We start from the raw sequence: 56,731 nt of genomic DNA, 5'->3' as shown, positions 1-56,731 counted from the left end.
GTGCTGCTGTTGACGGGCCAGATGCTGCCGTTAATCGACACGTCTATCACCAACGTGGCGCTGGACTCGATCACGGAGTCCCTTGGCACCACGCCAACCCAGCTTGAACTTATTGTGGCACTTTACGGCGTCGCCTTTGCCGTCAGCCTGGCGGTGGGCAGCAAGCTTGGCGATAACCACGGCCGCCGCAGAACGTTGCTATGGGGCGTGGCCCTGTTCGGTATTGCTTCTTTCCTGTGCGGGATCTCCGGTTCGGTCACCGAGCTGCTGGCGGCTCGTACTCTGCAAGGCGTCGGGGCTGCGCTGATTGTGCCGCAGATCCTTGCCACACTGCACGTGACGCTCAAAGGCACCGCTCACGCCCGGGCTATCAGCCTGTATGGCGGCATTGGCGGGATCGCTTTTATTATCGGCCAGATGGGAGGCGGCTGGCTGGTGTCGGCGGATATTGCCGGGCTGGGCTGGCGAAACGCGTTCTTTATCAACGTGCCTATCTGCCTGTTGGTACTGGTGCTGAGCCGGTTCTATATTCCTGAAACGCGGAGCGAAAGCCACTCGCGCATTGACTGGCAGGGTACCGTTACCCTCGCGCTGGTGCTGTGTTGCCTGCTGTTTCCTATGGCGCTTGGGCCCGAGCTGCACTGGCCGTGGCCGATGCAGCTGATGCTGGTGGCAACGCTGCCGCTCGGTTATCTGATGCGCGTTGGCGCACTAAACCAGCAGCAGCGGGGGCTACAGCCACTTTTGCCGCCAAGGCTGCTTAAGCTGGGCAGCATAAGGTTTGGCCTGCTGATCGCGCTGCTGTTCTTTACCTGTTGGTCGGGCTTTATGTTCTGCATGGCGCTGACGCTCCAGTCGGGCATGGGAATGGCGCCGTGGCAGTCCGGGAACAGCTTTATTGCCATGGGCATTTCGTATTTTGTCTCCGCGTGGTTTGCCCCGAGGCTTATCGTGCGCCATTCGTTAAGCACTATTTTGCTGAGCGGGATTGCTATCCAGGTGGTGGGTCTGCTGGGGCTGATATTTACGCTTTACCACTTTGGCACCCATGCAGGTCCGCTGGCTATTGCCCCGGCGACGCTGGTGGTGGGCTACGGCCAGGCGCTGATTGTGAACAGTTTCTACCGCATTGGGATGCGCGATATCGACCTGAACGATGCCGGAGCAGCAAGCGCAATATTGAGTACCCTGCAGCAGTCTGCGCTGGGACTTGGCCCGGCGGTCCTTGGAGCTTTGTTCCTGCATCTGCAGCATCAAAGCGGGGATTACTCCGTGGCGATGATCGGCTTCCTGGCGGCTGAAATCGTGATGATGCTGGTGCTTGCGCTGGCCGCCGTCACCCGCCGTCAGCTTTTGTCCGGGGTGAAAGTCTCTTTAAGATAACGCCCCGGCGGCAGGCCGATAATTCGGGTAAAGGCAGTGGTAAAGCTGCTGGCGCTTTGATAGCCCATATCATAGGCCACCTGAGTTATCGGCTCGCCGTTAACCAATTTTTCCACTGAACTGATTATCCTCATTCTTTCCCGCCAGGGAGTAAAATTCATCCCGATTTCGCTTTCGAAAAGGCGGCCTAATGTTCTGGGGCTGATGAAGGCAACGGCGGCCAGCTGAATTAGCGTTTTGCTACAGGCCGGATCTTCCCGCAGCAGACTGGTGACTAGCCTCAGCCGTTTATCTTTACCCTCAGGCACAAACAGGTCTGTTTTCAACACCTGTTTTCGCAGCTGGAAGTGCAGCAGCTGTGCAATCAGTTCGAGTTGTTCGTTCGAATCGCTGTTGTGTTGAATCGCTAAGGCTTCTTTCGCCAGCTCCGTCAGCAGGTTTGAAGCGACGATAAGCGAGCTGTTGTCCGGCAATAGCCGCTCGAATCCTTGCCTGAATCGTAGATTGATTAGCCGCGAACGCTCGGTATAAAGCGCCCGGTGTAACAGCCCCGGCGGCACCCAAACGCCGTTACCGGGCGTTGCCAGCCACCAACCCGTTTCGGTTTGCAGGCGAAGAGTACCTTCCAGGGTGACGCTTAACTGACCGTGCATATGGCGGTGAAACGTCACGTCGTCACCGCGACGATGTGCCATGTCGGAAGCAGCGATAGCCACGGAAAGGGCGTCTGGCATGTTGGCACTCCTGCGAAGGGTTTTGGCGGATTAGCGAAAGAATTATCACATTCTTTTTCTCATAATACCGGCATCGAGAAAATTAGAGGAGAACAAGATGAAAACATTACGCTTCGTGGGGATCGCCGGTAGCTTGCGGGTCGATTCGGCTTCCCGTGCATTGCTCAACAGCATCAGCGAAATGCTGCCCGAACAGAGTCATTTTAGTGTGCTTGATATTGGCGTCCTGGAACATTATTGCCAGGATCTGGAAAAGGGGGAATTACCTGAGCCAGTGGTAAGCGCCCGCCGGCTGGTGGCTGAGGCTGATGCGGTGATTATTACGGTACCGGAATACAATCACGGTATGCCCGGCGTACTCAAAAATGCGCTCGACTGGCTGTCACGGCCAGTCAGAGCCAGCTGTATGCTGGGAAAATATGTCTTTTTCGTTTCGCAGTCGACCGGCGCGCTTGGCGGCGTCAGGGCGCAATACCAGCTGCGGGAAACGCTGGCCTCAATGCTGTGCAATATGGTGCCGCTGCCGGAGCTGGCAGTCAGCTTTGCGAACCAGAAATTAGAGAACGGGCGTTTAATTGATTCTGCCACGGATGCATTTATTCGTACCCATCTTGCCGTCTTTATTAAGGCGGTAGAGCAGAATAGCACAAACCGTTAACGACGAATTTATCGCCTTTTACAGGAACGGAATAAGGATAAAATCCATGCATGTGCGTGGATTTTTTTTGCCAATAACATCCCGATAACTAAGCGGATTACCGCTAATAATACCTGGAATACAGGATGTATTATCCGGGTATATTATTTTAATGATATTTGATTTTATTTGGTTTTTTTAATTAAAAAAATCATTGGCATTAATTGTATGGATTAATCAGGTTGTGAATGAGATTTTAAAATATCGTGAAAGTGGGTTAACATAGATTTACTTCATTCACCTGCGATGCAATAGAATTATTATGCCTGCAATGAAAAAGACAATTATTTCTCTGACAACACTGGCGTTATTCGTAAGCTCTGCTAGCTACGCTAACGCGGATTCCACGCAAAAAACCGACTTCCTGCTGATTGGCGGCGGTATTATGAGCGCCTCTCTCGGGACGTGGCTCCAGGAGCTGCAGCCGGACTGGAAACAGGTCATGGTTGAGAAGCTTGATGGCGTGGCGCTTGAGTCCTCCAACGGCTGGAATAACGCCGGTACCGGGCACTCTGCAAATATGGAACTGAACTATACGCCGGAGCGCCCGGACGGTTCTATTGATGTCAGCAAAGCGCTGGAAATTAACGAACAGTTTATGATTTCCCGCCAGTTCTGGTCCGCACAAATTCAGCGCGGTATTTTGAACGACCCACATTCATTTATTAATTCCACGCCGCACATGAGTTTTGTCTGGGGTGATAAAAACGTTGAGTATCTGACCAAGCGCTATGACGCGCTGCAGAAAACCACGCTGTTCCAGGGGATGAAATTCTCCACTAACCACGAGCAAATTAAACAGTGGGCTCCGCTGGTCATGGAAGGGCGCGACCCGAATCAAAAAGTGGCGGCGACCTGGACGCCAGTTGGGACCGACGTTAACTACGGTGAAATTACCCGTCAGCTGATCGGCAGCCTGAAAAAAAGCCCGAATTTCTCCCTGCAAACCTCTTCTGAAGTCACCGACTTCAAACGCAACGGCGATAATTCCTGGCACGTCACCATCAAAGACGTCACCAGCGGCAAAGAGCACGCCATCGACGCGAAATATGTCTTTATCGGGGCTGGCGGCGGCGCACTGAAACTGCTGCAGGAAACCGGTATTCCGGAATCGAAAAACTACGCCGGTTTCCCGGTGGGTGGCTCCTTCCTGATGACCGAAAACCCGGTGGTAACCAGCCAGCATCTCGAAAAAGTGTATGGTCAGGCCTCCGTGGGTGCACCACCGATGTCCGTGCCGCACATTGATGCCCGCTTTATCGACGGTAAGCGCGTAGTGCTGTTCGGGCCGTTCGCGACCTTCTCTACCAAATTCCTGAAAAACGGCTCTTTCTTTGATCTGTTGAGCACGACCACCACCAGCAACTTTATGCCGATGACCGACGTAGGTCTGGATAACTTTGACCTGGTGAAATACCTGATTGGTCAGGTGATGCTGAGTGATGAAGATCGCTTTGAAGCGCTGAAAGAGTACTACCCGCAGGCGCGTAAAGAAGACTGGAAACTGATCCAGGCCGGTCAGCGCGTGCAGATCATCAAAAAAGATGAGAACAAAGGCGGTGTCCTGAAGCTCGGTACCGAAGTGGTTGTTGACCAGCAGAAAACCATTTCTGCTCTGCTGGGTGCATCCCCAGGCGCTTCTACCGCGGCGCCTATCACGCTGAACGTGTTGAAGCAGATGTTCCCGCAGCAGTTCAACTCGCCTGAGTGGCAGAGTAAGATCCGCGCCGTTGTGCCAAGCTACGGCCAGGAGATGAACGGCAACGCGGCGCTGACGCAGAAAGTTTGGGATGACACAGCAGCCACGCTGCAGCTGACCAAACCGCCTGTTATTCAGATGAACGACCAAAGCGAAACGCCGGTAGCAAAACCAGCCGAAGCGAAAGCGGAAGCCGCTACCCAGCACGATATGGCGCTGTAAGTAAACGCCTCTGCCAGCCTCTGTTACTGCAGGGGCTGTAATAAAAAAGCCAGCCGCAAGGCTGGCTTTTCTATTTCAGTTGCCGTTACAGCCCACGTTTATCCATCAGCAGAGCAAGGTCAACCAGGCGGTTAGAGAAGCCCCATTCGTTGTCGTACCAGGCCAGGATTTTCACCAGGTTACCGCCAATCACCAGGGTTGAAAGCCCGTCAATAATAGAAGAGCGCGGGTCGCCCTGATAATCGCTGGAGACCAGCGGCTCATCGCTGTAGCCCAGAATGTCTTTCAACGGGCCGGCTTCAGCGGCTTTGCGGAACGCCGCGTTCACTTCTTCCGCCGTGACATCGCGTTTGAGCGTCACGGTTAAATCAACGATAGACACTACCGGTACCGGCACGCGCAGAGAGTAGCCTGTCAGGCGCCCGTCAAGTTCAGGGATAACCTTGCCGAGGGCTTTAGCCGCGCCGCTGGAATACGGCACAATCGACAGCGCTGCCGCCCGTGCGCCGCGCAAATCTTTTTCCGGCTGGTCGTGCAGCGCCTGGCTGTTGGTGTAGGCGTGAGTGGTGTTCATCAGGCCGTGTTCAATGCCGAAGGCCTGATGCAGTACCTGCGCGGCAGGGGCCAGGCCGTTGGTGGTACAGCTGCCGTTGCTGACCACAAAGTGTTTCAGCGGATCGTAACTTTCGTGGTTCACGCCCAGCACGATAGTCAGATCGTCGTCTTTGCCAGGGGCAGAAATGATGACGCGTTTTGCGCCGCCGTGGGTGATGTGAACTTCAGCTTTTTCGCGGCTGGTGAAAAAGCCGGTGGCCTCGATAACGATATCTACGCCGACGTCACGCCATGGGATCTGCGCCGGATCTCTTTCACTGAAAACGCGAACCGGCTTGCCGTCAACGTGGAGCAGCCCTTCGGAGGCTTCCACTGGCGCAGGTAGTTTGCCCATCAGCGAGTCGTGTTTTAACAGATGTGCAAGGGTTTTGCTGTCCGTCAGATCGTTGATGGCCACGATCTCAATATTGGGGTTACCCAGGGCAGCGCGCAGCACGTTACGTCCGATTCTGCCAAAACCATTAATCCCGACCTTAACCATGATTCACTCCTTCTCTTGAATGTCTGGCATCAGAGTAGGCGCGGAGTGAAATGGCGTAAATGACAAAAAAGGATCAATTCATGCCAACTTCCGGCAATGGAAGCGTTCGCGGTATTCCCCCGGGGTGAGGTGAAGCTGGCGCTCAAAGACGCGACGCAGGTTAATGGCGGTGCCAAAGCCCGAGGCGCAGGCGACCCGCTCCAGGGTGTCGTTTGACTGCTCAAGGTGGTGGCGGGCGGCGGCTAGCCGGGCTTCTTCCACATAGCGGGCGGGCGTAACGCCGGTTTCCCTTGTAAAGACGCGGGTAAAATTACGTGGGCTCATGGCGACCCGTTCCGCCAGTTTTTCTACCGACAAATCATCCGCCAGGTTATCCAACAGCCAGTCCTGGAGCTGGCTTATCGGCCCGGTGTTGGCCGCCTGGCGCAGATGATAGCGGCTAAACTGCAACTGGCCGCCAGGGCGGTGCAGGTACATCACCAGATCCTGAGCCACATCCCTCGCGAGGGTGAAGCCGTAATCCGCCTCAACCAACGCCAGCGTAAGATCGAAGCCAGAACTCACGCCGCCGGAGGTCCACACCGGGCCGTCCTGAATATACAAAGGGCCGCCTTCCACGTTGATTTGCGGCCACCTGGCCTGCATCTCTTCCAGCATTCGCCAGTGGGTCGTTGCCCTGCGGCCATCCAGCAGCCCGGCGCGAGCCAGCAGCATCGCACCGCCGCACACGGAGGCAATACGCTGAGTATTTGGCGCGGCGCGGCATAGCCAGTCGACCACCGCGCTGCCTTCGGGCTCGCTTTGGCCTTTGCCGGTGATCATGATGGTGTCACGAGGCTCATTGGGATCGAGGTCGGCCAGCCGGTGGTCTGCCAGCAGGTTTAGACCGGACATGCCGTGCACGACGTGATGAGGTTGAGTGGTGGCGATACTGATGCGGTAGCGAGGCTCGGTCAAGGCTTCCGCATGCAGGCGATTAGCCTGCATCAGAATATCGGCGATACCGGCGGCTTCAAACAGCATGCCGCCGTCAGGGACAATTACCAGAATCGTTTTCATGTCCTGAAAAGTACGCTTTTAACAAATTAAGTCAAGAGAGTTAGCCGTACTGCCGCTGCCCCCATGCCAGGGCGGTTTCAATCAGGCGGGCGATTACCTGCTGGAACTGGGCTCCTTTTTCCTCAGACCAGGCAAAACTCTCTTCATCCATATAGCAACACTGGGCCACTTCCAGCTGCACGGCATGGATATTTTGCTGCGGCGCACCGTAATGGCGCGTGATATGGCCTCCCTTAAAGCGGCCGTTCAGCACTTTGCTGTAGCCGTTAAAATGCTCGCTGGTTTTCAACAGTTCAGCGCTGAGAGCCGGATCGCAGCTGGTGCCGTCCGCGGTGCCGAAATTAAGATCCGACAGGCGACCTTCGAACAGGCGAGGTACCACGGATTTAATAGAATGCGCGTCCCACAGCAGGGCATAGCCAAAGATTTCTTTCAGCCTTGCCAGTTCCTGGGCAAGCGCCTGGTGATAGGGTTGCCAGATGTTGGTCAGGATGTCGGCTCTGGCCTGTGCATCGGGGGATTTTCCCGCCTCGAACAGTGGTTCGCCGTCGAAAAAAATGTCCGGGTAAAGCCCGGTAGTGGCCGTGGTGTACAGCGGCTTATCGTCCGACGGACGGTTCAAATCCACCACGTAGCGCGAGTAGTTGGCGCTGAGTATGCTGGCACCCATGTCACGTATTGGCTGGTAAAGTCTGGGAATATGCCAGTCGGTATCTTCCAGCTTTTTGGCCCGCGCCGTCAGCCCGTTAGCCACTTCCGGCGTTAACTGTGTACCCGGATGCGGCATGCTGATCAGCAGCGGCAGCTTGCCCTGATGAAGCTCAAAGCCCTTAATCATTCCACACCTCTTTACCTTGATAGATAACCTGTTTGGAGAGCGTGCCGCCCAGCCAGTAGCTCAGCTCGGCGGGATGGTCTATTTCCCAGGCAACAAAGCTGGCTTCTTTACCTGCTTCCAGGGTGCCCGTTTTCTCGCTAATTCCGAGTGCGCGCGCCGCATTCAGCGTCACGCCAGCAAGCGCTTCTTCCGGCGTCAGGCCAAACAGCGTGCAGGCCATGTTCATCATCAGACGCAGGGATTGCACCGGGGAGGTGCCTGGGTTCAGGTCGCTGGAAATGGCCATCGGCACGTGATGTTTACGCAGTAGCGCCACCGGCGGCTTCTGCGTTTCTCGCAGGAAGTAAAACGCGCCGGGAAGCAGCACGGCGGTCGTGCCGTGTTTTGCCATCAGCGTAATATCGTCCTCGCAAAGATATTCCAGATGATCGGCGGAAAGTGCGTTGTGGCGGGCGGCGAGCCCCGCGCCGTGCAGGAGCGAAAGCTGTTCGGCATGAAGCTTAACCGGCAGGCCCAGCTCATGGGCTTTCACAAAGACACGCTCAACCTGCGGCACGGAAAAGGCCAGGTGTTCACAGAAGGCATCAACGGCATCAACGAGCCCTTCACGGTGCAACTCTGGTAACCAGCGTTCACAAACGTCGGTGATAAAGTCGTCGCTGTGGTCTTTGTATTCCGGGGGCAGGGCGTGCGCGGCCAGGCAGGTACTGTAAATCGTCAGCGGCAGACTTTGCGCCAGCTGGCGGACAACACGCAGCATTTTGCGCTCGTCGTCAAAGCTGAGGCCGTAGCCTGATTTCACTTCCAGGGTGGTCACGCCGTCTTTACGCAGCGCGTTGATACGGCGACTGGCGCTTGCCAGCAGTTCGGCTTCGCTCGCCTGACGCGTGGCCTTCACCGTACTGGCTATCCCGCCGCCCGCAGCGGCAATATCCGCGTAGGTTGCACCGTTCAGACGCATCTCAAATTCCTGACTGCGGTTGCCGCCGAACACGCTGTGGGTGTGGCAGTCGATAAGGCCGGGGGTGACAAGTTTGCCCTGCAGATCGCGTTCTTCGTCGTGGGGCTGGTTTGGGCGCTGACTGTCGGGGCCAACCCAGATAATTTTGTTGCCTTCGGTCAGCATCGCCGCGTCTTCGATAATATTGTACTTGCCGCTGACCATGGTGGTGATGTGGCAGTTACGCCATAAAATCCGCATAAGATCTCTCTCATCAGGACGGGGCACGACGAAAGCCGCGCCCCAGGGGAACTACTTCGCCAGCATCGGCAGGTTCAGGCCGTGCTCTTTGGCGCACTCAATAGCAATATCATAGCCCGCATCCGCGTGGCGCATCACGCCGGTGGCCGGGTCGTTGTTCAGCACGCGAGCAATACGCTCTGCCGCTTCGTCGGTACCGTCGCAGACGATAACCATGCCGGAGTGCTGTGAGAAGCCCATGCCGACGCCGCCGCCGTGGTGCAGGGAAACCCAGGTCGCGCCGCTGGCCGTGTTCAGCAGGGCATTCAGCAGCGGCCAGTCGGAGACGGCATCGGAGCCATCCTGCATCGATTCGGTTTCGCGATTCGGGCTTGCCACCGAACCGGAATCAAGGTGATCGCGGCCAATGACGATAGGGGCGGACAGCTCGCCGCTTCTGACCATTTCGTTAAACGCCAGGCCCAGTTTTGCGCGCTGGCCGAGGCCGACCCAGCAGATACGCGCCGGCAGGCCCTGGAAGCTAATGCGCTCCTTGGCCATGTCCAGCCAGCGGTGCAGGTGCTTGTCGTCCGGGATCAGCTCTTTGACTTTGGCATCGGTACGGTAAATATCTTCCGGGTTGCCTGAGAGCGCAGCCCAGCGGAAAGGCCCGATCCCACGGCAGAACAGCGGGCGAATATAAGCCGGCACAAAGCCCGGAAAATCAAAGGCGTTGCTGACGCCCATTTCTTTGGCCATCTGGCGGATATTGTTGCCGTAATCAAAGGTAGGAATGCCCTGCTGCTGGAAGGCTAGCATCGCTTTCACATGTTCTGCCATAGAGGCTTTCGCCGCCTGAGTGACCACCGCAGGCTCAACGGCTGCGCGCTCGCGGTACTCTTCCCAGCTCCAGCCAATCGGCAGGTAGCCGTTGAGCGGGTCGTGGGCGCTGGTCTGATCGGTGACCATATCCGGGCGCACGCCGCGCTTCACCAGTTCAGGCAGAATTTCTGCCGCATTACCGTGCAGGGCGATAGAGACGGCTTTACCTTCGCCGGTGTAGCGTTTGAGGCGGGCGAGGGCGTCGTCCAGATCTTTGGCCTGCTCGTCGACATACCCGGTGCGCAGACGGAAGTCGATGCGCGACTGCTGGCATTCAATGTTCAGTGAACAGGCACCAGCAAGGGTAGCGGCCAGCGGCTGTGCGCCACCCATGCCGCCGAGGCCCGCGGTGAGCACCCAGCGCCCGGTGAGCGAGCCGTTGTAGTGCTGGCGACCTGCTTCCACGAAGGTTTCATAGGTGCCCTGCACAATGCCCTGGCTGCCGATGTAGATCCACGACCCGGCGGTCATCTGGCCGTACATCGCCAGCCCTTTAGCATCCAGTTCGTTAAAGTGTTCCCAGTTTGCCCAATGTGGCACTAGGTTAGAGTTGGCAATCAGCACGCGAGGGGCGTTGGCGTGAGTTTTAAAGACGCCAACCGGCTTGCCGGACTGCACCAGCAGGGTTTCATCTTCATTCAGGGCTTTAAGTGCTTCGACCATTTTGTCGTAGCACTCCCAGTTTCTCGCCGCCCGGCCAATGCCGCCGTAAACCACCAGTTCTTTCGGGTTTTCAGCCACGTCCGGATCGAGGTTATTCATCAGCATGCGCAGCGGGGCTTCCGTCAGCCAGCTTTTTGCATTCAGCTTCGTGCCGCGTGGCGCCCTGATTTCAACATCACGATAACGAGAAAACTCACTCTTCATGGGGTTCACCTTGTTTTGAGATAACGGGGAAAGTGCTCACGAAAAATACCATGTCATCTTTTCGTTTGCTTGTATATACATGATTAGCACATTTGATGCCAGGCACGAAAAACATTTTATTATCGTTTTAAATCAATATATTAAATAAATACTGGTAAGTAGTTACATCATATATCGTTTCTTTTTCGACCTCTGTCGCACCATTTTGGCGCTCTTTACAAAGAGATTGATCCTTTTTGGGGCAAAAAGAGCAGTTCAGATAGCTGGCAAATCGCCCGAAAGGCACCGTTTAATCCTGATGAAAATCACGAGTTGATCACACTTAAAATTTAATAAATTCATTATTTATTTGTTTTTAAACAATAAATATCATTGTTTTCGATGTTGCGCATTTGTTATGGCACAGGCTTTGCAGATTGTACATACAATGCTATACATAGCTTTTTTACGCAGCCGTTCATTTCTTCGGCAGCCAGATGACCATGAGGCGTAGCGATGATTACTTTCAACAATGTGACCAAGTTTTATGACGACGGCACGGTCGTGGTGGATGGACTGAATCTCACCGCACCCGGCGGCAAGATCACCGTACTGGTAGGCCCTTCCGGTTGTGGGAAAACAACGTCACTGCGCATGATTAATCGGCTGATTGAGCCGTCCTCCGGCGAAATCCTGCTTAACGGCGAATCTACCTCCGCCATGGACGTGGTGCAGCTGCGCCGCCGCATTGGCTACGTTATTCAGAATGCAGGTCTGTTCCCGCACCGAAACATCATCGACAACATTGCCACCACCGCGATCCTCAACGGCATGCCTAAGACCAAAGCCCGCGCGAGAGCAGGGGAACTGCTGGAAGTTGTCGGCCTGGCCCCGCAGCTGGCGAAACGCTATCCGTGGCAGCTTTCCGGTGGCCAGCAGCAGCGTGTCGGGGTTGCCCGAGCGCTGGCCGCTGACCCGGAGTTCATGTTGATGGATGAGCCTTTTAGCGCCGTGGACCCGGTGGTGCGTGACCAACTGCAGGAAGAGTTTCTCCGCATTCAAAAGGAAGTAAGCAAAACCATCATTATGGTGACTCACGACATCGATGAAGCCATGAAGCTGGGCGATCTGGTCGCGGTTTTGAAGCCCGGCGGTAAGCTGGGGCAGATGGCTTCCCCGGGTGAACTGCTTAACGCCCCGCAGAGTGATTTTGTTGCCGACTTTATTGGCCGCGACCGCGGCTATCGCAAGCTGAGTTTCTACAATTCCGGCCCGCTGGCTTCAATGCAGACGGAGCCGACCGCTGAAGTAGGCACGCCTATTGATATGGCGCGCAACATTGCGGTGCAGCGCTGGCTGCTGGTGACCCGCGAAGGCAAAGCCTGCGGCTGGTTTGATACGCACCAGCAGGTTGAGGCCGTGGTGCCGGAGCACATTAATCTGGGCGCAACCTTCTTCCCGCAAACCGGCACGCTGCGCCAGATGCTTGACTCCGCGCTCAGCTCGCCGTGCCACCGGGCGGTAGTGATTGGTGAGCGAGCAGAAGTGCTGGGGACGCTGGGGCTGGATCACGTCCTGGATGCCTGCAAGTCGATGGCGCGGGAGGCGGTATGAGATTTGACTGGCTGTGGGCGCAGAGCGACAAAATTTTCCATTTGCTGTTGTGGCATCTCTACCTTTCGGTGACGCCGATCCTGATTGGCCTGCTGCTGGCGATTCCGGCTGGCTGGCTGGTGAGCAGCATGCCGCGCGTAAAGGGCGTCATTCTTAACCTGTTTGGGCTGCTCTATACCATCCCGTCCCTGGCGCTGTTTGTGCTGCTGCCGCCGCTGCTCGGCACGCAGATCCTCGACCCGATCAACGTGGTGGTGGCGCTGACGATTTATAGCTTTGCGCTGCTGGTCAGAACCGTGTGCGACGGCCTGGATTCAGTGCCCACCGACACCCGGCAGTCTGCCTTTGCCCTCGGCTACAAGCCGGTTCACCAGTTTTTCCAGGTTGATTTGCCGCTGGCAGTGCCGGTGATTGGCTCGGGGATGCGGGTTGCCGTGGTCTCTAACGTCAGCATTGTTTCAGTCGCTGCGCTGATCGGCGCTCCGCAGCTCGGGTCGCTGTTTACTCAGGGGTTTCAGCTGCAGTTTCTGACGCCAATTATTGCCGGCATCGTGCTGTGTATCGTGCTGGCTTTCGTGCTCGACTGCGTGGTCGTGGCCGTCACCCGCTCATTAAGCCGCTGGCAGCCAACAAGGGGATAAAGTATGTCTGACTGGTTCTTTACGCTCAGCCACTGGTATGGCGACGACGGTATTCTCCCGCTGCTGGCGCAGCATATCGGCTACAGCGCGGTGGCGCTGGCGATAGCGATAGCCATTGCGTTTCCGGTGGGCTGCTACACCGGCCACACCGGTAAAGGGGAAGCGTTGCTGATTGGCACCACCAACGCGCTGCGTTCTCTGCCGTCGTTTGGCCTGATTATTCTGCTGGTCATCCTGATGGCGGGCTACTTCGAGTCCGACATGGCCTTTATTTTGCCGTGCATTATCGTGCTGGTGGTATTAGCCCTGCCGCCGATAGCGCTGGGCGTGCATGCGGGGATTCGCTCCGTTGACCCAAGCGTGCACGACGCCGCCAAAGGTATCGGCCTGACACCGTTCCAGGTGTTGACTCAGGTGGAGTTGCCCTGTGCCACGCCGTTGATTCTGTCCGGCATTCGCAGCGCCACGCTGCAGATTATCTCGACCGCCACCATTGCTGCTTACGTCTCTCTTGGTGGCCTGGGGCGGTTGATTATCGATGGTCGCGCGGCGAACGATTTTGCCCAGATGACCGCTGGCGCGGTGCTGGTTGCCATTCTGGCGCTGCTCGTGGATGTGTTCTTTTCCCTTTCGGTGAAGTACGTGGTGTCCCACGGTATTTCCCGACGTATCAAAACCCAGTGATGTTGAGCCCGTTAATTACACAAGGTGAAAGCGATGAATATGAAGAAACGTTGTTTGACGCTGTTGAGTGCCGCGATGCTGTCCGTTGTTTCCTCCGCGTGGGCGGCAGATGCGGGGCAGAAGGTGATTATTGGCTCGGCTGATTTCCCTGAAAACCAGCTGCTGGCGACGATTTACGCCGGGGCACTGGAAGCGCAAAACATCCCGGTGGAGAAGAAGCTCAACATCGGCAGCCGCGAAGTTTATATTCCGGCCCTGCTGGACGGCTCGATTAACGTTATCCCGGAGTACAGCGGCGCGCTGCTGAGCTACCTGGATGCCAATAATAAAGCGCACAGCTCTGACGAAGTGGCAACCGCGCTGGCGGCGAAGCTGCCGGCCAAAGTGAAAATGCTGAATACCTCCGTGGCGCAAAACAGCGACGTTATAGCCGTCACCAAAAAAACGGCGGATAAATACAACCTCAAAACCATTGACGATCTGAGGCCTCACGCGGCAGAACTTATTCTGGGCGGCCCGGCTGAATGGAAAACGCGTCACGAAGGCGTGCCTGGCCTGAAAGAAGTGTATGGCCTGAACTTCAAGAGCTTCAAAGTGCTGGACGTCGCGGGCCCGCTGACGCTGACCGCGCTAAAAAATAACCAAATTCAGGCTGCGGATTTAACCTCCACCACGCCGGAAATCCAGAAAGACCATCTGGTGGCGCTGGCCGACCCGAAAAACTTGTTTGCGGCACAAAACATCGTCCCGATTGTGGCCACTACTACGCTGAATCCGACGATTGAGGGCACGCTGAATAAAGTCTCGGCTCAGCTAACCACCGCGGATCTGATCGCCATGAACGGGCAGCTTGCGGAATTTGCCAGCATTGATGACGTGGCGCATCAGTGGCTGGTTAAACATGGTCTGAGCAAGTAAGGGCGTACGATGACAAGACAAACTGGCTCCACCGCTCGTTCTCATGAAACCGTCACTTTAGGTAGGGCGCAAACCACCATTAACGAACTGGTGCACATTGCCGACGGGGCGCCGGTCGAACTGGCCCCTGAAGCCCTGGCGAATATGGACCATGTCAGCGGGTATATTCGAAGAGCAATAGATGAAGGGCAGGTGATCTACGGCCTGACCACCGGGGTAGGAGACCTGGTCACGGAGCGCCTTTCTGCCGACCAGATAGCCAGCGTGCAGCTCAATATGCTGCGCAGCCACGCCTGCGGGATGGGGCCAGATTTGTCCGTGCGTGAAGTGCGCGCCATGATGGCGGTCATGCTGAAGTCGCTGCTGCAGGGGTATAGCGGCGTTAGCGCCGAGCTGGCGAAACGCATGGCCGAAATGCTTAACCGGCAGGTTACGCCGTGGTCACCGGCCAGCGGCTCGGTCGGCTATTTAATTGCGACGGCGCATATCGGACTGTCTCTGTTTGGCGAGGGGCAGTGCTGGTATCAGGGCGAGCTTCTGCCGTCCTCCGAAGCTTTGGCAAAAGCGGGGATTGCCCCCAGAGTGCCAGGCCCGCGCGAAGGCCATGCGCTGATCAGCGGCACCTATGAAATCACCGGCCTGGCGTGCCTTGCCGTGCATGATTTTGAGCGGCTACTGCCGGTGGCGGATATGGCCGGCGGTATGTGCCTTGAGGCGCTGAAGGGCAATACCCGTGGCTATGACGCCCGTCTGCATGCGCTCCGCCCACACGACGGGCAGCAAAAAACCGCCGCGATTCTTCGTCGTCTGTTGAGCGGCAGCGAGATCTTTGCCCGCTACCGCGACCATCGGGTGCAGGATGCGCTCAGCCTGCGCTGCATTCCGCAAATCCACGGCGCGGTGCGCGACCAGCTCGCCCATTGCCGCCAGATTGTGACTATCGAACTCAATTCGGTGACCGATAACCCGGTCTTCCTTATCGAAAATGACGCGCTGGCGATCCTGCCCGGCGGCAATGGGCACGGTGCGCCGCTGGCGCTGGCGCTGGATTCTCTGGCCGTCGCCATTGCCCAGGTCAGCACGGCGTCCCAGGCGCGATCGGATCGTATTACCAACGTGCACCTGAGCGGCCTGCCTGCGTTCCTGGTCGGCAGAAGCGGCGCGAATTCCGGGATGATGATCCCGCCTTATGTGGCCGCCGCGCTGGCGGGGGATAACCGCAGCCTGGCCGCGCCGTCGAGTGTGCATACCGTCACCACCTGCGCCGGGCAGGAAGACCATATCAGCATGGGCGTTTCTTCGGCACGCAAAGCCATGCAGGCGGTGAGCAATGCGGTGGATATTGTTGCCATCGAGCTGCTGTGCGCCAGCCAGGCGCTGGAGTTTCACCGTCCGCTTCGCGCCTCGGTTGGCGCGGAGTTAACGTTAAGCATGGTGCGCGCCCGCGTGCCGTTCCGTGAGACAGACACGGCGCTTTACCCGGATATGCATGCCGTGCGCGATTTGATTGCTGACGGTGAGCTGAGCCAACGGCTGCTCGCCCTGGTTGAGGAATCCGAACATGAGTGAAGCTTTACAGCCGCTGAAAGGCGTCAGAGTGCTTGATTTATCCCGCGTGCTGGCTGGCCCGTGGTGCGCCTCGCTACTGAACGATCTCGGGGCGGAAGTCATCAAAATTGAGATGCCGGGCAGCGGGGATGATTCCCGCAGCTTCACCCCGCACATCGGCGGGGAAAGCAGCTATTTCATGCAGCTTAACCACGGCAAGAAAAGCGTTACCCTGGATTTAAAGGCACCTGAGGGGTTAGCCATTCTGAAACAACTGGTGGCGCAGGCCGACGTGCTGGTGGAGAACTTCCGTCCGGGCGTAACCAAACGCCTCGGCATTGATTATGCGACGCTGCAGGAAATCAACCCACGGCTGGTTTACGCCAGTATTTCCGGGTTTGGGCAAAATGGGGCGATGGCGCACAAAGCTGCTTACGACCATATCGTGCAGGCCTACGGCGGCATTATGCAGGTCACCGGCTGGGCGGAAGGGGAGCCAACCCGAGTCGGCGATGCTATCGGGGACGTTGTGGCCGGGCTGTACGGCAGTTGGGCGGTGCTCGCGGCGCTGTTGCAGCGCGGGATCAGTGGCAAAGGGCAGCATCTTGATGTCTCGATGCTCGACACCATGGTGACGATGCAAATGGTTTCCCTGACGCAATGGATTGGCGGGCAGGCATCCGCCGGGCGGCTGGGCAACGCGCACCCTATCAGCGCCCCGATGGACAGCTATCCGGCTCAGGATGGCCATATCGTGATTGCAGTCGCCAACGACAAACTTTTCCGCCAGCTTTGCTCGGCGATGAATAAGCCCGAACTGGCAAGCGATCCGCTGTATCTCACCGACCCGCTGCGCCTGGCGAACCAGCGGCCGCTGCGGGAAGAAATTGAGCGCTGGCTGGCGGATAAAACGGTGAACGATGCTCAGGCCATTCTGGATCACGCAGGCGTCCCGGCCTCCGCCGTGCTGCGTCTCGACCAGATTCTGACCAGCGACTATGCGAAAGAACGTGAACTCGTTAAGCAGGTGACGCACCCGACGGCAGGCAACATCTCGATTGTTCCGCAGCCGGTGAAAATGAGCGCCATGCAAACAGAACCTGCGCTGGTGCCGCCAGCGCTGGGCGAGCATACGGCCAGCGTGCTGCGGGAATTGCTGGCTATCGACGAGGCAACGCTGGCGCAGCTCAAGGCGCAGGGCGTCATTTAACCGGCGGAGAACGCAAATGGTGCAAATAAAAAAAGTGGCGGTGATTGGGGCCGGAACGATGGGCGCGCGCATCGCCGTGGTGATGGCACGTGCGGGCTACCGCGTTAGCTTGTGGTCGCGCTCTGAGCCTACGCTCGATAAAGCGCGGGCTATTGTGGCCTCCCTCGGCGCTGGTGAAGCCGTAGAGTTCACCACCTCCTTTGAGGCTTGCCTGAGTGACGCTGACCTGGTGTCAGAGAACGTTGCCGAAGACGTGGCGCTCAAGCAACGCGTGCTGAGCGATGTGGAACGCCTGGTGGGCGAGCATTGCGTGATCACAACCAACACTTCAAGCGTGTCCATTACGCTGCTGGCCTCGGCCTTGAGTCAGCCGCAGCGGCTGATCGGTATGCACTGGTTTAACCCTGCGGATACCATGCCGATGATCGAGATTGTGCGTGGCGAACAGACCGGGGATGACATCTGCCAGCGCGTGCGGGACATCTGTCAGCAACTGGGGAAAGAGACGATCGTCGTTAACCAGGATATTCCGGGCTTTATTATCAACCGGCTGCAGTACGCGATGCTGCGTGAGGCGCTTTACCTGGTGGATGCCGGGATCGGCTCCGTGGAGGACGTCGACCGGGCGGTGCAGCGCACGCTGGCGCCCCGCTGGGCGGCGATGGGGCCGATGAAGCTAATGGATTTTGCCGGGCTGGACACGGTAGAGAAAGTGGCCGGTATTTTACTCCCCGAGCTGGATAACAGCAGTCAATTGCCTGCATGGCTGAAAGCCAAAGTCGCCGACGGTAAGCTCGGAGCGAAAAGCGGGGAGGGTTTCTATGCGTGGACCGCAGAGACCGCCGCCGCCGGAATGCGCCACCGGGATGACATCGTCCGGCAACTGACCGGGGGAGAGAAGCATGAGTGATATTCTTTCTCGCGTTGACGGCGCGGTTGCGGTGGTGACGCTCAACCGGCCACAGAAATACAACGCGCTTACGGCTGAGATGCTTGATGAGCTGCTCGGCACCTTAACTGAGCTGGACGGGCGACCGGACGTCAGGGCGATCGTTTTGCTTGGCTCCCCCAAAGCGTTTTCTGCCGGGGCGGATACCGGCACGCTGGCGTCTGCTTCAGCGACAACATTATGGCGCAGCGGGTTCAGCGAGAAGTGGGATCGGTTGGCGAGCATTGAGACGCCGCTGATTGCCGCCGTGTCTGGCTACGCCCTCGGCGGTGGCCTGGAGCTGGCGCTGCTCTGCGACATCATTATTGCCCATTCAAGTGCAGTCTTTGGCCTGCCGGAAAGCCACATCGGGATTATTCCCGGGGCGGGCGGAACGCAGCGCCTGGTGCGCGCTGTGGGCAAATCGCTGGCGATGGATATGCTGTTAAGCGGCAGAAGAATCGACGCACAGGAAGCGCTGCGTGCCGGGCTTGTTAGTCGCGTGACGGATGCGTTGGAAGAGCAGGCGCTCGTGCTGGCCACTCAGGTGGCAAAAGCCGCGCCGCTTGCCGCGATGATGATTAAAAAAGCCGTGGCGGCCAGCTACGAAATGCCGCTAAGCGCGGGTGTGGCCTACGAGCGCTCGCTTTCTGCGTTAATCGCCGACAGCGAAGACCGGGCGGCGGGTCTGGCGGCGTTTAAAAATAAGGAATCGCCCGAGTTTAAAGGGCGATGAAGTGAAATAACGTTGAAACCGGCAGCCAGTCTGCCGGTTTTTTTATGCCGAAAGGGTGACGCGAGCGAAAAGGGAAGAGGCCGTAGAAACCACGCTGACCGTGGCCGGGGCGCTAATTAACAGGCTGTCGTAGTGTTGTAATACCTGGCGTTCACCGTTGACCTCAACTTCCAGAACGCCACCAGCATTAAACAGCAGCTGCGTACCTTGCTGGTGCGCCCAGGTGCCTTCCCGCAGCCAGCTTACCGTGGCTTGTGTGGTTTCTGCTTTATAGATGACGTTAAAGTCCAGCAGCGGTCCGCCGACAATTGCGCAGCTGACTGCGCTGTCGCCGCTAAAATCCGTGGCCTGGAACGGCGGAATAAGCGCGCTTTGTTCACCGTCGACGGTGAGATACATGCCTTCGCCTTCCAGCACGCTGATATTGCGCAGATAGCCTGAAAAAAGAGAGAAGGGGCCGTCCTGGCGGATGGTGGCCACCGAAATGCGCCAGGCGTAGTTATCCGTGGCCGGGAAGCGATAAATTTCCCGCGTCACGCCCTGGCCGTTTTTCCAGAGCATTTCCGGGCACTGCTCATAGCGCAGAAGCTGGATCATTTATGCATGCTTCCTTCGAGGCGGTAGCGTGAGCCAGGGTAAACCAGGCGCACGCTGGTGACGATTTTTTTGTTCTGGCGCCCGGTCCAGGTGCGGCGATTGACCTGCAGGCAAGGCGTGTGTTCGTCGATTTCCAGATACGCGCACTCTTCGCGAGGCACGTTCACTGCCTCAATAATATGCTCGCCTTCAACGATGGGCGCGATGGATGAGAGGTAGGCGTTGGGCGTGATGCGAGTGAAATCCTGCTGGAAGTAATCCGGCACGATCAGCGAGTTCACCAGGCGATCTTCCAGCATCACCGGGACGCCGTTTTCGTAGTGGCAAATCAGCGAGTGGAACAGGCGGCTGCCTTTGGGTAAGTTGAAGGCCATGGCCTGCTGCGCGTCAGCATACACCTGGGTCAGCTCCAGCACGCGGGCGTGATGGCGGTGGCCGCGGCTGGCAATTTCGTCGGCAATGTTATTGATTTCGAGCAGCGCGGACTGCCCGCGCACTTCGGCGACGAAAGTCCCGATCCCCTGCATACGCACCAGCAGACCTTCGGCGGTCAGCTCGCGCAGGGCGCGGTTGATGGTCATGCGGCTGTAGCCAAACTGATTCACCAGTTCACTTTCGGAGGGAACCCGGTAGTTTACTGGCCACAATCCACTATGAATATTGGTCTTAATAATGATTTTGACCCTTTCATAATAGGGAGCTGGCTGGTCCAGATTGTCGGTCTCTGCCGCTGCTTTAAAAACGTCGTTTTGTGCCATTCATCATTCCTCGCCCGGGTATCCTTTAAAGTTTACTCTACCCCTATTTGGATGTATATATACATGCATGTATATACAATTGATTAACATCAAACCGGGGTGCTGATATGGCGGTATATTTCGCGGCAAAAGCGCTTCTGCCGCAGGGCTGGGCGGAAAATGTCAGGGTGGGCGTTTCGCCCGAGGGCGTCATTCAGTCAGTGGCAGCTGACAGCGTGCCGGATGAAGGCGATATCCGCCTGGACGGTGTTGTCGTGCCGGGGATGCCGAACCTGCATTCGCACGCTTTTCAGCGGGCGATGGCGGGGCTGACGGAAGTGGTTGGCGACCCGGCAGACAGCTTCTGGACGTGGCGGGATCTAATGTATCGTCTGGTGGGCAAAATCACCCCGGAGCAGTTGGAGATCATCGCCAGCTATCTGTATATCGAAATGTTGAAAGCCGGCTATACCTCAGTGGCCGAGTTTCACTATCTGCATCACGATGTGGACGGCAAAGCCTACGCACAGCCTGCAGAGCTGGCGCTACGCGTGGCTCAGGCAGCAAAAAATGTCGGCATCGGCCTGACGCTGCTCCCGGTGCTGTACACGCATTCCGGTTTCGGGGGGCAGCCCGCATCAGCGGGGCAGCGCCGCTTTATTAATGACACCGACAGCTACCTGAAACTGTACGACAGCATTGCCACGGCGCTTGCCCCGGAGCCGATGCAGCGTGCCGGATTGTGCTTCCATTCGCTGCGCGCCGTGACGCCGGAACAAATGCATCTTGTGCTGGCGAGCCAGACGCAGCCTCAGCCGGTACATATTCATATCTCCGAGCAGCAGAAAGAAGTGGCAGACTGCCTCGCCTGGTCCGGGCAGCGTCCCGTCGAGTGGCTGTATGACAATATGCCCGTCGATGAGCGCTGGTGCCTGATTCACGCCACCCACATCACCGAAAGCGAAACGCGGCTTATGGCTGATTCTGGCGCGGTCGCCGGATTGTGTTTGACGACCGAAGCGAATCTCGGGGATGGCATTTTCCCAGGCCAGGCGTTTTTGCAGCAGGGTGGCAACTGGGGCATTGGCTCCGACAGCCATATCAGCGTCAGCGTCAGCGAGGATTTACGCTGGTTTGAATACGGCCAGCGGCTGAATAACCGCCGCCGCAATTTGCTTCACCTTGAAGCGGAGCCGTATGTCGGCAATGTTCTTTATCAGGGGGCGCTGCGCGGCGGACGCATGGCGCTGGCGCAAAATATTGGCGAGCTGGCCGTAGGGGCGAGAGCCGACTGGCTGGTGCTGGACGGCAACGATCCGTTCCTGGCGACGGCGAAAGATAGCGAGCTGTTGAACCGCTGGATTTTTGCCTGCTCTTCTAACCCAATCAAAGATGTTATGACCGGTGGGAAATGGGTGATACGCGAAGGGGGGCACGAGAAAGACGCGGAGATCAAAGCAGGTTTCGCGCAGGTGCTGAAGCAGTTAACGCGTTAGTTACACGGTGAAAATGCATATCCGCTATTGAGCTATCATGAGTCGCTGCTCCGTGGCGGCCGAGGAAACCAGCCGCGCGACTCATAACGCCGAGTATGTTCAGACTTACGTAGCGGCGCGTTTGACCGATGAGAAACGTACCCCGTTTGATAAAGACGAGACGAAGAAGGTCAATCTGCTGGCGGAGAATGTAAACCTGAAATCAACCAATCCATTGAATCTGAAATAGTCCTGCTACCCACGTTTTGGCGTGGGTTTTTTACATCTTCCTGGGAACCTGCACGCCAGCGCTACCACTCAGCCTCAATTGCCCAACGAGTGGAATACCCTCCGATGAGAAACATCCTTAATACGTTCCGTCCTACACAGTCCGATCCTCGCCTGCAGGCTCAAAGCGGCCAGTCGAGCCGCACGGCCAGAACGTCGGCCACGGCTTCGTCGTCCCGAAGCGTGAATAACCCGTCCACCCGCCTGGTGCAGGATTTTGCGAAGCTAAGCGGCAAAAACCTGAGAGCCAACGTGCTGCTTAACAGCGATGACAATTCGGTGCCGATTCATCACAAAAGCCCTTCGGCGCTGCTGAAGGCGATAGACGATAATATCTCAAATACGGCCAGAGACTGGGGAATGCCAAAGCATGAAGTTGAGGCAATGCTGGGCAGCAGCAAGCGCATAAACGAGCCTGTTTGCGGCGTTACGGCGAATAACGTGATGAAGCTTTTCCTCGACACTGACCATTTCAGCTACGCTTTTGAACACGGGCGTACAATGTCGTTACCTCAGCTTCAGCAGCAGCTTGCCAATTTACCCGCTCACAAACATTTTATTTTGCGTGTGAACGATGCAGGTATGGGCCATGCCTACGTGATTGATCTGCCGGCGAGTGCAAAACCAAGACGCGACGCGTTCCTGTATCAGTCGGATTTAGGGGACGGGGCGACTCGCCCGCTGCGCCTTGATGACTGGATGAGCAAGAAAGCCTCGCATCCGGTATCGCTCAACGACATCAACACGCATTTTATGAATATGGCGAACGGACGAATCGATCCGGGGCATCTTGCGAAGCTATTCGACGTTGACAGTAACCCGAATATGCTGCGCCCGGAACGGCTGGATCTACAAAAGAATCAAGGTTTTAATTTTCAACTAGCGGAATACGATCCGGCTAATCTGGAGAGAAACGTTTCGGCGATTAAAGCCCGATGTGGCTAAGTATTTGCCGCCGGTAGCAGGGAATAAATCCATGGTTGATGTGGATTTATTCCGGTTTGTCGGCAGAGAAAAAGCGGCGTTGGGGCTGGACTAACTCAATGTGATCTCTATCATGTCGGGGTCACTACAGAACAAGAGAACGTGCTATGCAACATATCATCGAAGGTTTTCTTAACTTCCAGAAAGAGATTTTCCCGCAGCGCAAAGAGCTCTTTCGCAGCCTGGCGTCCAGCCAAAATCCTAAAGCGCTTTTTATTTCCTGTTCCGACAGCCGTCTGGTGCCGGAGCTGGTTACGCAGCAAGAACCTGGGCAGCTCTTCGTTATTCGTAATGCCGGCAATATCGTGCCTTCTTTCGGCCCGGAGCCGGGCGGCGTTTCTGCGACCATCGAGTACGCGGTTGTTGCCCTTGGCGTGACCGATATTGTGATTTGCGGGCACTCTAACTGCGGCGCGATGAAAGCAATTGCCTCCTGCCAGTGTCTGGACCCGATGCCAGCCGTTGCGCACTGGTTGCACTATGCCGATGCGGCAAAAGCGGTAGTGGAAAAGAAAACCTGGAACAACGAGACCGACAAGGTCAACGCCATGGTAGAAGAAAACGTTATCGCTCAGCTGAACAACATTAAAACGCATCCTTCCGTTGCGGTAGGGCTGCGTAACAATGGCCTGCGCCTGCATGGCTGGGTTTATGATATCGAAAGCGGTGAGATTCGCACCCTGGATAAAAACAGCAAGACCTTTATCTCCCTGGCGGATAACCCTGACGTTTGTTTCGAATAAACTCACGCCAGCGTTCTTGCAGATAAAAAAATCCACGCTTTGCGTGGATTTTTTACATCTATGGATAAATAAAGACGCCAAAAGCAGGATTGTGGAGATTTCACGGATTTACTTTCCCTATACGGAAAAGCCTGAGGCGGCGGGATTATAATCGACATAAAGCGGGCTAAAGCTCGCGTTCAGCCGCAGGTCAGGAGAGTTTAAGATGAAAAAGTATCTGTATGTGTTGGCAATGTCTGCGCTGATTGTTGTGCCGTCCCTGGCGCAGGCGCGCCCTGGCCCCTGGTTTGGTCATGGCCCAGGATTCTGGTCTGGCCCGCGTTATTATCCAGGGCCACATTATTTCTATGGTGGGCCGCGTTTGACCGTATTACCTGGGCTTGCCACGGCCATTATCGTTGGCGGTCTGACCTATTATGTGGTCAATGGGATTTACTACCAGCGTCAGGGGGCGGAATACATTCGCGTAGAGACGCCGTCCAGCATCAATTCTGGCGTCAGCGTGCTGGATTACAACGGTAAGCGCTATTACGTGCGCAACGGGAGCTATTACCAGAAGGATATTAACGGCAACTATTTTGAAGTGCCGCGCCCTGCCGGGTTGTAACCCCCATTTTTTCGGCCTGTATAGCAGGTAGCCAGATAAGAAACCCACCGTCAGCGTGGGTTTCTTTTGGCATTCACTGACGCCTTAATCTCCCGTTTTTGCTTAACGCCTGTTCTCCTGTCAATGCCCGGGCTGGCCTTCCTACACTCGCTAACCATTAGTTTTTCGTATTGGTACATCTGCACATCAATTTGGTTACATAAAATCTACAACTTAGTTCGCAAATTCATTATCAGCAGGGTGTGGTTTACGCACATTGCTTGTATATACATGAGTGATCATTTGATGTGCGATGGGTTTTCCGGCGTTTAATCAGGTTTAGCGAGGTCGTTATGTCTTCCTTTTCATCCACAGAAGAACAGTCAAAAAAGGGCTCACGTCTCAGCGAGACCCGATCTATCGATTACATCCCGGACGGCGAACGTCACGGGCATCCGTTTAGCCAGTTTACCCTTTGGTTTGGCGGTAATTTGCAGATCACCGCGATTGTCACCGGCGCACTAGCCGTTGTACTGGGGGGGGACGTTGTCTGGTCGCTGGTGGGGCTGTTTGTGGGGCAGATTCTGGGGGCATCGATCATGTCCTTCCACGCTTTGCAGGGGCCGCGTCTTGGCTTGCCGCAGATGATCATCTCCCGGGCGCAGTTTGGTGTTTACGGGGCTGTCATTCCGCTGGTGCTGGTCTGCATCATGTATATCGGGTTTTCCGCCAGTGGTACCGTCCTGGCGGGACAGGCGATGGCGAATTTGCTGTCCATCAGCGATGTCAGCGGCATGATCCTGTTCAGCGCTATTATCATCGTCATTGCCGTGCTCGGCTATCGCGTTATCCATAAGCTCGGGAAGGTCGCCAGTATTGTCGGCGTACTGGCTTTTGCCTGGCTGTTTGGCTCCCTGTTGTTCAACACCGATCTCACGGCTATCCTGCAAAATAACCATTTCTCTATGCCGATGTTTTTGCTGGCGGTGTCGCTGTCCTCTTCCTGGCAAATTGCCTTTTGCCCCTATGTTTCCGATTACTCGCGTTATCTGCCGCGAGACGTGTCTGGCCCGAAGGTGTTTTTCTCGGTGTTTAGCGGCACCGTGCTGGGGACTCAGGCCTCGATGACGCTGGGCGTTATCACCGCGGCCATAGCCGGGAGCGCCTTTTCCGGGCACGAAGTTGGCTATATTGTGGGGCTGGGTAAAACCGAAACCATGGCGATGCTGATTTATTTTGCTATCTGCTTCGGCAAAATTACTTTTACCACGCTGAACGCCTACGGCAGCTTTATGTCGCTGACCACCATTGTGTCAGGGTTCCGCAAGCAGGTGACCCTGAGCCAGAAGAACCGTATTCTCTTTGTGGTGCTGATGGTGGCGGCGTCATGCATCATTGCGCTGCTGAGCGAACCGGCATTCCTGAAACATTTCACCCACTTCCTGCTGTTCCTGCTGGCCTTCTTTGTACCGTGGAGCGCGATTAGCCTGATCGATTACTTCTTTATTTCGTCCCGAGCTGTAGATATTCCCGCGCTGTTTGACGCCGATAAGCGCTACGGCCGCTGGAACTTGTTTGGCATAGGGGTTTATATCGTCGGGGTGCTGATTCAGCTGCCATTTATTGAGAATCCGTTATTCCACGGTTCGCTGACCTGGCTTTTCGACGGCAACGATGTGTCGTGGATCATTGGCTGGTTTGGCACCGCAGCACTCTATTACGGGTTACACCGACTGGATAAACGTGTTTTGCCGTCGGCGACGGTTTACCCGAATAGCGCGGCTCGCTGATTTATCTTTGTTTAATAAAAACCCACGCCTGAGCGTGGATTTTTTTATTGTCAGGTTATTCATTATGTTTATAAATTGTTCAGTTTCTACTGACTATATATGCTGTGCTTTAGTGCCGTGTTGATTTGTGTTGGTAAGAATTTGAGGGGGTTATTAAATGCTATACCTTAGAAGCATGATAAAAATCAGTTATGATAATGCTGTCTGTATCAGATTTTAGTTTACTAATAACTAATCGTCTGGCTAAATAAAAAAATACAGATAGTGATGTTATAAAATCTTTCACTTAACTCAAATTAATATAACGGTTCAGAAATGTATAAAGAAATTATAGCTACTGGAATAGCGACAATACTTCTTAGCGGATGCACTGCTGGTTTCCGGCCTGCACTTGAAGACTATAAAGGTGCCGATGCAGCCCGTATACGCGCCGATACTATGGGTAACACAGCATTACAGTTCTATGAAAAGCAGGTTAGCGGCTGTTATAAAAAGGTACTAGAAAGACGTATTACTTCTGGTTTTGCCCTTATGGGGATCCCGGTAACGGGTAACAAGAGGCTTGCAGGCATGCCCGCATCTCAAAATGTAAGCGGTCCATTTATAAATGAGTTTACGATTAAGCCTGGGCAATTGATCAATGTTGTACATTATGCGAGCACCTGGACGTATGCCGATTTTATTCCCCAGGCTAACCATAACTACGATATAGTAGTCACTGGTTCCTTATATGCTGGCGATTTTGTTTCTGTCAAAGACATAGATACCAGTGAAAAAATTGTCAACTGGAAGTCTAAAGATATCAAACTTTGTCCTGATAGTGTTTTTGACTGATAAGAACGACCATGATTGGATGATATAGATATATGCATGGCACAGGACCTTTCAGGATATAAATGTCAGTGATATGAACCTGACCGTTTATCTATAATGAATTTTAGTAGAGTGCTCCTGCGAATATTTAAATCTATTCGCTTAACTAATCCTGTGCCTAATTTAGATTAAGTTTAAAAGTTTCACTTAATGCATTATAAAAAAATCCACGCCTGAGCGTGGATTTTTTATGGCTGAAGAGAAAGGCTTAGACGTTGAACAGGAAGTTCATCACGTCGCCGTCTTTCACGACGTAGTCTTTACCTTCGGCGCGCATTTTGCCGGCTTCTTTCGCGCCTTGCTCGCCTTTGTAGGTGATAAAGTCTTCATAGGCGATGGTTTGCGCACGGATGAAGCCTTTTTCGAAGTCGGTGTGGATTTTACCCGCCGCCTGTGGTGCTGTAGCGCCAACAGGGATGGTCCACGCGCGTACTTCTTTCACGCCGGCGGTGAAATAGGTTTGCAGATTCAGCAGCTCGTAGCCTGCGCGGATCACGCGGTTCAGGCCCGGCTCTTCCAGACCCAGCTCGGCCATGAACTCTTCACGGTCGGCGTCGTCCAGCTCGGCGATGTCGGATTCAACGGCGGCGCAGACGGCAACCACAACGGAACCTTCACCTGCTGCGATTTCGCGGACTTTATCGAGGTACGGGTTGTTTTCAAAACCGTCTTCGTTAACGTTGGCGATGTACATGGTTGGCTTCAGGGTCAGGAAGCTCAGGTATTTGATCGCTGCCTTATCTTCTTCGGTCAGATTTTTCAGCGCGCGCAGCATACCGGCGTTTTCCAGCTGCGGCAGGCATTTTTCCAGCGCGGCCAGCTCGGCTTTAGCGTCTTTGTCGCCGCCTTTGGCCTTCTTCTGCACGCGGTGAATTGCGCGCTCGCAGGTGTCCAGGTCAGACAGCGCCAGCTCGGTATTGATAACGTCGATATCGTCAGCCGGATCCACTTTATTGTTTACGTGGATAATGTTGTCGTTTTCGAAGCAGCGCACCACGTGGCCGATAGCTTCGGTTTCACGGATGTTGGTCAGGAACTGGTTGCCCAGGCCTTCACCTTTAGATGCGCCTTTTACCAGGCCGGCGATGTCCACGAATTCCATGGTGGTCGGCAGAATACGCTGCGGTTTAACGATTTCGGCCAGCTTGTCCAGACGCGGGTCCGGCATTGGCACCACGCCCGTGTTCGGCTCGATGGTACAGAACGGGAAGTTAGCCGCTTCGATACCTGCTTTGGTCAGGGCGTTGAACAGCGTGGATTTACCAACGTTCGGCAAACCGACGATACCGCATTTGAATCCCATGGTTTAAATCACCTTAATTGCTTGATTATCAATGAATTTAACTGTTTTCATTGAAAAAATGTAGATAACTTTGCGCATTATACACTGAAACCGACGCCAGCGGGCGTGGAAATCCTTTCCCGGTGCGGGGAAGGCTGGTTATTGTGCTTTAAAGGCGTGCAGACGATTGGTGGCTTTAGTCAGGCCCTCTTTTAGCCAGACTTCGGTGCAGCGCGTCGCTTCGTCCACCGCGTCGTCGATCAGCTTCTGTTCGCTGACCGGCGGTTTGCCGAGCACAAAGCCGACAACTTTGTTTTTATCGCCCGGATGGCCAATCCCCACGCGTAACCGGTGAAAGTTCGGGTTATTGCCCAGTTTGCTGATGATGTCTTTCAGGCCGTTGTGTCCGCCGTGGCCACCACCCAGTTTGAATTTTGCCACGCCCGGGGGCAGATCCAGTTCATCGTGTGCCACCAGAATTTCGTCCGGGGCGATGCGGAAGAAGGTGGCCATGGCGGCAACCGCTTTCCCGCTGAGGTTCATAAACGTGGTCGGAACCAGCAGGCGAACATCTTCTCCACCCAGATTAATGCGGGCGGTATAGCCAAAGAATTTTGCTTCTTCTTTCAGCGACTGATTGTGGCGCTCGGCCAGTAAATCCACATACCAGGCCCCGGCATTGTGGCGGGTCGCTGCGTATTCAGCACCTGGGTTGGCCAGGCCGACAATTAATTTAATGCTCACGTTTAAATTCCTGAAAACCGTTCACAGCCGCGTAGTTTACTGCGCGAGGGCGACGTTGACAAAGTCCAATCCCCCCGCCGACACATTCTTGAATAGTTGAGGATCTGAACCATTAGAATTTCAAGTAACTCAGGCGCTTATTTGTAAACTTTTGTAGGTCTTTCATTCGTAATTGTGATCGCTCACGCACACGCTCTTTAGGGGCATTGTCTATACTTTAGTCACAAGGATAGGGGATGTTCCCCACCGACCCGTAATAGTGCGGAGGTGACATATGAAACGCAGAAACGCTTCGTTACTCGGTAATGTCCTCATGGGATTGGGACTGGTTGTGATGGTGGTCGGCGTGGGCTATTCAATTCTGAACCAGCTCCCGCAGCTAAACCTGCCGCAGTTTTTCGCCCACGGTGCCGTGCTGAGCATCTTCGTTGGGGCCGTACTTTGGCTTGCAGGCGCGCGCATTGGCGGACGTGAACAGGTCTGCGACCGTTACTGGTGGGTACGCCACTACGATAAACGTTGCCGCCGGGACGAACATCATCGCCACAGCTAATATTTAGCAGATTTTGAGAAACGGCTCCTTTTCAGGGGTCGTTTTTTTTATGCTTAACGGGTTGACCCTCACGTAACGTGAGGCTGCACACTCCCTCTCAGCAGAAGCCAAAAGGAGCAGGACATGTTGTTCAAAGTAGGAGAGCTGGCAAAGCGTGCCGGGATCACGGTACGGACGCTACACCACTATGAAGCAATAGGCCTGTTGCTGCCTTCTGCCCGCACCGCTGCGGGTTATCGACTGTATAACCGGCTGGATATCGCCCGGCTGCATCATATTCAGGCGCTGAGCCGGATGGGAATGAGCCTGAGCGAGGTGCGCGACTGTCTCGAGCGTCAAGCGCTGTCGCTCCAGGAGATTCTGGATTCGCAGATCTCCGTGCTGGATGGCCAGCTGGCTGAAATAGCCGTGCTGCGCCAGCGACTGGTTACGCTGCGTGAAACTCTGCGCAGCGGCGCAGAACCTGACCTCGAGGAATGGCTTACTACGCTGGAGTTAATGACGATGTACGATCGCTATTTTTCAAAAGAAGAGTTAGAGCGCCTGCCTTTTGCGCAGGCTGATAGCCGCCGTGACGGGGAGTGGAAACAATTGGTCGACGAGATGTCCGGGCTTCATGCCCAGGGCGTTCCACCGGCGGATGAGCGCGCCCAGCGGCTGGCGGCGCACTGGATGGAAATCCTGGAGCGTGACACGGCGGGTGAGCCTGATTTTCTGGTTCGCCTGAACAAAATGCATCAGGCAGAGCCGGACATGGCCCGCCAGACCGGGATCTCTCCGGCGCTGACCGATTATGTGACCCGTGCATTCGGTCACAGCAAGTTGGAGATTTACCGGCGCTATCTTAACGATGAGGAGTTTGCTTTCACCAGTCGCCACTATTTCGATCGCATGCAGGAATGGCCGCCGCTGGTGGCTGCGGTGAGAAAGGCCAATGCCGAAGGCGTGAAACCTGATTCAGACCAGGCGCAGCAGCTCGCACGCCGCTGGCTGGAACTGTTTCAGTCGTTTGCCGGGCCATCGCCGCAGACGCAGCAAAAATTTCGCACCGCGATGGCGAACGAACCCGAGCTTGCCAAAGGCACCTGGATGACGCCGGAGGTGCTGGCCTGGCTGCAGCAGGCGATTGGCGCTATGTTCCAAGCCGCTGGACTAAGAAATCAACCAGGCTCCTGACGCGTAAAGAGAGATGCCTGGCGTGAGGGTAGAGTAAAATAAACGGTCGTGAGGTGCCGCCGTACTCCGGCAGCACCTCAACCAGCGTTCCGTCGGCCACATCCTGCTCCAGAATAAATCGGTAGGTCTGAATCAGGCCCGCGCCGCTTCTGGCAAGCGTCACAATCCCCAACACATCTTCCGCACAGGTAAAGCCGCCGTGGGTAAAAATGTCGGTATCTGTGCCGTCGACGCTAAACGTCCAGGGGACTTTTCGCCCTGTGCTCGGCAGTTCAAACTGGATGCACTCGTGGTGATTTAAGTCGTCCAGCGTTTTGGGTATTCCCGCCCGGGATAAATAGGTCGGTGAAGCCACGGTGATAAGCTCCGCGTCTTCGAGCTTGCGGGCAATAAGCGATGAGTCCTGGGGCGAGCGGCCGCGAATGGCAATGTCGTAACTTTCATCGGCAAAGTCGATGTTGCGGTTGCTGATGTGAACCTGCACTGAGACGCGGGGGTAAAGCTGCCTGAATTCCGGCAGCAGCGGCAGCACGCGGTAATGAGAATAGGGCGTGGGGAGGCTAATTCGCAGCACGCCAGCGGGTTCAATCTGCGCGCCAGTCACTTCTCGCTCGGCTTCTCTGAGCTGCTGCAGCGCCTGCTGGCATTGGCGGAAGTAGCGCTCCCCGCTTTCTGTCAGCCTGATCTGGCGGGTTGTCCGCACGAACAGGCGCACGCCTAAACGCTCTTCCAGGCGGGCGATAGAACGGCTGACCGCCGCGGGCGTGATCCCCATAAAATTGGCCGCCGCGCTGAAGCTCAACTGTTCTGCGGCCTGGCAAAACAGCTCCAGCGTGCCGATCTGCATCTCTTCGAAGTGGCGTTTCATTCCGATGTTCTCTTCTTATTTATTACATGAGGTATCTTGTCATGTTACGGATGGCTAATTTATCGGTCATTATGTCATAAGTATAGTGAGCTCCACATTCACCCACAGGAGCAAATCATGAACTCAACCCCAACCGTTATTGTGACTGGCGCCTCGAGCGGTATTGGACTGGCTATCGCCCAGGCTTATCTGGCTCGCGGCTACAACGTTGTCGGCAATGGCCGCACGCTGAAGCGCTTAGAAACGGCTGCGGCAAGCCTGGGGAACCCGGCGAACTTCCTGGCGGTGGCCGGAGATATTGCGCTGAAGGCCACCGCAGAAGCGCTGTTCAGGCAGGCAATCGCCGCTTTTGGCCGCGTGGATATTCTGATCAATAACGCCGGGATCTTTATCCCGAAACCGGCGAGCGACTATAGCGAGCAGGATATTGATGCGCTGATCAACACTAACCTGAAAGGGTTCCTGTTCCCGTCACAGCTAGCCGCCAGCCATATGAGCAAAAACAAGTCGGGTCATATTGTGAACATCACGGCGAGCGTGGCCATGCAGCCCAACGTTAAGGTGCCTGCATTGCTGCCGGTAATGGTGAAAGGCGGTTTGAACCAGGCGACCAGGGCGCTGGCTTTAGAACTGGCGGCGGACAATGTGCGGGTTAACGCCGTTGCGCCCGGCATTATCGAGACGCCGCTGCACGCAGATTATTCAGGCTCGGTAGGTTTTCTAAGCTCGCTGTCTCCGAGCGGGAAGACAGGCACCGTGCAGGATGTGGTGAATGCTGTGTTGTACCTGACGGATTCACAGTTCGTCAGCGGCACGGTAATGGCCGTGGACGGCGGCAGTACCGCCGGGATTTGGTAACAGGAGACCCGCTATGCCATACTTTAATATTCGCGTCACCCGGGAAGGGGTTAGCGCAGAGCAGAAGCTGGCGCTGATTGAGGGCGTCACCGATCTGCTGGAGCAGGTATTAAACAAAAAGCCCGCCGACACATTTGTGGTTATCGACGAGGTTGAAACCGACAACTGGGGCGTGAACCGTGAAAGTGTAACGACCCGGCGTCAGCGAGAAGCCGGGCAGTAGGTACGACACTGGCCGCTAGTTGGCGGCCAGTGCAGCCTGTACGTCCGGGAAGAACGCAAGACGGCCTGCAATCGGCTTAACGCCAGCCCGCGCAAGGGTGCGCAGCGGCTGGAATTCAAGGTTTGTTACCCGCAGCTCACAGCCTTCCGGCAATTTCTCCACAAAGCGCTGGAAGGCATCCAGGCCGCCAGCGTCCAGCACCGGCACGGCATCCCACTGCAGAATAACCACACGATGTCCCGGTACCTGCTGGGCTAACTGGGTAAACAATCCTTCGGCAGCGGCAAAAAACAGCGGTCCCGTGACGCGCAGCGCCAGTACATCCTCCGGCGTATTCACATTGCTAAGCGGCGCGAGGCGTGTCATACGCGCCACCCGACGCATGAAAAGCAGCGAGGCGAGCACAATGCCGACGCTGATGGCAATCACCATGTCAAACAGCACGGTCAGCGACATGCAGATCAGCATCACGATGATGTCGTCTTTCGGCGCACGGCGCAGCAGGTTGACGACTTTATGCGCCTCGCTCATGTTCCACGCCACCATCAGCAGCAGGGCCGCCATCGCCGAAAGGGGCAGCCAGGAAAGCAGGGGGGCGAGTGCCAGCAAGGCCAGGATCACCAGCAGCGAATGAATAATGGCGGCCACCGGCGAGGTCGCGCCAGCACGAACGTTGGCGGCGGAACGGGCAATGGCTGCGGTGGCGGTAATGCCGCCGAAGAACGGAGCAATAATATTCCCCAGCCCCTGGCCAACAAGCTCGCTGTTGGCGTTGTGCTTGGTGCCGGTCATGCCATCCAGCACCACCGCACAAAGCAGCGATTCAATGGCGCCCAGCATGGCCATAGAAAACGCGGCAGGCAGCAGCGCGCTCAGCGAATCCCAGCTCAGCGTGAAGTCCGAATTGGGCATCGCCCACGGGAGCATGAGCTGAGGAAGCAGTTGAGGAATGCCGTTACCCTGGGTGCCGTCGGCCAGCATGTAGTGGAACCGGGAGCCTATGGTAGCGACTTCGCCGCCCAGTGAAGTGACGATAGCCATGACGGCGCAGCCCGCCAGTAGCGCAGGCAGATGCCCCGGCAGGCGGATCCCCAGGCGAGGCCAAAAAATCAGGACTGCCAGCGTCACGATGCCAATGGCAGCGTCACCCATATTCACCGTGGGCAGCGCCATCGCCAGCGCGGCCACTTTATTCAGATAGTGTTCCGGCACGTGCTCCAGCGTCAGGCCGAAAAAGTCCTTCACCTGCATCGTCGCAATAGTGATCCCGATCCCCGAGGTAAAGCCCAGCGTCACCGACAGCGGAATGTACTCGATAAGCCGCCCAAAGCGCGCCAGCCCAAACAGGATCAGGAATATCCCGGACATCAGCGTGGCAACCAGCAGACCCGCAAGCCCGAACTGCTGTGCGACCGGGTAGAGGATCACCACGAAAGCCGCTGTCGGGCCGGAGACGCTGAAGAGCGAGCCGCCGCTAAGGGCGATGACAATCCCGGCGACGGCGGCGGTGTACAAACCGTACTGCGGCGCAACGCCGCTGCCGATGGCCAGCGCCATAGCCAGAGGAATAGCAATGATCCCAACGGTCACGCCGGCGATGGCGTCGCGGCTAAAGCGGGACAGGGTGTACTTTTCGCGCCAGCAGGCATCTATCAGGACGCGAAAAGGCATTACGTGAGAAGAAGATACGGTTTTCACTTGTGATTCCATCCGTGAGCGCATCATCTGTCGTTCAGGCAGGTGAAGGAGGCATTGAAAAAAGAGTAGTACAAAAACGAAAAAACCCGCCGCAGCGGGTTTTAAAAGCAACGTCTATCAGTGTTCGAACATCGCAGAGATAGATTCTTCGTTGCTGATACGACGAATAGCTTCAGCCAGCATACCGGACAGGGTCAGGGTGCGGACGTTTGGCAGGGCTTTGATTTCGTCAGACAGCGGGATGGTATCGCAGACAATCACTTCGTCGATCACCGAATTGCGCAGGTTGTGCACCGCGTTTCCGGAGAAGATTGGGTGAGTTGCATAGGCGAATACGCGTTTAGCGCCGCGTTCTTTCAGCGCTTCCGCTGCTTTACACAGGGTGCCGCCGGTATCGATCATGTCGTCAACCAGCACGCAATCACGGCCGGACACGTCACCGATGATATGCATAACCTGAGAAACGTTAGCGCGCGGACGGCGCTTGTCGATGATAGCCATATCGGTGTCGTTCAGCAGCTTAGCGATAGCACGGGCACGTACCACGCCGCCGATGTCCGGGGAAACCACGATTGGGTTTTCCAGACCGATTTGCAGCATATCTTCCAGCAAGATTGGGCTACCGAAGACGTTGTCTACCGGGACGTCAAAGAAGCCCTGGATTTGTTCAGCGTGCAGGTCCACGGTGAGAACACGGTCAACCCCTACGCTTGAGAGGAAGTCAGCAACGACTTTCGCAGTGATTGGCACACGAGCGGAGCGCACGCGGCGGTCCTGACGAGCGTAACCAAAGTAAGGGATAACAGCGGTGATACGACCTGCAGAAGCGCGGCGCAGGGCATCAACCATAACAACCAGTTCCATCAGGTTGTCGTTCGTTGGGGCACAGGTGGACTGGATGATGAAAATATCACCACCGCGTACATTTTCGTTGATTTGTACGCTTACTTCACCGTCGCTAAAGCGACCGACGGCGGCGTCACCAAGGGAGGTGTACAGGCGGTTGGCAATACGTTGTGCTAGTTCCGGGGTGGCGTTACCAGCAAAAAGCTTCATATCAGGCACGAGAAGAACCTCAGGCATGCGTCCAGTGGCGGATGGTTGCTACCGCATTATGTGCGGGCGGGGTAGCCCCCATCCAGGCGGTGTATTAAAGAGCACGATGCAACGTCTGAAACGAGGTGACGTTGTCACCAATGCCCAGCTTGCCCGGATATGGCCTGATGCAGCGGAGATCTATTAACGCCTCGCGCAACAAACCCATGCAGCCATTCCGGGGCTTGCTCAAGCACCTGCCGGGCGGCCTGCTCGGTGTTAAATTCAGCAAACACACAAGCGCCGGTGCCGGTCAGGCGCGACGGCGCGTATTCTAACAGCCAGGAAAGCGCGGCATCAACCTCGCGAAAACGTTTTCTTGCGATAACCTCACAATCGTTGCCAAATTCACATTTTAGCAACGTCGTAATTGACCTGACCGGGGTTTCGCGCGGGAGGTCCGGATCGCCAAAAATGACCGGCGTTGGAATACTCACGCCCGGATGCGCAACCAGGTACCATTTTTCTTCAGGTTCAACCGGCGTCAGGATTTCACCGACGCCTTCAGCAAAGGCGGCGTGGCCCCTGACAAATACCGGCACGTCGGCACCAAGGCGAATGCCCAGCGCGGCCAGTTCGTCTTCGCTGCAGCCGGTTTTCCAGAGATGGTTCAGCGCCACCAGCACGGTGGCCGCGTTGGAGGAGCCGCCACCCAGCCCACCGCCCATCGGGAGCCGCTTTTCAACACCGAGATCAGCCCCTGCGCCATCTGGCAGGGTGCCTTTTTCTGTGGCGTACTCCACCAGCATACGGGCGGCGCGCACAATCAGGTTTTCTTCGTCAGGCACGCCGTCAATCGGCGTCACCAGTTGAATGATGCCGTCGTGACGCGGTTCGATGGTCAGCGTATCGCCATAATCGAGAAACTGAAACAGCGTCTGCAGGTTGTGATAGCCGTCGGCACGGCGGCCGGTGATGTACAGAAACAGGTTCAGTTTTGCAGGAGAAGGCCAGTGGGAGATCATTATTTCACCGTCCAGCTGTCCATTTTCAGCTTGATGCGCTGGTCGCCTTCGCGCAGTTCCATGTTGGACGGCAGAGAAGGTTGGGTTTTGCTGTCGTAATCGCTGTACACCACTTTCCAGGTTTTTCCTCCCTGGGTGTAATTTACTTCGCGCAGGCGGTACTGGTCGTCCAGCTTGTAGTCTGTGGAGTCGCCCGGCAGGCCGAGCATCCACTGGCGCAGGCTGTTCAGCGGAATAGGCATCCCGGTCAGCTTGCCGATCATCTCTTCCGCATCTGTGGCGGTGTAGCGCTTGCCGTCGCGGTCGGTTAACTGAACCCGATCCGGCTGAGCGTTAAGCTCAAGTTCGGTGCTGCCGAGCGGGTTAGTCAGCAGCAGGCGGTAGCGGTCCGGGGCAGTTTGCTGCCAGTTAAAGCGGGCATATACCTTTTGGCTATCGGAGAGATAAGCAAAAGCGCCACGCGTCTGATACTGGGTGATTTTTTGCACTTGTTGCTGGTGTTCTAACCACTGCGGCGAGTCAGGACTTTTGCCCGGGCCGCTCGGTTGGTTGACTGAACAGGCAGCCAGTACGAGGCTGGCAAGGGGCAGAAGGCGCATCAGACGGGCTTTTGGCATCAACATGGCGGCAGCAAATCCTTAAATTCATTTTTGTGGTCAACCGTTCATGCTAGCGGGCGGGCGGCAGGGCGTCTACGGTCATGTTGTCTTAAATCATAAATCATCCACTTACTCCGCAAGGGGAAGCTCTCTTTTATTGATTCGGCTCATCCTGTATGATGCGACCAGAAATCCTTATCAACATCGGTATTACTCAGACCGCTCCATGACCCTGTTAGCGTTAGGAATTAACCACAAAACCGCGCCAGTATCGCTGCGAGAACGTGTAACGTTTTCGCCAGACACGCTCGACCAGGCGTTGGGCAGCTTGCTGGAACAGCCTATGGTCCAGGGCGGGGTGGTGCTGTCGACCTGTAACAGAACTGAGTTATATCTGAGCGTTGAGCAACAGGAAAACCTGCACGAAGCGCTGGTACGCTGGCTGTGTGACTACCACAACCTCAACGAAGAGGAAGTGCGCAAAAGCCTTTACTGGCACCACGATAACGACGCCGTCAGCCATCTGATGCGCGTGGCCAGCGGCCTGGATTCCCTGGTACTGGGCGAACCTCAGATCCTCGGGCAGGTGAAAAAAGCCTTTGCCGATTCCCAAAAAGGCCATTCGCTTTCAAGCGAGCTGGAACGCATGTTCCAGAAGTCCTTCTCCGTTGCCAAGCGCGTGCGCACCGAAACCGATATTGGCGCCAGCGCCGTTTCCGTCGCGTTTGCCGCCTGCACCCTGGCACGGCAAATCTTTGAATCACTTTCCTCGGTTACCGTCCTGCTGGTCGGTGCCGGGGAGACAATTGAACTGGTTGCCCGCCATCTGCGCGAGCACAAAGTTGAGAAGATGATTATCGCCAACCGTACCCGAGAACGCGCCCAGGTGCTGGCCGATGAGGTCGGCGCGGAAGTGATTAGCCTGAGCGAGATTGACGAACGTCTGGCGGATGCCGATATCATCATCAGTTCTACCGCCAGCCCGCTGCCTATTATCGGCAAGGGGATGATGGAACGCGCGCTTAAAGCTCGCCGTAACCAGCCGATGCTACTGGTAGACATCGCCGTACCGCGTGATGTTGAACCGGAAGTCGGTAAGCTGGCGAACGCCTACCTTTACAGCGTGGACGACCTGCAGGCCATTATTCAGAGCAACCTCGCGCAACGCAAAGCGGCGGCGGTTGAGGCTGAAACTATCGTGGCGCAGGAATGCAGTGAATTTATGGCCTGGCTGCGCGCGCAAAGCGCCTCCGAGACCATTCGCGAATACCGTAGTCAGGCAGAGCAGGTGAGAGACGACCTCACTGCCAAAGCGCTGGCTGCCCTGCAACAGGGTGGCGACGCGGAATCCGTATTGCAGGATCTGGCCTGGAAACTAACCAACCGCCTGATTCATGCCCCAACCAAATCGCTCACGCAGGCTGCCCGTGACGGGGATGACGAACGCCTGCAAATCCTGCGTAACAGCCTCGGGCTGGATTAGCACACACAACTCTTATTACAAGGTGAACCACCGCCCATGAAGCCTTCTATTGTTGCCAAACTGGAAGCCTTGCAGGAGCGCCATGAAGAAGTTCAGGCCCTGCTTGGCGATGCCTCGACCATTGCCGATCAGGACCGCTTCCGCGCCCTGTCTCGTGAATATGCCCAGTTAAGCGATGTATCGCGCTGTTTCCTGCAATGGCGTCAGGTACAGGAATACATTGAAACTGCAGAAAGCATGCTCAGCGACCCGGAAATGCGCGAAATGGCGCAGGAAGAACTGGCCGAAGCGAAAACCAGCAGCGAAGAGTTGGAGCAGCAGCTTCAGGTTCTGCTGCTGCCAAAAGATCCCGACGATGAGCGCAATGCGTTTGTCGAAGTTCGCGCCGGCACCGGCGGGGACGAAGCCGCGCTGTTTGCCGGCGATTTGTTCCGCATGTACAGCCGCTATGCGGAATCCCGCCGCTGGCGCATTGAAATCATCAGCGCCAACGAAGGCGAGCACGGTGGTTTCAAAGAAGTGATCGCCAAAATCAGCGGCGAGGGCGTCTATGGCCGCCTGAAATTTGAATCCGGCGGCCACCGTGTACAGCGTGTCCCGGCCACTGAATCCCAGGGGCGTATTCATACTTCCGCTTGTACCGTGGCGGTGATGCCGGAAATCCCGGAAGCTGAACTGCCGGACATCAACCCGGCGGATCTGCGCATCGATACTTTCCGTTCCTCCGGCGCGGGCGGCCAGCACGTTAACACCACCGACTCTGCCATCCGTATTACCCACTTGCCGACCGGCATTGTGGTGGAGTGCCAGGATGAACGTTCTCAGCATAAAAACAAAGCCAAGGCGCTTTCTGTACTGGGCGCGCGTATTCGCGCCGCCGAAGTAGCCAAACGTCAGCAGGAAGAGGCTTCCACCCGCCGCAATCTGCTTGGCTCAGGCGACCGCTCTGACCGCAACCGGACCTACAACTTCCCGCAGGGGCGCGTGACCGACCACCGCGTTAACCTGACCCTTTACCGTCTGGATGAGGTGATGGAAGGTAAAATCGACGCCCTGATCGAGCCGATTGTGCAGGAGTTCCAGGCCGATCAGCTCGCGGCGCTGTCCGAGCAGGATTAATGGAGTTTCAGTCATGGCTTCGCCAGGCCGTTCAACGCCTGGCGCAAAGCGAAAGCCCGAAGCGAGATGCGGAGATTTTACTGGGGTTTGTCACCGGCAAATCCCGTACGTTTATTCTCGCGTTTGGTGAAACTATGCTGACTCCAGCTCAGGAAACCGAGCTTGATGATCTGCTGGCGCGCCGGGAACGCGGCGAGCCTATTGCGCATCTTGTTGGGGAGCGGGAATTTTGGTCGCTGCCGCTGCGTGTTTCTCCGGTGACGCTTATTCCTCGCCCTGATACTGAATGCCTCGTCGAACATGCGTTATTAAAGCTGCCAACCGCTCCGTGCGCAATTTTGGATCTTGGCACCGGGACTGGCGCTATTGCCCTGGCGCTGGCTAGCGAACGCCCTGACTGCGCTGTCACCGCGCTGGATGTGGTGCCAGAAGCGGTAGAGCTGGCAAAAATGAACGCAGACAACCTGGGTATAACCAACGTCAGAGTGCTGCAAAGTCACTGGTTTAGCGCCCTCGATGCCCAGCGTTTTGCGCTGATTGTCAGTAATCCACCGTATATCGACGAAGCCGATCCGCACCTCAGTGAAGGGGACGTTCGCTTTGAGCCGAAAAGTGCGCTGGTGGCGGAGAATCACGGCCTGGCCGATTTAGAAACCCTGGTTAGCGATTCACGCCGTTTTCTCGAGCCCGGCGGCTGGCTGGTGCTGGAGCACGGCTGGACGCAGGGCGAAAGCGTGCAGCGTTTACTGCGGGACGCCGGTTTTACCGAGGTTGCAACCTACAAAGATTATGGCGATAACGATCGCCTGACGTCAGGACGCTATCTTTGACTTATTAAGGAACAGACATTTTGGCGACTTATTTCTCACTTAAATATCTGCATATTTTCACCGTCGTTATTTCAATCAGCCTGTTTGTTTTACGCTACTGGTGGCAATATCGCGGGTCGGTGATGTCCGGCAAGCGCTGGGTGCGTATCGTACCGCACGTTAATGATACGCTGTTATTGATCAGCGGCTTTGCGCTGGTTATGGTCACGCATTTCTATCCTTTTACGCCGCAGGGAACGTGGCTGACTGAAAAGCTGTTTGGCGTTATTATCTATATCGCTTTAGGTTTTATCGCGCTGGGAAAACGCCCGCGCAGCCAGCAGGTTCGTTGGTTTGCTTTTCTGCTGGGGCTGGTGGTGCTCTACATCATCATAAAACTCGCCACCACTAAAATACCGATATTGGGGTAAGTATGAAGTCGTTAGCCGATTTCGAATTTAATCAGGCACCGCTCTGCGAGGGCATGATTCTGGTCTCGCAGCTGATTCGGGATGATTTCCCGACCGCAGAAGTGAAAGCGCAGCTTGGGGAGCTGGTCAGCCTGGCAAAAGAAGAGATTTGCCAGGGGGCACATCCCGACCTGCAGCTGGAAAAACTGCTGGAACTCTTTTACGGCGAATGGGGTTTTAAGGACTCAGGTGGCGTGTATCGCCTGTCCGACGCCCTGTGGCTGGACAACGTTTTAAAAAGCCGTCAAGGGAGCGCAGTTTCCCTTGGGGCAATATTGCTTTGGCTTGCCGAGCAGCTTGATATTCCGCTGATGCCGGTTATCTTCCCAACGCAGCTTATTCTGCGCGCCGACTGGATGGATGGCGAAATGTGGCTTATCAATCCGTTTAACGGCGATACGCTGGATGAGCACACGCTGGAAGTGTGGATCAAGGGCAATATTAACCCGACGGCGGAACTGTTTGACGAAGATCTGGACGAGTCCGACAACGCGGAAGTGATCCGCAAACTGCTGGACACGCTCAAGTCCGCGCTGATGGAGGAGCGGCAGATGGAGATGGCGCTGCGCGCCAGCGAAGTGCTGCTGCAGTTTAATCCTGAAGACCCATATGAAATCCGCGACCGCGGCCTGATTTATGCGCAGCTGGACTGTGAGCACGTGGCGCTCAACGACTTGAGCTATTTTGTTGAGCAGTGCCCGGAAGATCCGATTAGCGAAATGATTAAGGCGCAAATCAATTCGATTGCGCACAAGCAGATTACCCTGCATTAAGTTCACACCTGATAAGGCGAACATATGAAACAAAAAGTGGTTAACATTGGCGATATCAACGTCGCAAACGACCTGCCGTTTGTGCTGTTTGGCGGCATGAATGTGCTGGAGTCCCGCGACCTGGCGATGCGCATCTGCGAGCATTACGTGACCGTGACCCAAAAACTGGGTATCCCGTACGTGTTCAAAGCCTCTTTTGATAAAGCTAACCGTTCATCCATTCACTCTTACCGCGGCCCTGGCCTGGAAGAGGGCATGAAGATTTTCCAGGAGCTGAAGCAAACCTTCGGCGTGAAAATCATCACTGACGTGCATGAAGCTCACCAGGCACAGCCTGTGGCAGATGTGGTTGACGTGATTCAGCTGCCCGCTTTCCTGGCTCGCCAGACCGACCTGGTTGAAGCGATGGCCAAAACCGGCGCCGTCATCAACGTGAAGAAGCCACAGTTCGTCAGCCCAGGTCAAATGGGCAACATCGTGGATAAATTCGCCGAAGGCGGCAACGACAAAATCATCCTGTGCGATCGCGGCACGCAGTTCGGCTACGACAACCTGGTTGTCGACATGCTGGGCTTCAGCGTGATGAAGCAGGTCTCTAACGGCGCGCCGGTGATTTTCGATGTGACCCACGCGCTGCAATGCCGTGACCCGTTTGGGGCGGCGTCAAGTGGCCGTCGTGCTCAGGTTACTGAACTGGCTCGCGCCGGGATGGCCACTGGCCTTGCCGGTCTGTTTATTGAAGCGCACCCGGACCCGGACAACGCCCGCTGCGATGGCCCATCCGCGCTGCCGCTGGCGAAGCTGGAAGCTTTCCTGACCCAGATTAAAGCGATTGACGATCTGGTGAAAAACTTCGAGCCGCTGGACACCAGCAAGTAATTGCTGCAAAAAAGAAAACCCGCTTCGGCGGGTTTTTTTATATTTGTTTCCCTCTCCCATGGGGAGAGGGAGTAAACATTAAAGACTGCCCTTACAGGCAGTCTTGTTGTTCACTCAGGCAAAGATTGTCATCAGGTAGGCAGCGAACAGCGCAAGGTGCGCGGTGCCGTTAAGCACGTTGGTGCGGCCGGTGGAGAACGAAATCTGACACAGTACCAGCGCTGCCATCATCACCACCATCTGCGGCATGCCGAGGGAGAAAATCAGGTCGTTGCCGGTGAACCAGGCAATCAGCGTCACCGCCGGTACAGTCAGGGAAATGGTGGCGAGCACGGAACCGAAGAACAGATTCATGGCGCGCTGTACCTGGTTGCTCAGCACCGCTTTTAACGCCCCCAAACCTTCCGGAGACAGAATCAGCAAGGCGACCAGGAAGCCGGTGAACTGAGCCGGGGCATCCATTGCGTCCAGGAGATGCTCCAGCGGGTTGGCGTTCATCTTGGTCACGGCGATCACCGCAATCAGGTGGACGATAAGCCACGCCGTATGCCATGCAGAACTGTGCGCGGACGGCTTGCCGTGGTGCGGGTCGTCGCTGTCGCCTTCATCTTCGTGCTCGTAAACAAACAGGCTCTGGTGCGTTTTTGTTTGAATAAGCAGGAACACGCCGTACATGGCGGCAGAAATCAACGCCACAAGCAGGGACTGACCCAGCGAGAAATTACCGCCCGGCAGCGCCATCGGGAACACCAGCACGATCACCGCCAGCGGGAAGAGGGCGATCAGGTACTGTTTAATACCAAACAGGTTCATGTACTGCGTGGCAAATTTGCGGCCGCCCATCAGCAGGGAGAAGCCCACAAGGCCACCGGTCACAATCATGATGATGGAATAGAGCGTGTCGCGCATCAGCGTTGGGGCAGCATCGCCGGTGGCCATCAGCGCGGAAATCAGGCTAACTTCAAGAATAACGACCGACAGGCTCAGAATCAGCGAGCCGTAGGGTTCACCCAGACGGTGCGCCAGCACGTCCGCATGACGAACAACGCTAAAGGCACTGCTCAGGATGGCGACCAGCGCCAAAATATTGATGCCGACAACCACCGGCAGGGACTGGCTTGACCCCCACATCGCCAGTACCGCCAGTGCCAGTACCGGGAAAATGAGAGAACTCTCCTTGTGGCGGGTTTTTACCGCCTCATGTTGTGTTTTTGTCATTCAACTTCTCCATCTCTGCAGGCGATAACCTGTTTTGATCATTATAGTCAGGTTTTTGAAGTCATATAAACTAGCAAAAAACCGTTACTTTTAGTTAAAAATTTACTTATTTTTACGGCATTTATTTGAATTTAAGTCTGGTTTGCCAAAATGACATGTATTCTTTATTTAATTTAAATAAAACATATCGATATGAATTTCATTAAATCAAATAACCGTTATTTTAGACGGTGTTTGTCCCGGGTATTGGCATGAAAATCATAACCTGAGCGCGAAATCAGTATGTTAGAGATACAGTAACGGGTGAGTGCATTGTTTACAAACAAAGGTGTTATGAAAATTAACCCTCCATTATGTATGCCTAATTTATTGGCGACAGAGTAACACACGCCAGTCTGGCAAGAAAAAATGACAATTTATCTGTTTTGTGATCGTTATCATGCTTGCCAGCGCGCGGTGAATTGCTTATGGTCTTGATATATTGCTCTATTAGTAGGCAAAAGTTGTCAATAAATGCCGGGAAGGCGCAGCGTGTGCAGTCGCACGGAAGCAAGCAGTGGCGGAGGTATATCGTGTTAACGCGTGATTTCTTAATGAAAGCGGATTGTAAGACGGCTTTTGGTGCCATTGAGGAATCGTTACTGTGGTCCCCTGAGCAGCGTTCGGCGTCTCTTGCCGCCACGCTCGCTTGTCGCCCAGACCAAAGTCCGGTATGGCTCTTTGGTTACGGTTCACTGATGTGGAACCCGGCTTTTGAATTTGAAGAGTCAGCCCCCGGCATGCTGGTGGGCTGGCATCGTGCATTTTGCCTGCGGTTGACGGCAGGGCGTGGAACCGCCTGTCGCCCAGGGCGTATGCTCGCGCTTAAAGAGGGCGGCAGAACAACCGGGCTGGCTTATCGGCTGCCGGAGGCAGGGCTGGAAGACGAGCTGACGCTGGTCTGGAAGCGGGAGATGATCACCGGCTGTTATTTGCCAACCTGGTGCAAACTCGAGTTGGATGATGGGCGGACGGTCAACGCGCTGGTGTTCATTATGGACCCGCGTCACCCGCTTTATGAGGCAGATACCCGGGCAGAAACCATCGCGCCGCTGATCGCTTCTGCCAGCGGGCCGCTGGGCACCAATGCGCAGTATCTTTTCGCTCTCGAGCAGGAGATGAAAAAGCACGGTATGCAGGACGATCGTATGTCAGAGTTGGCAAACCAGGTGCGAGCCTGGCTGAACGGGCATGAGGATGACAGCGGACTGCAGCCCGGTTTTGCATAGGAAGAAGAAGGCCACCGAAAGGTGGCCTTAGTTTTTATGCCGGAACATAACTGATGGAGTGCTCCAGCGACTGCGTATGGCTGTCGATCAGTACTTTCCAGGTCCCGCTGTAGGGCACGGCGATATAGGCCGACTGGCGATTTTGCACGCTTAGCACGTCGGCCTCCGCGCTGCCGCGTTTGTCTGAGTCGCACATCAAATGGATATGACAGTTATTCGAACAGCGAACCACCACGGTATCGCCACCAAAAAGTTTTAGACTGGCTTTTACTACTGGCATTTTTCACTCCACTTCCGCATCAAACATGGCCTGCTGGCCCCCAAAGGTGCTGTCCTGGTTCGTGATGTTGTTCACAAATCACTCGTGGCATCACACCAGAGCCGAGAGGGGTAAATGCTGATACTGATCAAAAAATGCCGCAACGATTAAACAATAATCATATTGTGCCTGAAACCTTTCAGCTGGCGGGCGTTTCGTTGGCAAACGTCCGCCAGCGCATCATTAAATACGGAAATGCCCCGCGGTTTCCGCTAACTCTCCAGCCTGACTTTGCAATGCACCCGCCGCCGCTGCAGATTCCACTACCAGTTCAGCATTCTGCTGTACCATATTGTCCAGATGGGTCACCGCGTGGTTAATCTCCTGAATGCCTTTCATCTGTTCGTCGGTCGACAGGGTTATCTCGCGCATGATGACCCGCACGCTGCCAACGCTTTGTTCTATTTTGTCCATCGCTTCACCGGCCTGGCGCACATAAAGCGAGCCATCGGCAATGCTTGCGGTGGTGGAGTCGATCAGGCTTTTGATCTCCTTCGCCGCCTGCGCGCTGCGGCTGGCGAGGTTACGCACTTCACCTGCCACTACGGCAAATCCCCGGCCTTGTTCTCCGGCGCGAGCTGCCTCCACGGCAGCGTTTAATGCCAGGATATTGGTCTGGAAAGCGATGCTGTCAATGACGCCGGTGATATCGCCAATCTTGCCTGAGGCCTGCTCAATGGCCTGCATGGTGGTAATGACCTTCGAGACCACTTCGCCCCCGCGCTCGGCGGCTTCACCGGCGCTATGGGCCTGAGTATTCGCCTGTGCGGCAGAAGCCGTAGAGTTTGCGACAGAGGCGGTAATCTGCTCCACGGCGCTGGCTGTTTCCCGCAGGCTGGAGGCAGCCTGTTCGGTACGGGCAGAAAGCAACTGATTGCCTGCGGCAATTTCGTTGGCGGCGACTTTTACCGAGGCGCTGGAGTCCCTGAGCTGGGTCATGACTACGCCCAGCTTGTCGCTGAAGGCGTTAAAGGCGTGGGCAATTTCCGTCACTTCGTCGTGACCGGTTTCCGGCAACCGCTGAGATAAATCATTTGTACCGCTGCTGATGGCGCGCATCCCGTCGCGAATCGTCCCGAGGCGGCTCATCACCTTGCTAATCAGCAGATGCACAACCGCGCCGGAAATCAGCACCAGCACCAGCAGTGCAATGGCGGAAGCCTTCAATAAAGCGCGCATCCCCGAAGTGGCATCATGTTCGTCGAGGGTCACGACCAGATACCAATGTGTGCCGCTAATCGGCGTGGCCATCAGCTGCTTGCTTTGCCCGCTGATTGTGCCGACGGCGCGATGTGTATCGCCGAGCAACTGAGGTAAATCAGCCTGTTGAACGGCATCAGAAAAGGCTTTCAGCGTCAGCGCAGGATCCTGACCGGCAATCAACGTTCCATCGCTATTGATCAGCAGCCCGCTGCTGGCGGGCGTAGGGTGAATGCTGCGCACGTTCGCCACCACGCTGTCCATCGCCACATCCCCCGCCACGACGGCTTTAAGGCTGCCATTTTGCTTAATGGGCACAGCAAAAGTCACGACCAGTTTACCGGTCCCGGCATCCACGTAAGGGGCGGTGACGACGGGGCCATCGTCCTTCACCACCTGCTGATACCACGGGCGCCCGGTGGGGTCGAAGTCGGCCGGGACCCCCGTCGGATCAGAGAATTTTGCGGTTTTATTCGCATAGCCCACGTAGATGTTGGTGAAGCCACCGGCTTTGGCCAACTGAGTGAACACCGGGATGGGGTCTTCGCTCAGTGCGGCGTTTTCCAGAGAACTCACGATGGCCATTTTACCGCTGACCCAGTCGCCAATAGCAACGGAATGGCTCAGGCTGGTGCTGGTTAATGTGTCGGTGATGGCGCGCTGGTTATCGCGGCTGGTGACGATGTAATTGATAAAGGTGTTAAGACTTAAAGCTGAGACCAGGCAAATTGCCGTGACTAAAAGAAGACGTGTACGAAGAGATCTAACCATAATTATTATCCTGCTGCTGTGTTGTCCTAAGCAAAATATCGGCAACAATTGCAGGTAACTTGATGGCGCGGGAGAGGGTATAAGCAAATAATATTCCCGCGCTGAAATAATTAGAAGGTGAGGGTTTTGTCCGACGCTAACGTCCATTCGGCAAGTTCAACGAGCGTGCCGATGGCAACGCCTTCAATGAGCGGCAGGCTGGTGATCCCGCGCCCGTCGGTACAGGTTTTACAGAGCTTCACCGGCACACCCTGTGCGGTAAGAATCTCGAGCATCTGCTGAATGTTGTATCCCTCTGCTGGCTTCTGACCGCGCAGGCCAGCGGTAACCGCATCGGACATCAGGAACAGTTTTACTTCTGGCTGAGGCTCCTGGTCGCGCAGGGCGATGGCCAGCCGCAGGCTGTTAAAAAGGGATTCGCTGCCGTAAGCCGCCCCGTTGGCAATAATGACTACCTTCTGCATGAGTTTCTCCTTGATGATAACGCTGAGCATAAGAAGTAGTGTATCGCCCTGAATTATCGTTGGGTATGATTTGTGCCCGGAAAAGCAGGATTAATCCTGGAGTCGTACATGCGCGTGGTTCTTGCCGTTAAGAGCAAAACCAGTGTGTTATCATTAATCAATGCGTAGATTTGCCGTTCCGCTTTTAACCTTGTGTTGTTTGCTCCCTTGTCCTGGAGGGGCAATGAGTACTTCAAACAACGCTGTACCCACGGCCCAAAATCCTTTCTCTTCTCCCGCTGATGACCTGCCGAACATGGGGCTTGCGCCTGAAACCGATGCCGCCGCGCGCAGAATTGCCGCGATGGCGAAGAAGTTTGGCGAAGACAGCATGGTGGACAACGGGCTGGATACCGGCGAGCAGGCGCGACTGTTCGCCTTTACCAGCCTGAGAGATTTACTGGCCGACAAAGTGACCGATGAAACCCAGACATTGCTTTCGCCGTGGGGTAAAGCCAGCGTTAATTTGCGGGTGGATGAGCACGGGAGCTGGAAGGGCAGCAATGGTGCGCTTTTCACGCCCTGGCAGGACAACAGCCGCTATCTGACCTGGAGCCAGCTCGGCTTTAGCCAGCAAAAAAACGGTACCACCGGTAACCTTGGGCTGGGGCAGCGCTGGGTCGCCGGCAACTGGCTGCTGGGCTACAACTCGTTCTACGATAACCAGCTGACAACGCAGCTCCAGCGCGCGGGATTTGGCGCCGAAGCCTGGGGCGAATACCTGCGGCTTTCGGCCAACTATTACCAACCGCTAAACGGCTGGCGTGGGCAAACCGACACGCTTGAGCAGCGCCTGGCCCGGGGCTATGACGTCACCGCGCAGGCCTGGCTGCCGTTTTATCGACATATCTTTACCAGCCTCAGCTTCGAGCAATATTTTGGTGACAACGTCACGCTTTTCGACAGCGATAGTGGATACCGAAATCCTGTCGCGGTGACGATGGGTATCAATTACACGCCCGTGCCGCTGATTACGTTGACGGCCCAGCATAAGCAGGGGGAAAGCGGGATCGCGCAGGAAAATCTGGGGCTTAAGCTGAATTATCGTTTCGGCGTGCCGTTGCAGAAGCAGCTCTCGGCGGACGAAGTGGCCGCGACCAGCTCCCTGCGCGGCAGCCGCTACGATAGCGTTGAGCGCGAGTCCGTCCCGGTGATGCAGTTCCGCCAGCGTAAAACTCTGTCGGTATTCCTGGCGACGCCGCCGTGGCAGCTGCAGCCGGGAGAAACGGTTCTGCTTAAGCTGCAGGTGAAAGCGACTCACGGCATCCGGCACCTGGTATGGCAGGGTGATACCCAGGCACTCAGCCTGACGCCACCGGCCCAGCCGCACAGCGCCGACGGCTGGAGCATTATTTTGCCCGCGTGGCAGGCAGGTGCCGACAATGAATATCATCTTTCGGTCACCGTGGAAGATGAAAAGGGCCAGCGCGTCACGTCGAATGAGATTGTGCTCAAACCTGCTGCTCCGCTGCTGATTGCCCCCGAAAGTGACCCACGTTATTCCTTGCTGCCGGGGGAGTAGCCGGCGCTAAAAAATGCGATCCTGGTGAACCCAAACGGCGGCTTCTACCCGGGATTTAAGCTTCATTTTTTTCAGCAGGTGTTTGACGTGCACCTTCACCGTGCTTTCGGTGATGTCCAGGCGACGGGCGATCATCTTGTTCGGAAGCCCCTGGGCTATCAGCTTCAGGATATCGCGTTCCCGTGGAGTAAGCTGATTGACGTCACGGTCTGAGGTGGCACGGTTGGCCCGCAGGCTGGCAGCCAGCACTGGTGTCAGCGCTTCACTGAGAACCATTTCCCCCGCAGCAGCCTGCTGCAGGGCTTTGAGCAAGTCTTCCGGCTCCATGTCTTTCAGCAAATAGCCATCCGCACCGCGCTTAAGGGCGGTGACCACGTCTTCTTCATGGTTCGAAACGGTAAACACCACAATGCGCCCTGACAGCGCTTTTTCGCGCAGGCAGTCGAGCGTTTCCAGCCCGTTCATGCCCGGCATGTTCAGGTCGAGCAGGATCAGGTCTGGATCGAGCGCTTCGGCAAGCTGCACGCCCTGTTCGCCGCTGCCGGCCTCGCCGACGACGGCCAGCTCTGGCGCCATGCTGATGAGCTGCTTAACGCCGGTACGCATCATGGGATGATCGTCTATCAGCAAAATGGTTGCTGCTTCCTGATGACTCATTCTTCGCTCCTTGTTACGGAAGAAAGCGGTGCTTCGGGGATGAAATTGACGACCACTTCGGTGCCGCCGCAGGGACGGGGGCGAACCTGGCAGTCACCCTGCAAGGTTTGAGCGCGGTCGCGCATGATAATAAGGCCGTAATGATTGCTGCGCTCGCCGCTGCCGGAAATACCGCGCCCGTTGTCCCAAACCACAAGGCGTACCTGATTTCCGTGGCGGGTGACGCTTATGCCACAGGCGGTGGCTTCCGCGTGTTTCAGGCTATTGTTCAGCGCTTCGCGTGCAATCTGTACTAAATGAATCGCCTGGTGAGAAGGCACTAAGCGCGGCGGGAGCTGATAGTCCAGCGTCACCGGAAAGCCCAGTTTGTCGCTGAATTCCTGGCAACTGGCCTCAAGCGCCGGGCGTAAGCCTGGCTCAGTGAGCTTAAGGCGGAAGGTGGTCAGCAATTCTCTCAGCTGCCGCCAGGAGGTATTCAACTCGCCGCGAATTTGTTCCAGCAGCGTCCGGCTTTCCTCCGGCAGCGTTTTGCCCTGCATTTGCAGGCAACTGACCTGCATTTTCATACAGGAAAGTGACTGGGCGATGGAGTCGTGCAGTTCCCTGGCGATGGCGGAGCGTTCCTCCATCACCACTAACTGCTGCTGGTGCTCATACTGACGCTCCATGGCGAGCGTGGCGGTGAGCTGTTCCATCAGCGTGGCGATAAGCTGCAGCTGGTCTTCGGTCAGCGTTTTGCCCAACGGAAGCTGGGCCAGCACCAGGCCGTAATGAAGATGGTTATCGGTGAGGCGCCATTTCAGCGTGGTGGTGTCCTGCGGCAGCACTGCCCCGGCATCGGGGCACAGCTGGCAGCCCCGGGCATCGCAGTGCGCGTCCGGCTGGAACGTGTATTCCTGATAATTCTCTTCATCTTCGTACTCGTACACCCGCAGCACGATGCCCAGCAGCGGCGTTAAAACCTGCAGCTCACTCAGCACGGGGGAAATACGCTGGCACAGCGGGGCCTGCGCGTGCAGGCGGCGGTTAGCCTCGTAGAGGAAGGTGAGCATCTGGTTTTTTTGCTCAAGCCCGGCGGTTTTCTCCCGGACTCGCCGCTCGAGCACGGCATAGCTCTGCGCCAGCTCGCTGGACATGCTGTTAAGCGCGCTCCCAAGGGTGGCCATTTCGTCGCGGCCGCGAATATTCACCCGTTGGGTGAAGTCTCGCTGACCAATGGCCGTGGCCATCGCCAGCAGCTGACGCCACGGGCGGAGTAACCTTTTGCGTAACCAAATCAGGGTAAAGACGATCAATAGCCCGAGTAATACCGCCATACCCTGCTGCAGCAAAATCACGTGATGCAGGCGCATCTCGGTGGTGCGGTCGAAGGAGCTGACCAGTTCATCAATGCTGGCGACAAAATGGGCGACGGCGGGTTTTACCTGTTGCGGCGTTTGAGCGGCAATCAGCGCGGGTTCAAGCGTGCTGCGCCAGTAATCTTGTAGTTGCTTAAGTTTGGCCTGCTGCCCGTCGCGCTCGGCGGCAAGGCGGAGATCGTCGCTCCAGGTGGTCTGCTCCATTTCTCGCAGCAGCACCTTGTCCTGCTCCGTCAGCGGAATGGCCGCCAGCAGCCGGTAGCTCTGCATGCGCATAGAGCCCGTTTTGTTGATCGCGTGGGCATTGCCCGAAATCCCCTGAGCCAGCCAGCCGGCCATCGCCATTCCCACCACGCTTAAAATCGCCAGCAGCATGACAACCAGCGCGAGCTGATTGACCAGCGAAAGCGGAGAAAACAGGCGTTTTAGCATTGGCAAACGGGCTCCTGAAGCGAGGAAGGTGATGAGTGGCGCTATTTTCGGACAACAGCTGGAGTATACCCATACCCCCAAAGGATTACCCCTAAATTGCCAAAGGTGGCAGGGCATTAGGGGCGATCGGCAGCAAGTCCCGCAGGGGTGTGATAAATCACGTTATTTTTTTGCCAGAAGATTACTCACAAAGAATGAGGGGGAATTTTTGCCCGCTGGAGAGATAGATTATCCCTTGATTTACATCAACTAATCTCGACGCAGGAACCCTAAGGTTGCGGCATTTACTCACACGAAATGAGGTGTTTATGTCACAGTCCCCCGTTCCCGAGAAGCCGTCGGGTGCACTGATTACCGACTGGCGGCCGGAAGACCCGCAGTTCTGGCAGCAAAAAGGTCACCGGATCGCCAGCCGTAACCTGTGGATTTCCGTCCCAAGCCTGCTGCTGGCCTTCTGCGTCTGGATGCTGTTCAGCGCGGTAGCGGTAAATTTGAATAAGGTCGGCTTTACGTTCACCACCGATCAGCTGTTTATGCTCACGGCGTTACCTTCCGTTTCGGGCGCGCTATTGCGTGTACCTTACTCGTTCATGGTGCCGGTCTTTGGCGGCCGCCGTTGGACGGCGTTCAGCACGGGTATTTTGATTATTCCTTGCGTCTGGCTGGGCTTTGCCGTGCAGGACACCAGCACCTCGTTTAACACCTTCATCTGTATCTCGCTGCTGTGCGGCTTTGCCGGGGCGAACTTTGCCTCCAGCATGGCAAACATCAGCTTCTTCTTCCCGAAGGCAAAACAGGGCGGAGCGCTGGGGATCAACGGCGGGCTGGGGAATATGGGCGTGAGCGTGATGCAACTGGTGGCCCCGCTGGCGATCTCTCTGTCTATGTTTGCCGTTTTCGGCGGGAAAGGCGTGGCACAGGGCGATGGCACGATGCTTTTCCTGGAAAATGCCGCGTGGATTTGGGTGCCGTTTCTGGCGGTGTTCACGTTAGCGGCCTGGTTCGGAATGAACGATCTTTCGGCGTCCAAAGCGTCCCTGCGTGAACAGCTGCCGGTGCTTAAACGCGGCCATCTCTGGATTCTGGGGCTGCTTTATCTGGCAACATTCGGCTCGTTCATCGGCTTTTCTGCCGGATTTGCGATGCTGTCTAAAACTCAGTTCCCGGACGTCAACATTCTGCATTTTGCCTTCTTTGGCCCGCTGTTTGGCGCGCTGGCACGTTCTGCCGGTGGGGCGATTTCCGACCGCTGGGGTGGGACGCGCGTCTCGCTGTATAACTTTATCCTGATGGCCATTTTCAGCGCGCTGCTGTTCACCACGCTGCCAGCTAATGGTCAGGGCGGGAACTTCATCGCTTTCTTCGGCGTGTTCCTGATGCTGTTCCTGACGGCCGGGCTGGGCAGTGGCTCGACCTTCCAGATGATTTCCGTGATTTTCCGCAAGCTGACAATGGACAGAGTAAAAGCCGCCGGTGGCAGCGACGAAGTCGCCCTGCGAGAGGCCGCTACGGATACCGCTGCAGCACTGGGCTTTATTTCGGCTATTGGGGCCATCGGTGGGTTCTTTATCCCTAAAGCTTTCGGCACCTCGCTGGCGTTAACCGGCTCGCCTGCCGGGGCGATGAAGCTGTTCCTTGTCTTTTATATCGTGTGTGTGGTCATCACCTGGGCCGTTTATGGCCGTAAATCCTCACGTTAATGTTTTGACCTTTTTGGTTATCCCTTTGCGCGGCTTCGGTCGCGCTTTTTTTTGCCCGTCACGTTTTCAACGGTGGTTAATTCGCCGTCTACCCCTTAATACCTGAACCTGGCTTATCTCTAACCCCTCATCGATAAGTTTTTGATTTTTTATATTTATATTCAGTTAGTTAGTGATTTTTCGGAGGTTACACTTTGGTGGTAGTGACCGCCGGGAGGCTAAAAACCACACCAGGAGCAGTTGATCGTTATCAAAAATCCCCTTCTTTCGAGGCGTTACCGTCTCGGGCATCAAGCAATGTCGATTTAACCAGAAGAGCCACCAGGCTCCACATCAGGAGTATCCCGATGAGCAAGTTCCTCGACCGGTTTCGTTATTTCAGGCAGAAGGGCGAAACCTTTGCCAATGGACACGGCCAGCTACTCGATACCAATCGCGACTGGGAAGAAGGGTATCGCCAGCGTTGGCAGCATGACAAAGTGGTGCGCTCCACGCACGGCGTGAACTGTACCGGCTCCTGCAGCTGGAAAATTTATGTCAAAAGCGGCCTGGTGACCTGGGAAACCCAGCAAACTGACTACCCGCGTACCCGCCCGGATATGCCGAACCATGAGCCTCGCGGCTGCCCGCGTGGCGCAAGCTACTCATGGTATCTCTACAGCGCCAACCGTCTGAAGTACCCGCAGATGCGTAAACGCCTGATCAAGCTGTGGCGTGAAGCGAAGACGCAGCATAACGATCCGGTTGAAGCCTGGGCATCGATCATCAACGATCCTGACAAAGCAAAAAGCTATAAACAGGCCCGTGGCCGCGGGGGATTTGTTCGTTCGTCCTGGGAAGAGGTTAACGAGCTGATCGCTGCGGCGAACGTCTACACCGCAAAAACCTACGGCCCGGACCGCATCACCGGCTTCTCGCCGATCCCGGCCATGTCGATGGTTTCTTACGCCGCAGGCACCCGCTATCTGTCGCTTATCGGCGGCACCTGCATGAGCTTCTATGACTGGTACTGCGACCTGCCGCCAGCGTCTCCGCAAACCTGGGGCGAGCAGACTGACGTACCTGAGTCCGCAGACTGGTACAACGCTGGCTACATCATCGCCTGGGGCTCTAACGTCCCGCAGACGCGTACCCCGGACGCCCACTTCTTCACCGAAGTTCGCTATAAAGGCACCAAAACGGTAGCCGTCACGCCGGACTATGCGGAAATCTCCAAGCTGTGCGACCAGTGGCTGGCACCGAAGCAGGGAACGGATGCGGCGATGGCGATGGCGATGGGCCACGTTATGCTGCGGGAGTTCCACCTCGACAAACCAAGTCAGTACTTCACCGACTACGTTCGTCGCTACACCGATATGCCGATGCTGGTGACGCTGGAAGCGCGTGACGGTTTCTATGCCCCGGCGAATTTGCTGCGTGCGGCAGACCTGGTCGACAGCCTAGGCCAGGAAAATAATCCGCAGTGGAAAACCGTGGCGCTGGCTGACCAGTCCGGCGAACTGATCGCACCGAACGGATCAATCGGCTTCCGCTGGGGAGAGAAAGGTAAGTGGAACCTCGAGCAACGTGACGGCAGCACCGGCGAAGAAACCGCGCTGCGCCTGAGCCTGCTGGGCAGCCACGATGAAGTTGCCGAGGTGGGCTTCCCGTACTTTGGCGGTGAAAGCACCGAGCATTTCGACAACGTCAAACTTAAAGATGTGCTGCTGCATAAGCTGCCGGTTAAACGCCTGCAGCTGGCGGACGGTTCAAGCGTGCTGGTGGCAACGGTTTACGATCTCACTCTGGCTAACTACGGCCTGGATCGCGGCCTGAACGATGATAACTGCGCCAGCAGCTACGATGAAATGAAGGCTTATACGCCAGCCTGGGCCGAGCAGATCACCGGCGTGCCTCGCCAGGATATCGTGCGTATTGCCCGTGAGTTCGCGGATAACGCAGACAAAACCCATGGCCGCTCGATGATTATCGTGGGCGCGGGCGTGAACCACTGGTTCCACATGGATATGGCCTACCGTGGGCTGATTAATATGCTGATCTTCTGCGGCAGCATCGGGCAGAGCGGCGGCGGCTGGGGCCACTATGTCGGCCAGGAAAAACTGCGCCCGCAGACCGGCTGGATGCCGCTGGCGTTTGCCCTCGACTGGCAGCGCCCGCCTCGCCACATGAACAGCACCTCCTACTTCTATAACCACTCCAGCCAGTGGCGCTACGAGACGGTGACGGCGGATGAGTTCCTGTCGCCGCTGGCGGATAAGTCCCGCTACACCGGCCACCTGATCGACTTCAACGTGCGCGCCGAACGCATGGGCTGGCTGCCGTCTGCGCCGCAGCTTGGCACTAACCCGCTGCGCATTGCTGGCCGGGCGAAAGAGGCCGGAATGTCACCGGTGGATTACACCGTGGATCAGCTCAAATCCGGCGGGATCCGCTTTGCGGCGGAACAGCCGGACTCCGGCTATAACCACCCGCGCAACATGTTTATCTGGCGCTCTAACCTGCTGGGCTCTTCCGGGAAGGGGCATGAATTCATGCTTAAATACCTGCTGGGCACCGAGCACGGTATTCAGGGGAAAGATCTGGGCCAGGAAGGCGGGCTGATGCCGGAAGAGGTGGAGTGGGTCGACAACGGCCTCGACGGCAAGCTGGACCTGGTGGTCACCCTGGACTTCCGCCTGTCGAGCACCTGCCTCTATTCCGACATAGTGCTGCCTACAGCCACCTGGTATGAGAAAGAAGATCTGAATACTTCGGATATGCATCCGTTTATTCACCCGTTCTCCGCCGCCGTCGATCCTTGCTGGGAGTCGAAAAGCGACTGGGAAATCTACAAAGGCATCGCGAAAAAATTCTCGGAAGTTTGCGTCGGCCACCTCGGCAAAGAGACCGATGTTGTGACGCTGCCGATTCAGCACGACTCGGCCGCCGAACTGGCTCAGCCGTATGGCGTCATGGACTGGAAAAAGGGCGAATGCGACCTGATCCCTGGCAAAACAGCGCCACACATTATTGCCGTTGAGCGCGACTATCCGGCGACGTACGAGCGCTTTACCTCCGTCGGGCCGCTGTTGGAGAAAATGGGCAACGGCGGGAAAGGGATTAGCTGGAATACCGAGAAAGAAGTCGAGTTCCTGCGCAAGCTCAATTACGTGAAGACCGACGGTCCAGCTAAAGGCCAGCCGATGATCAACACGGCGATTG

Annotated in this window: 53 protein-coding genes (2 of these 53 only partly in view); 32 read left to right on the top strand and 21 right to left on the bottom strand. The window is 56.1% G+C overall.

Annotated elements, in window-relative coordinates; translation table 11 throughout:
• Positions 1 to 1,383, top strand: partial view of an MFS transporter gene (locus B9Y90_RS02190; RefSeq protein WP_085540074.1) — the 3' portion only. The gene continues 39 nt to the left of window position 1, outside the view; the window shows 1,383 of its 1,422 coding nt (coding positions 40-1,422); its start codon lies beyond the left edge, outside the window; the stop codon is at positions 1,381 to 1,383.
• On the opposite strand, the gene B9Y90_RS02185 is transcribed toward B9Y90_RS02190, so the two are convergent.
• On the bottom strand, positions 1,347 to 2,117 hold the full coding sequence (locus B9Y90_RS02185) for an AraC family transcriptional regulator (RefSeq protein ID WP_085540073.1): 771 nt from the start codon (positions 2,115 to 2,117) through the stop codon (positions 1,347 to 1,349). The two genes, B9Y90_RS02190 and B9Y90_RS02185, sit on opposite strands and share 37 nt — an antisense overlap.
• A 97-nt stretch (positions 2,118 to 2,214) precedes the next feature.
• Between B9Y90_RS02185 and B9Y90_RS02180 the strand changes: the two genes are divergently transcribed.
• The gene (locus B9Y90_RS02180; protein WP_085540072.1) at positions 2,215 to 2,775 is read left to right on the top strand and encodes an NADPH-dependent FMN reductase; all 561 of its coding nucleotides are present in this window, start codon (positions 2,215 to 2,217) and stop codon (positions 2,773 to 2,775) included.
• Positions 2,776 to 3,076: 301 nt separating this feature from the next.
• Positions 3,077 to 4,735 (top strand): malate dehydrogenase (quinone), encoded by a 1,659-nt coding sequence (mqo, locus tag B9Y90_RS02175; RefSeq protein WP_139827330.1) that lies wholly within the window; start codon positions 3,077 to 3,079, stop codon positions 4,733 to 4,735.
• Between the two features lie 85 nt (positions 4,736 to 4,820).
• Here the strand turns inward: mqo and gap are convergent, their stop codons facing one another.
• The 5 genes from gap to hutU all read right to left on the bottom strand — a co-directional run bounded on the left by gap (position 4,821) and on the right by hutU (position 10,657).
• Positions 4,821 to 5,831: a type I glyceraldehyde-3-phosphate dehydrogenase gene (gap, locus tag B9Y90_RS02170; RefSeq protein ID WP_085540070.1), complete on the bottom strand. Its 1,011-nt coding sequence runs from the start codon at positions 5,829 to 5,831 to the stop codon at positions 4,821 to 4,823.
• A gap of 78 nt (positions 5,832 to 5,909) precedes the next feature.
• Positions 5,910 to 6,890 carry a GlxA family transcriptional regulator gene (locus B9Y90_RS02165; RefSeq protein WP_039294358.1) on the bottom strand — a complete coding sequence of 327 codons (981 nt, stop codon included), beginning with the start codon at positions 6,888 to 6,890 and terminating at the stop codon, positions 5,910 to 5,912.
• Between the two features lie 40 nt (positions 6,891 to 6,930).
• Positions 6,931 to 7,728: an N-formylglutamate deformylase gene (hutG, locus tag B9Y90_RS02160; protein WP_039294355.1), complete on the bottom strand. Its 798-nt coding sequence runs from the start codon at positions 7,726 to 7,728 to the stop codon at positions 6,931 to 6,933.
• Positions 7,721 to 8,929, bottom strand: coding sequence for an imidazolonepropionase (gene hutI / locus B9Y90_RS02155; RefSeq protein WP_085540069.1), 1,209 nt, complete (start codon positions 8,927 to 8,929; stop codon positions 7,721 to 7,723). Before hutI ends, hutG begins: the two co-directional genes overlap by 8 nt.
• Positions 8,930 to 8,980: 51 nt before the next feature.
• Positions 8,981 to 10,657: a urocanate hydratase gene (gene hutU / locus B9Y90_RS02150; protein WP_085540068.1), complete on the bottom strand. Its 1,677-nt coding sequence runs from the start codon at positions 10,655 to 10,657 to the stop codon at positions 8,981 to 8,983.
• A gap of 495 nt (positions 10,658 to 11,152) precedes the next feature.
• Between hutU and B9Y90_RS02145 the strand changes: the two genes are divergently transcribed.
• From B9Y90_RS02145 to B9Y90_RS02110, 8 genes are read left to right on the top strand one after another with little or no spacing between them, the layout of a single operon-like run.
• Positions 11,153 to 12,250: an ABC transporter ATP-binding protein gene (locus tag B9Y90_RS02145; RefSeq protein ID WP_039294340.1), complete on the top strand. Its 1,098-nt coding sequence runs from the start codon at positions 11,153 to 11,155 to the stop codon at positions 12,248 to 12,250.
• A complete protein-coding gene (locus B9Y90_RS02140) occupies positions 12,247 to 12,891 on the top strand; it encodes an ABC transporter permease (protein WP_008454132.1) in 645 nt (214 codons plus the stop codon). The genes B9Y90_RS02145 and B9Y90_RS02140 overlap by 4 nt, the downstream gene beginning before the upstream one ends.
• 3 nt (positions 12,892 to 12,894) lie before the next feature.
• Positions 12,895 to 13,575 carry an ABC transporter permease gene (locus tag B9Y90_RS02135; protein ID WP_039303879.1) on the top strand — a complete coding sequence of 227 codons (681 nt, stop codon included), beginning with the start codon at positions 12,895 to 12,897 and terminating at the stop codon, positions 13,573 to 13,575.
• Positions 13,576 to 13,608: 33 nt separating this feature from the next.
• Positions 13,609 to 14,493, top strand: coding sequence for an ABC transporter substrate-binding protein (locus B9Y90_RS02130; protein ID WP_085540067.1), 885 nt, complete (start codon positions 13,609 to 13,611; stop codon positions 14,491 to 14,493).
• 9 nt (positions 14,494 to 14,502) lie between these two features.
• Positions 14,503 to 16,062 (top strand): HAL/PAL/TAL family ammonia-lyase, encoded by a 1,560-nt coding sequence (locus tag B9Y90_RS02125; RefSeq protein ID WP_085540066.1) that lies wholly within the window; start codon positions 14,503 to 14,505, stop codon positions 16,060 to 16,062.
• Positions 16,055 to 17,251: a CaiB/BaiF CoA transferase family protein gene (locus B9Y90_RS02120; protein WP_085540065.1), complete on the top strand. Its 1,197-nt coding sequence runs from the start codon at positions 16,055 to 16,057 to the stop codon at positions 17,249 to 17,251. The genes B9Y90_RS02125 and B9Y90_RS02120 overlap by 8 nt, the downstream gene beginning before the upstream one ends.
• A 16-nt stretch (positions 17,252 to 17,267) precedes the next feature.
• Positions 17,268 to 18,161 (top strand): 3-hydroxyacyl-CoA dehydrogenase family protein, encoded by an 894-nt coding sequence (locus B9Y90_RS02115; protein WP_085540064.1) that lies wholly within the window; start codon positions 17,268 to 17,270, stop codon positions 18,159 to 18,161.
• Positions 18,154 to 18,915, top strand: coding sequence for an enoyl-CoA hydratase-related protein (locus tag B9Y90_RS02110; protein ID WP_085540063.1), 762 nt, complete (start codon positions 18,154 to 18,156; stop codon positions 18,913 to 18,915). The genes B9Y90_RS02115 and B9Y90_RS02110 overlap by 8 nt, the downstream gene beginning before the upstream one ends.
• Before the next feature lie 42 nt (positions 18,916 to 18,957).
• Here B9Y90_RS02110 and B9Y90_RS02105 read toward each other — a convergent pair whose 3' ends face one another.
• Together B9Y90_RS02105 and hutC are read right to left on the bottom strand one after the other, a co-directional pair.
• Positions 18,958 to 19,512: a HutD/Ves family protein gene (locus B9Y90_RS02105; RefSeq protein ID WP_085540062.1), complete on the bottom strand. Its 555-nt coding sequence runs from the start codon at positions 19,510 to 19,512 to the stop codon at positions 18,958 to 18,960.
• Positions 19,509 to 20,270 (bottom strand): histidine utilization repressor, encoded by a 762-nt coding sequence (gene hutC, locus B9Y90_RS02100; RefSeq protein ID WP_008454147.1) that lies wholly within the window; start codon positions 20,268 to 20,270, stop codon positions 19,509 to 19,511. The genes B9Y90_RS02105 and hutC overlap by 4 nt, the downstream gene beginning before the upstream one ends.
• A gap of 107 nt (positions 20,271 to 20,377) precedes the next feature.
• On the opposite strand from hutC, the gene B9Y90_RS02095 reads away from it, so the two are divergent.
• The 7 genes from B9Y90_RS02095 (at position 20,378) to B9Y90_RS02065 (ending at position 26,949) form a co-directional block, all read left to right on the top strand.
• Positions 20,378 to 21,745, top strand: coding sequence for a formimidoylglutamate deiminase (locus tag B9Y90_RS02095; RefSeq protein ID WP_085540061.1), 1,368 nt, complete (start codon positions 20,378 to 20,380; stop codon positions 21,743 to 21,745).
• 37 nt (positions 21,746 to 21,782) lie between these two features.
• A complete protein-coding gene (locus tag B9Y90_RS02090) occupies positions 21,783 to 21,974 on the top strand; it encodes a hypothetical protein (RefSeq protein WP_176227833.1) in 192 nt (63 codons plus the stop codon).
• Positions 21,975 to 22,078: 104 nt separating this feature from the next.
• Positions 22,079 to 22,957 carry a cycle-inhibiting factor gene (locus tag B9Y90_RS02085; protein WP_085540060.1) on the top strand — a complete coding sequence of 293 codons (879 nt, stop codon included), beginning with the start codon at positions 22,079 to 22,081 and terminating at the stop codon, positions 22,955 to 22,957.
• Between the two features lie 146 nt (positions 22,958 to 23,103).
• Positions 23,104 to 23,739 (top strand): carbonic anhydrase, encoded by a 636-nt coding sequence (locus B9Y90_RS02080; RefSeq protein ID WP_039294310.1) that lies wholly within the window; start codon positions 23,104 to 23,106, stop codon positions 23,737 to 23,739.
• Between the two features lie 205 nt (positions 23,740 to 23,944).
• A complete protein-coding gene (locus B9Y90_RS02075; protein ID WP_008454157.1) occupies positions 23,945 to 24,346 on the top strand; it encodes a DUF6515 family protein in 402 nt (133 codons plus the stop codon).
• 332 nt (positions 24,347 to 24,678) lie between these two features.
• Complete coding sequence (locus B9Y90_RS02070; protein WP_085540059.1) at positions 24,679 to 26,115, top strand: purine-cytosine permease family protein; 1,437 nt, start codon at positions 24,679 to 24,681, stop codon at positions 26,113 to 26,115.
• A gap of 315 nt (positions 26,116 to 26,430) precedes the next feature.
• Positions 26,431 to 26,949 (top strand): hypothetical protein, encoded by a 519-nt coding sequence (locus tag B9Y90_RS02065; protein WP_039294303.1) that lies wholly within the window; start codon positions 26,431 to 26,433, stop codon positions 26,947 to 26,949.
• Positions 26,950 to 27,196: 247 nt separating this feature from the next.
• On the opposite strand, the gene ychF is transcribed toward B9Y90_RS02065, so the two are convergent.
• A complete protein-coding gene (gene ychF / locus B9Y90_RS02060) occupies positions 27,197 to 28,291 on the bottom strand; it encodes a redox-regulated ATPase YchF (protein WP_085540058.1) in 1,095 nt (364 codons plus the stop codon).
• Positions 28,292 to 28,429: 138 nt separating this feature from the next.
• Complete coding sequence (pth, locus tag B9Y90_RS02055; RefSeq protein WP_085540057.1) at positions 28,430 to 29,014, bottom strand: aminoacyl-tRNA hydrolase; 585 nt, start codon at positions 29,012 to 29,014, stop codon at positions 28,430 to 28,432.
• Between the two features lie 274 nt (positions 29,015 to 29,288).
• Between pth and ychH the strand changes: the two genes are divergently transcribed.
• Together ychH and B9Y90_RS02045 are read left to right on the top strand one after the other, a co-directional pair.
• Positions 29,289 to 29,567, top strand: coding sequence for a stress-induced protein YchH (gene ychH, locus B9Y90_RS02050; RefSeq protein ID WP_008454166.1), 279 nt, complete (start codon positions 29,289 to 29,291; stop codon positions 29,565 to 29,567).
• Between the two features lie 123 nt (positions 29,568 to 29,690).
• On the top strand, positions 29,691 to 30,743 hold the full coding sequence (locus B9Y90_RS02045; RefSeq protein ID WP_085540056.1) for a MerR family transcriptional regulator: 1,053 nt from the start codon (positions 29,691 to 29,693) through the stop codon (positions 30,741 to 30,743).
• Here the strand turns inward: B9Y90_RS02045 and B9Y90_RS02040 are convergent.
• A complete protein-coding gene (locus B9Y90_RS02040) occupies positions 30,700 to 31,611 on the bottom strand; it encodes a LysR family transcriptional regulator (protein ID WP_085540055.1) in 912 nt (303 codons plus the stop codon). The two genes, B9Y90_RS02045 and B9Y90_RS02040, sit on opposite strands and share 44 nt — an antisense overlap.
• Positions 31,612 to 31,728: 117 nt before the next feature.
• Between B9Y90_RS02040 and B9Y90_RS02035 the strand changes: the two genes are divergently transcribed.
• Both B9Y90_RS02035 and B9Y90_RS02030 read left to right on the top strand, forming a co-directional pair.
• Positions 31,729 to 32,469: an SDR family NAD(P)-dependent oxidoreductase gene (locus B9Y90_RS02035; protein WP_039294254.1), complete on the top strand. Its 741-nt coding sequence runs from the start codon at positions 31,729 to 31,731 to the stop codon at positions 32,467 to 32,469.
• Between the two features lie 13 nt (positions 32,470 to 32,482).
• The gene (locus B9Y90_RS02030; RefSeq protein ID WP_085540054.1) at positions 32,483 to 32,692 is read left to right on the top strand and encodes a tautomerase family protein; all 210 of its coding nucleotides are present in this window, start codon (positions 32,483 to 32,485) and stop codon (positions 32,690 to 32,692) included.
• Between the two features lie 15 nt (positions 32,693 to 32,707).
• On the opposite strand, the gene dauA is transcribed toward B9Y90_RS02030, so the two are convergent.
• The 4 genes from dauA to lolB form a co-directional block, all read right to left on the bottom strand.
• Complete coding sequence (dauA, locus tag B9Y90_RS02025; protein WP_085540126.1) at positions 32,708 to 34,402, bottom strand: C4-dicarboxylic acid transporter DauA; 1,695 nt, start codon at positions 34,400 to 34,402, stop codon at positions 32,708 to 32,710.
• A gap of 105 nt (positions 34,403 to 34,507) precedes the next feature.
• Positions 34,508 to 35,455 (bottom strand): ribose-phosphate diphosphokinase, encoded by a 948-nt coding sequence (prs, locus tag B9Y90_RS02020; RefSeq protein ID WP_008454180.1) that lies wholly within the window; start codon positions 35,453 to 35,455, stop codon positions 34,508 to 34,510.
• 125 nt (positions 35,456 to 35,580) lie between these two features.
• Positions 35,581 to 36,450 (bottom strand): 4-(cytidine 5'-diphospho)-2-C-methyl-D-erythritol kinase, encoded by an 870-nt coding sequence (gene ispE, locus B9Y90_RS02010; RefSeq protein WP_085540053.1) that lies wholly within the window; start codon positions 36,448 to 36,450, stop codon positions 35,581 to 35,583.
• Positions 36,450 to 37,073 (bottom strand): lipoprotein insertase outer membrane protein LolB, encoded by a 624-nt coding sequence (gene lolB, locus B9Y90_RS02005; protein ID WP_039294240.1) that lies wholly within the window; start codon positions 37,071 to 37,073, stop codon positions 36,450 to 36,452. Before lolB ends, ispE begins: the two co-directional genes overlap by 1 nt.
• Positions 37,074 to 37,275: 202 nt before the next feature.
• On the opposite strand from lolB, the gene hemA reads away from it, so the two are divergent.
• From hemA to kdsA, 6 genes are read left to right on the top strand one after another with little or no spacing between them, the layout of a single operon-like run.
• A complete protein-coding gene (gene hemA / locus B9Y90_RS02000) occupies positions 37,276 to 38,532 on the top strand; it encodes a glutamyl-tRNA reductase (RefSeq protein ID WP_085540052.1) in 1,257 nt (418 codons plus the stop codon).
• Positions 38,533 to 38,568: 36 nt separating this feature from the next.
• Positions 38,569 to 39,651, top strand: a complete 1,083-nt coding sequence (gene prfA, locus B9Y90_RS01995) for a peptide chain release factor 1 (RefSeq protein ID WP_085540051.1) — start codon at positions 38,569 to 38,571, stop codon at positions 39,649 to 39,651.
• Positions 39,651 to 40,481 (top strand): peptide chain release factor N(5)-glutamine methyltransferase, encoded by an 831-nt coding sequence (gene prmC, locus B9Y90_RS01990; RefSeq protein WP_085540050.1) that lies wholly within the window; start codon positions 39,651 to 39,653, stop codon positions 40,479 to 40,481. The genes prfA and prmC overlap by 1 nt, the downstream gene beginning before the upstream one ends.
• 20 nt (positions 40,482 to 40,501) lie before the next feature.
• The gene (locus B9Y90_RS01985) at positions 40,502 to 40,891 is read left to right on the top strand and encodes a SirB2 family protein (RefSeq protein WP_008454190.1); all 390 of its coding nucleotides are present in this window, start codon (positions 40,502 to 40,504) and stop codon (positions 40,889 to 40,891) included.
• Between the two features lie 2 nt (positions 40,892 to 40,893).
• On the top strand, positions 40,894 to 41,703 hold the full coding sequence (gene sirB1, locus B9Y90_RS01980) for an invasion regulator SirB1 (RefSeq protein WP_039294232.1): 810 nt from the start codon (positions 40,894 to 40,896) through the stop codon (positions 41,701 to 41,703).
• A 24-nt stretch (positions 41,704 to 41,727) separates the two neighbouring features.
• Positions 41,728 to 42,582, top strand: a complete 855-nt coding sequence (gene kdsA / locus B9Y90_RS01975) for a 3-deoxy-8-phosphooctulonate synthase (protein WP_008454194.1) — start codon at positions 41,728 to 41,730, stop codon at positions 42,580 to 42,582.
• A 114-nt stretch (positions 42,583 to 42,696) separates the two neighbouring features.
• On the opposite strand, the gene chaA is transcribed toward kdsA, so the two are convergent.
• Positions 42,697 to 43,800 (bottom strand): sodium-potassium/proton antiporter ChaA, encoded by a 1,104-nt coding sequence (gene chaA / locus B9Y90_RS01970; protein ID WP_039294226.1) that lies wholly within the window; start codon positions 43,798 to 43,800, stop codon positions 42,697 to 42,699.
• A 572-nt stretch (positions 43,801 to 44,372) separates the two neighbouring features.
• Here chaA and B9Y90_RS01965 point away from each other — a divergent pair.
• Complete coding sequence (locus tag B9Y90_RS01965; RefSeq protein WP_039294223.1) at positions 44,373 to 45,068, top strand: gamma-glutamylcyclotransferase; 696 nt, start codon at positions 44,373 to 44,375, stop codon at positions 45,066 to 45,068.
• Between the two features lie 34 nt (positions 45,069 to 45,102).
• Here B9Y90_RS01965 and B9Y90_RS01960 read toward each other — a convergent pair whose 3' ends face one another.
• The 3 genes from B9Y90_RS01960 to B9Y90_RS01950 all read right to left on the bottom strand — a co-directional run bounded on the left by B9Y90_RS01960 (position 45,103) and on the right by B9Y90_RS01950 (position 47,822).
• Positions 45,103 to 45,348, bottom strand: coding sequence for a DUF1883 domain-containing protein (locus B9Y90_RS01960; RefSeq protein ID WP_061272463.1), 246 nt, complete (start codon positions 45,346 to 45,348; stop codon positions 45,103 to 45,105).
• Between the two features lie 222 nt (positions 45,349 to 45,570).
• Positions 45,571 to 47,358, bottom strand: coding sequence for a methyl-accepting chemotaxis protein (locus B9Y90_RS01955; RefSeq protein ID WP_085540049.1), 1,788 nt, complete (start codon positions 47,356 to 47,358; stop codon positions 45,571 to 45,573).
• A gap of 110 nt (positions 47,359 to 47,468) precedes the next feature.
• The gene (locus tag B9Y90_RS01950) at positions 47,469 to 47,822 is read right to left on the bottom strand and encodes a DsrE/DsrF/TusD sulfur relay family protein (protein WP_039294214.1); all 354 of its coding nucleotides are present in this window, start codon (positions 47,820 to 47,822) and stop codon (positions 47,469 to 47,471) included.
• A gap of 160 nt (positions 47,823 to 47,982) precedes the next feature.
• Between B9Y90_RS01950 and B9Y90_RS01945 the strand changes: the two genes are divergently transcribed.
• Entirely contained in the window at positions 47,983 to 49,383 is a 1,401-nt protein-coding gene (locus B9Y90_RS01945) for a YchO/YchP family invasin (RefSeq protein WP_085540048.1), read from the top strand.
• A gap of 6 nt (positions 49,384 to 49,389) precedes the next feature.
• Here B9Y90_RS01945 and narL read toward each other — a convergent pair whose 3' ends face one another.
• Positions 49,390 to 50,040, bottom strand: a complete 651-nt coding sequence (gene narL / locus B9Y90_RS01940) for a two-component system response regulator NarL (RefSeq protein WP_008454210.1) — start codon at positions 50,038 to 50,040, stop codon at positions 49,390 to 49,392.
• Entirely contained in the window at positions 50,037 to 51,830 is a 1,794-nt protein-coding gene (gene narX, locus B9Y90_RS01935) for a nitrate/nitrite two-component system sensor histidine kinase NarX (RefSeq protein ID WP_085540047.1), read from the bottom strand. Before narX ends, narL begins: the two co-directional genes overlap by 4 nt.
• A 308-nt stretch (positions 51,831 to 52,138) precedes the next feature.
• Here narX and B9Y90_RS01925 point away from each other — a divergent pair, with 308 nt between their 5' ends.
• Positions 52,139 to 53,530 carry a NarK family nitrate/nitrite MFS transporter gene (locus tag B9Y90_RS01925; protein WP_039294204.1) on the top strand — a complete coding sequence of 464 codons (1,392 nt, stop codon included), beginning with the start codon at positions 52,139 to 52,141 and terminating at the stop codon, positions 53,528 to 53,530.
• Positions 53,531 to 53,877: 347 nt separating this feature from the next.
• Positions 53,878 to 56,731, top strand: partial view of a nitrate reductase subunit alpha gene (locus B9Y90_RS01920; protein WP_085540045.1) — the 5' portion only. Its footprint extends 893 nt past the window's final position; the window shows 2,854 of its 3,747 coding nt (coding positions 1-2,854); the start codon lies at positions 53,878 to 53,880; its stop codon lies off the right edge, out of view.

Source organism: Cedecea sp. NFIX57 (assembly GCF_900177785.1).
Lineage (GTDB): Bacteria > Pseudomonadota > Gammaproteobacteria > Enterobacterales > Enterobacteriaceae > Cedecea > Cedecea neteri_C.
The sequence above is the reverse complement of the archived record's forward strand: the minus strand, read 5'-3'. Positions and strand labels throughout refer to the sequence as shown.

Bases quoted from the DNA above. Each gene is read 5' to 3' on its own strand.
- B9Y90_RS01960 (WP_061272463.1), bottom strand. From the start codon at position 45,348: ATGCCAGTAGTAAAAGCCAGTCTAAAACTTTTTGGTGGCGATACCGTG.
- B9Y90_RS02165 (WP_039294358.1), bottom strand. From the start codon at position 6,890: ATGAAAACGATTCTGGTAATTGTCCCTGACGGCGGCATGCTGTTTGAA.
- B9Y90_RS02125 (WP_085540066.1), top strand. From the start codon at position 14,503: ATGACAAGACAAACTGGCTCCACCGCTCGTTCTCATGAAACCGTCACT.
- B9Y90_RS02135 (WP_039303879.1), top strand. From the start codon at position 12,895: ATGTCTGACTGGTTCTTTACGCTCAGCCACTGGTATGGCGACGACGGT.
- hemA (WP_085540052.1), top strand. From the start codon at position 37,276: ATGACCCTGTTAGCGTTAGGAATTAACCACAAAACCGCGCCAGTATCG.
- hutU (WP_085540068.1), bottom strand. From the start codon at position 10,657: ATGAAGAGTGAGTTTTCTCGTTATCGTGATGTTGAAATCAGGGCGCCA.
- B9Y90_RS01925 (WP_039294204.1), top strand. From the start codon at position 52,139: ATGTCACAGTCCCCCGTTCCCGAGAAGCCGTCGGGTGCACTGATTACC.
- B9Y90_RS02115 (WP_085540064.1), top strand. From the start codon at position 17,268: ATGGTGCAAATAAAAAAAGTGGCGGTGATTGGGGCCGGAACGATGGGC.
- chaA (WP_039294226.1), bottom strand. From the start codon at position 43,800: ATGACAAAAACACAACATGAGGCGGTAAAAACCCGCCACAAGGAGAGT.
- B9Y90_RS02145 (WP_039294340.1), top strand. From the start codon at position 11,153: ATGATTACTTTCAACAATGTGACCAAGTTTTATGACGACGGCACGGTC.
- B9Y90_RS02075 (WP_008454157.1), top strand. From the start codon at position 23,945: ATGAAAAAGTATCTGTATGTGTTGGCAATGTCTGCGCTGATTGTTGTG.
- sirB1 (WP_039294232.1), top strand. From the start codon at position 40,894: ATGAAGTCGTTAGCCGATTTCGAATTTAATCAGGCACCGCTCTGCGAG.
- prmC (WP_085540050.1), top strand. From the start codon at position 39,651: ATGGAGTTTCAGTCATGGCTTCGCCAGGCCGTTCAACGCCTGGCGCAA.
- B9Y90_RS01945 (WP_085540048.1), top strand. From the start codon at position 47,983: ATGCGTAGATTTGCCGTTCCGCTTTTAACCTTGTGTTGTTTGCTCCCT.
- B9Y90_RS02180 (WP_085540072.1), top strand. From the start codon at position 2,215: ATGAAAACATTACGCTTCGTGGGGATCGCCGGTAGCTTGCGGGTCGAT.
- B9Y90_RS02040 (WP_085540055.1), bottom strand. From the start codon at position 31,611: ATGAAACGCCACTTCGAAGAGATGCAGATCGGCACGCTGGAGCTGTTT.
- B9Y90_RS02130 (WP_085540067.1), top strand. From the start codon at position 13,609: ATGAATATGAAGAAACGTTGTTTGACGCTGTTGAGTGCCGCGATGCTG.
- narL (WP_008454210.1), bottom strand. From the start codon at position 50,040: ATGAGTCATCAGGAAGCAGCAACCATTTTGCTGATAGACGATCATCCC.
- lolB (WP_039294240.1), bottom strand. From the start codon at position 37,073: ATGTTGATGCCAAAAGCCCGTCTGATGCGCCTTCTGCCCCTTGCCAGC.
- kdsA (WP_008454194.1), top strand. From the start codon at position 41,728: ATGAAACAAAAAGTGGTTAACATTGGCGATATCAACGTCGCAAACGAC.
- gap (WP_085540070.1), bottom strand. From the start codon at position 5,831: ATGGTTAAGGTCGGGATTAATGGTTTTGGCAGAATCGGACGTAACGTG.
- B9Y90_RS02185 (WP_085540073.1), bottom strand. From the start codon at position 2,117: ATGCCAGACGCCCTTTCCGTGGCTATCGCTGCTTCCGACATGGCACAT.
- B9Y90_RS02105 (WP_085540062.1), bottom strand. From the start codon at position 19,512: ATGATCCAGCTTCTGCGCTATGAGCAGTGCCCGGAAATGCTCTGGAAA.
- ychF (WP_085540058.1), bottom strand. From the start codon at position 28,291: ATGGGATTCAAATGCGGTATCGTCGGTTTGCCGAACGTTGGTAAATCC.
- B9Y90_RS02120 (WP_085540065.1), top strand. From the start codon at position 16,055: ATGAGTGAAGCTTTACAGCCGCTGAAAGGCGTCAGAGTGCTTGATTTA.
- B9Y90_RS02095 (WP_085540061.1), top strand. From the start codon at position 20,378: ATGGCGGTATATTTCGCGGCAAAAGCGCTTCTGCCGCAGGGCTGGGCG.
- B9Y90_RS02045 (WP_085540056.1), top strand. From the start codon at position 29,691: ATGTTGTTCAAAGTAGGAGAGCTGGCAAAGCGTGCCGGGATCACGGTA.
- ispE (WP_085540053.1), bottom strand. From the start codon at position 36,450: ATGATCTCCCACTGGCCTTCTCCTGCAAAACTGAACCTGTTTCTGTAC.
- B9Y90_RS01950 (WP_039294214.1), bottom strand. From the start codon at position 47,822: ATGCAGAAGGTAGTCATTATTGCCAACGGGGCGGCTTACGGCAGCGAA.
- B9Y90_RS02110 (WP_085540063.1), top strand. From the start codon at position 18,154: ATGAGTGATATTCTTTCTCGCGTTGACGGCGCGGTTGCGGTGGTGACG.
- B9Y90_RS02080 (WP_039294310.1), top strand. From the start codon at position 23,104: ATGCAACATATCATCGAAGGTTTTCTTAACTTCCAGAAAGAGATTTTC.
- hutC (WP_008454147.1), bottom strand. From the start codon at position 20,270: ATGGCACAAAACGACGTTTTTAAAGCAGCGGCAGAGACCGACAATCTG.
- hutI (WP_085540069.1), bottom strand. From the start codon at position 8,929: ATGCGGATTTTATGGCGTAACTGCCACATCACCACCATGGTCAGCGGC.
- dauA (WP_085540126.1), bottom strand. From the start codon at position 34,402: ATGGAATCACAAGTGAAAACCGTATCTTCTTCTCACGTAATGCCTTTT.
- B9Y90_RS01955 (WP_085540049.1), bottom strand. From the start codon at position 47,358: ATGGTTAGATCTCTTCGTACACGTCTTCTTTTAGTCACGGCAATTTGC.
- mqo (WP_139827330.1), top strand. From the start codon at position 3,077: ATGCCTGCAATGAAAAAGACAATTATTTCTCTGACAACACTGGCGTTA.
- prfA (WP_085540051.1), top strand. From the start codon at position 38,569: ATGAAGCCTTCTATTGTTGCCAAACTGGAAGCCTTGCAGGAGCGCCAT.
- hutG (WP_039294355.1), bottom strand. From the start codon at position 7,728: ATGATTAAGGGCTTTGAGCTTCATCAGGGCAAGCTGCCGCTGCTGATC.
- B9Y90_RS02140 (WP_008454132.1), top strand. From the start codon at position 12,247: ATGAGATTTGACTGGCTGTGGGCGCAGAGCGACAAAATTTTCCATTTG.
- B9Y90_RS02090 (WP_176227833.1), top strand. From the start codon at position 21,783: ATGAGTCGCTGCTCCGTGGCGGCCGAGGAAACCAGCCGCGCGACTCAT.
- ychH (WP_008454166.1), top strand. From the start codon at position 29,289: ATGAAACGCAGAAACGCTTCGTTACTCGGTAATGTCCTCATGGGATTG.
- narX (WP_085540047.1), bottom strand. From the start codon at position 51,830: ATGCTAAAACGCCTGTTTTCTCCGCTTTCGCTGGTCAATCAGCTCGCG.
- B9Y90_RS02030 (WP_085540054.1), top strand. From the start codon at position 32,483: ATGCCATACTTTAATATTCGCGTCACCCGGGAAGGGGTTAGCGCAGAG.
- B9Y90_RS02065 (WP_039294303.1), top strand. From the start codon at position 26,431: ATGTATAAAGAAATTATAGCTACTGGAATAGCGACAATACTTCTTAGC.
- B9Y90_RS02035 (WP_039294254.1), top strand. From the start codon at position 31,729: ATGAACTCAACCCCAACCGTTATTGTGACTGGCGCCTCGAGCGGTATT.
- B9Y90_RS02070 (WP_085540059.1), top strand. From the start codon at position 24,679: ATGTCTTCCTTTTCATCCACAGAAGAACAGTCAAAAAAGGGCTCACGT.
- B9Y90_RS02085 (WP_085540060.1), top strand. From the start codon at position 22,079: ATGAGAAACATCCTTAATACGTTCCGTCCTACACAGTCCGATCCTCGC.